The organism is Flavobacterium niveum, from assembly GCF_055231775.1.
In genome coordinates this window covers 461,371-519,041 of the sequence record NZ_JBUYSX010000004.1, presented here as the reverse complement: position 1 = coordinate 519,041, position 57,671 = coordinate 461,371, and the positions used below count along the sequence as shown (strand labels likewise).

General features: G+C 45.2%; 40 protein-coding genes and 1 tRNA gene (2 of these 41 only partly in view). 26 read left to right on the top strand and 15 right to left on the bottom strand.

Annotated features, from left to right (window positions below; all coding sequences use genetic code 11):
* The 4 genes from ACZIX4_RS13035 to ACZIX4_RS13020 form a co-directional block, all read right to left on the bottom strand.
* A protein-coding gene (locus ACZIX4_RS13035) for a GEVED domain-containing protein (RefSeq protein ID WP_463336077.1) crosses the window boundary here: on the bottom strand, window positions 1-2,739 show its start. It extends 3,438 nt beyond the left edge of the window; 2,739 of the gene's 6,177 nt are visible here — the first part of the coding sequence; its start codon is at window positions 2,737-2,739; its stop codon lies beyond the left edge, outside the window.
* A gap of 310 nt (window positions 2,740-3,049) precedes the next feature.
* Window positions 3,050-8,905 (bottom strand): T9SS sorting signal type C domain-containing protein, encoded by a 5,856-nt coding sequence (locus tag ACZIX4_RS13030; protein WP_463336076.1) that lies wholly within the window; start codon window positions 8,903-8,905, stop codon window positions 3,050-3,052.
* 654 nt (window positions 8,906-9,559) lie between these two features.
* Window positions 9,560-10,051, bottom strand: coding sequence for a 6,7-dimethyl-8-ribityllumazine synthase (gene ribH / locus ACZIX4_RS13025; RefSeq protein WP_463336075.1), 492 nt, complete (start codon window positions 10,049-10,051; stop codon window positions 9,560-9,562).
* A 2-nt stretch (window positions 10,052-10,053) separates the two neighbouring features.
* The gene (locus tag ACZIX4_RS13020) at window positions 10,054-10,854 is read right to left on the bottom strand and encodes a tetratricopeptide repeat protein (RefSeq protein WP_463336074.1); all 801 of its coding nucleotides are present in this window, start codon (window positions 10,852-10,854) and stop codon (window positions 10,054-10,056) included.
* Window positions 10,855-10,995: 141 nt separating this feature from the next.
* On the opposite strand from ACZIX4_RS13020, the gene recF reads away from it, so the two are divergent.
* From recF to ACZIX4_RS12965, 11 genes are all read left to right on the top strand, one after another.
* Window positions 10,996-12,078: a DNA replication/repair protein RecF gene (recF, locus tag ACZIX4_RS13015; RefSeq protein WP_463336073.1), complete on the top strand. Its 1,083-nt coding sequence runs from the start codon at window positions 10,996-10,998 to the stop codon at window positions 12,076-12,078.
* 57 nt (window positions 12,079-12,135) lie between these two features.
* Window positions 12,136-12,810: a DUF2461 domain-containing protein gene (locus ACZIX4_RS13010; protein WP_463336072.1), complete on the top strand. Its 675-nt coding sequence runs from the start codon at window positions 12,136-12,138 to the stop codon at window positions 12,808-12,810.
* A gap of 41 nt (window positions 12,811-12,851) precedes the next feature.
* A complete protein-coding gene (murB, locus tag ACZIX4_RS13005; RefSeq protein ID WP_463336071.1) occupies window positions 12,852-13,865 on the top strand; it encodes a UDP-N-acetylmuramate dehydrogenase in 1,014 nt (337 codons plus the stop codon).
* Between the two features lie 258 nt (window positions 13,866-14,123).
* A complete protein-coding gene (locus ACZIX4_RS13000; protein WP_463336070.1) occupies window positions 14,124-14,420 on the top strand; it encodes a hypothetical protein in 297 nt (98 codons plus the stop codon).
* Window positions 14,421-14,422: 2 nt separating this feature from the next.
* Window positions 14,423-15,568 (top strand): hypothetical protein, encoded by a 1,146-nt coding sequence (locus tag ACZIX4_RS12995; RefSeq protein ID WP_463336069.1) that lies wholly within the window; start codon window positions 14,423-14,425, stop codon window positions 15,566-15,568.
* A gap of 62 nt (window positions 15,569-15,630) precedes the next feature.
* Complete coding sequence (locus ACZIX4_RS12990; protein WP_463336068.1) at window positions 15,631-16,146, top strand: hypothetical protein; 516 nt, start codon at window positions 15,631-15,633, stop codon at window positions 16,144-16,146.
* A 338-nt stretch (window positions 16,147-16,484) separates the two neighbouring features.
* Window positions 16,485-17,051 carry a hypothetical protein gene (locus tag ACZIX4_RS12985; protein ID WP_463336067.1) on the top strand — a complete coding sequence of 189 codons (567 nt, stop codon included), beginning with the start codon at window positions 16,485-16,487 and terminating at the stop codon, window positions 17,049-17,051.
* Complete coding sequence (locus ACZIX4_RS12980) at window positions 17,048-18,529, top strand: LytTR family transcriptional regulator DNA-binding domain-containing protein (protein ID WP_463336066.1); 1,482 nt, start codon at window positions 17,048-17,050, stop codon at window positions 18,527-18,529. Before ACZIX4_RS12985 ends, ACZIX4_RS12980 begins: the two co-directional genes overlap by 4 nt.
* A gap of 58 nt (window positions 18,530-18,587) precedes the next feature.
* The gene (locus ACZIX4_RS12975) at window positions 18,588-19,694 is read left to right on the top strand and encodes a glycosyltransferase (RefSeq protein WP_463336065.1); all 1,107 of its coding nucleotides are present in this window, start codon (window positions 18,588-18,590) and stop codon (window positions 19,692-19,694) included.
* Window positions 19,685-20,248 carry an RNA polymerase sigma factor gene (locus tag ACZIX4_RS12970; RefSeq protein ID WP_463336064.1) on the top strand — a complete coding sequence of 188 codons (564 nt, stop codon included), beginning with the start codon at window positions 19,685-19,687 and terminating at the stop codon, window positions 20,246-20,248. Before ACZIX4_RS12975 ends, ACZIX4_RS12970 begins: the two co-directional genes overlap by 10 nt.
* 206 nt (window positions 20,249-20,454) lie before the next feature.
* Window positions 20,455-21,306 (top strand): energy transducer TonB, encoded by an 852-nt coding sequence (locus tag ACZIX4_RS12965; RefSeq protein ID WP_463336063.1) that lies wholly within the window; start codon window positions 20,455-20,457, stop codon window positions 21,304-21,306.
* A 198-nt stretch (window positions 21,307-21,504) separates the two neighbouring features.
* On the opposite strand, the gene ACZIX4_RS12960 is transcribed toward ACZIX4_RS12965, so the two are convergent.
* On the bottom strand, window positions 21,505-22,152 hold the full coding sequence (locus ACZIX4_RS12960; RefSeq protein ID WP_463336062.1) for a response regulator: 648 nt from the start codon (window positions 22,150-22,152) through the stop codon (window positions 21,505-21,507).
* Between the two features lie 258 nt (window positions 22,153-22,410).
* On the opposite strand from ACZIX4_RS12960, the gene ACZIX4_RS12955 reads away from it, so the two are divergent.
* Window positions 22,411-24,405 carry a tetratricopeptide repeat-containing sensor histidine kinase gene (locus tag ACZIX4_RS12955; RefSeq protein WP_463336061.1) on the top strand — a complete coding sequence of 665 codons (1,995 nt, stop codon included), beginning with the start codon at window positions 22,411-22,413 and terminating at the stop codon, window positions 24,403-24,405.
* Window positions 24,406-24,417: 12 nt separating this feature from the next.
* Window positions 24,418-26,025: a histidine kinase gene (locus ACZIX4_RS12950; protein WP_463336060.1), complete on the top strand. Its 1,608-nt coding sequence runs from the start codon at window positions 24,418-24,420 to the stop codon at window positions 26,023-26,025.
* A 355-nt stretch (window positions 26,026-26,380) separates the two neighbouring features.
* Here ACZIX4_RS12950 and ACZIX4_RS12945 read toward each other — a convergent pair whose 3' ends face one another.
* Window positions 26,381-28,198: a T9SS type A sorting domain-containing protein gene (locus ACZIX4_RS12945; protein ID WP_463336059.1), complete on the bottom strand. Its 1,818-nt coding sequence runs from the start codon at window positions 28,196-28,198 to the stop codon at window positions 26,381-26,383.
* Window positions 28,199-28,548: 350 nt separating this feature from the next.
* Between ACZIX4_RS12945 and ACZIX4_RS12940 the strand changes: the two genes are divergently transcribed.
* The 4 genes from ACZIX4_RS12940 to ACZIX4_RS12925 are packed head-to-tail and all read left to right on the top strand — an operon-like array spanning window position 28,549 to window position 38,654.
* On the top strand, window positions 28,549-36,723 hold the full coding sequence (locus tag ACZIX4_RS12940) for a PKD-like domain-containing protein (protein ID WP_463336058.1): 8,175 nt from the start codon (window positions 28,549-28,551) through the stop codon (window positions 36,721-36,723).
* Window positions 36,724-36,741: 18 nt separating this feature from the next.
* Window positions 36,742-37,728 carry a PorP/SprF family type IX secretion system membrane protein gene (locus ACZIX4_RS12935; protein ID WP_463336057.1) on the top strand — a complete coding sequence of 329 codons (987 nt, stop codon included), beginning with the start codon at window positions 36,742-36,744 and terminating at the stop codon, window positions 37,726-37,728.
* A gap of 21 nt (window positions 37,729-37,749) precedes the next feature.
* Entirely contained in the window at window positions 37,750-38,271 is a 522-nt protein-coding gene (locus tag ACZIX4_RS12930; RefSeq protein ID WP_463336056.1) for a hypothetical protein, read from the top strand.
* 14 nt (window positions 38,272-38,285) lie between these two features.
* Window positions 38,286-38,654, top strand: coding sequence for a heavy-metal-associated domain-containing protein (locus tag ACZIX4_RS12925; RefSeq protein ID WP_463336055.1), 369 nt, complete (start codon window positions 38,286-38,288; stop codon window positions 38,652-38,654).
* Between the two features lie 64 nt (window positions 38,655-38,718).
* Here ACZIX4_RS12925 and ACZIX4_RS12920 read toward each other — a convergent pair whose 3' ends face one another.
* From ACZIX4_RS12920 to ACZIX4_RS12905, 4 genes are all read right to left on the bottom strand, one after another.
* Window positions 38,719-39,585: a DUF808 family protein gene (locus tag ACZIX4_RS12920; RefSeq protein WP_463336054.1), complete on the bottom strand. Its 867-nt coding sequence runs from the start codon at window positions 39,583-39,585 to the stop codon at window positions 38,719-38,721.
* A gap of 83 nt (window positions 39,586-39,668) precedes the next feature.
* Window positions 39,669-40,283: a peptidylprolyl isomerase gene (locus ACZIX4_RS12915; RefSeq protein WP_463336053.1), complete on the bottom strand. Its 615-nt coding sequence runs from the start codon at window positions 40,281-40,283 to the stop codon at window positions 39,669-39,671.
* A gap of 97 nt (window positions 40,284-40,380) precedes the next feature.
* Window positions 40,381-41,670 carry a M43 family zinc metalloprotease gene (locus tag ACZIX4_RS12910; protein ID WP_463336052.1) on the bottom strand — a complete coding sequence of 430 codons (1,290 nt, stop codon included), beginning with the start codon at window positions 41,668-41,670 and terminating at the stop codon, window positions 40,381-40,383.
* Between the two features lie 50 nt (window positions 41,671-41,720).
* Complete coding sequence (locus ACZIX4_RS12905; RefSeq protein WP_463336051.1) at window positions 41,721-42,596, bottom strand: T9SS type A sorting domain-containing protein; 876 nt, start codon at window positions 42,594-42,596, stop codon at window positions 41,721-41,723.
* A gap of 186 nt (window positions 42,597-42,782) precedes the next feature.
* On the opposite strand from ACZIX4_RS12905, the gene ACZIX4_RS12900 reads away from it, so the two are divergent.
* Complete coding sequence (locus tag ACZIX4_RS12900) at window positions 42,783-45,947, top strand: DUF4450 domain-containing protein (RefSeq protein WP_463336050.1); 3,165 nt, start codon at window positions 42,783-42,785, stop codon at window positions 45,945-45,947.
* A 111-nt stretch (window positions 45,948-46,058) separates the two neighbouring features.
* Window positions 46,059-46,502, top strand: a complete 444-nt coding sequence (locus ACZIX4_RS12895; RefSeq protein ID WP_463336049.1) for a hypothetical protein — start codon at window positions 46,059-46,061, stop codon at window positions 46,500-46,502.
* A gap of 17 nt (window positions 46,503-46,519) precedes the next feature.
* Here ACZIX4_RS12895 and ACZIX4_RS12890 read toward each other — a convergent pair whose 3' ends face one another.
* The 5 genes from ACZIX4_RS12890 to ACZIX4_RS12870 all read right to left on the bottom strand — a co-directional run bounded on the left by ACZIX4_RS12890 (window position 46,520) and on the right by ACZIX4_RS12870 (window position 50,779).
* Window positions 46,520-47,605: an SGNH/GDSL hydrolase family protein gene (locus ACZIX4_RS12890; protein WP_463336048.1), complete on the bottom strand. Its 1,086-nt coding sequence runs from the start codon at window positions 47,603-47,605 to the stop codon at window positions 46,520-46,522.
* A gap of 46 nt (window positions 47,606-47,651) precedes the next feature.
* Window positions 47,652-47,739: transfer RNA gene (locus tag ACZIX4_RS12885), tRNA-Ser, on the bottom strand.
* A 40-nt stretch (window positions 47,740-47,779) separates the two neighbouring features.
* A complete protein-coding gene (locus ACZIX4_RS12880; RefSeq protein WP_463336047.1) occupies window positions 47,780-48,805 on the bottom strand; it encodes an asparaginase in 1,026 nt (341 codons plus the stop codon).
* The gene (locus tag ACZIX4_RS12875; RefSeq protein ID WP_463336046.1) at window positions 48,798-49,931 is read right to left on the bottom strand and encodes a 1-acyl-sn-glycerol-3-phosphate acyltransferase; all 1,134 of its coding nucleotides are present in this window, start codon (window positions 49,929-49,931) and stop codon (window positions 48,798-48,800) included. The genes ACZIX4_RS12880 and ACZIX4_RS12875 overlap by 8 nt, the downstream gene beginning before the upstream one ends.
* A gap of 74 nt (window positions 49,932-50,005) precedes the next feature.
* Entirely contained in the window at window positions 50,006-50,779 is a 774-nt protein-coding gene (locus ACZIX4_RS12870; RefSeq protein WP_463336084.1) for a TatD family hydrolase, read from the bottom strand.
* Window positions 50,780-50,892: 113 nt separating this feature from the next.
* On the opposite strand from ACZIX4_RS12870, the gene ACZIX4_RS12865 reads away from it, so the two are divergent.
* The 7 genes from ACZIX4_RS12865 to gap form a co-directional block, all read left to right on the top strand.
* Window positions 50,893-51,330: a retropepsin-like aspartic protease gene (locus ACZIX4_RS12865; protein ID WP_463336045.1), complete on the top strand. Its 438-nt coding sequence runs from the start codon at window positions 50,893-50,895 to the stop codon at window positions 51,328-51,330.
* A gap of 44 nt (window positions 51,331-51,374) precedes the next feature.
* A complete protein-coding gene (locus ACZIX4_RS12860) occupies window positions 51,375-54,236 on the top strand; it encodes a choice-of-anchor L domain-containing protein (RefSeq protein WP_463336044.1) in 2,862 nt (953 codons plus the stop codon).
* Between the two features lie 235 nt (window positions 54,237-54,471).
* Window positions 54,472-55,362, top strand: coding sequence for a lipoyl synthase (gene lipA / locus ACZIX4_RS12855; protein ID WP_463336043.1), 891 nt, complete (start codon window positions 54,472-54,474; stop codon window positions 55,360-55,362).
* Window positions 55,363-55,389: 27 nt separating this feature from the next.
* Window positions 55,390-55,842, top strand: coding sequence for a hypothetical protein (locus tag ACZIX4_RS12850; protein WP_463336042.1), 453 nt, complete (start codon window positions 55,390-55,392; stop codon window positions 55,840-55,842).
* An 11-nt stretch (window positions 55,843-55,853) separates the two neighbouring features.
* Window positions 55,854-56,396 (top strand): GNAT family N-acetyltransferase, encoded by a 543-nt coding sequence (locus ACZIX4_RS12845; protein ID WP_463336083.1) that lies wholly within the window; start codon window positions 55,854-55,856, stop codon window positions 56,394-56,396.
* The gene (locus ACZIX4_RS12840) at window positions 56,393-57,118 is read left to right on the top strand and encodes a DUF1796 family putative cysteine peptidase (protein ID WP_463336041.1); all 726 of its coding nucleotides are present in this window, start codon (window positions 56,393-56,395) and stop codon (window positions 57,116-57,118) included. The genes ACZIX4_RS12845 and ACZIX4_RS12840 overlap by 4 nt, the downstream gene beginning before the upstream one ends.
* Window positions 57,119-57,120: 2 nt before the next feature.
* Window positions 57,121-57,671: the 5' portion of a type I glyceraldehyde-3-phosphate dehydrogenase gene (gene gap, locus ACZIX4_RS12835; RefSeq protein ID WP_463336040.1), read on the top strand. 445 nt of this gene lie beyond the right edge of the window; 551 of the gene's 996 nt are visible here — the first part of the coding sequence; its start codon is at window positions 57,121-57,123; its stop codon lies off the right edge, out of view.

The window sequence follows — 57,671 nt, the reverse complement described above, 5'->3', positions numbered from 1 at the left end:
ATAACAGCTCAGGGTATAATCATGGGTTAACCCTGCTGTAGTAGACATTAATGGCGACGTTAACGCATCAAGCGATGTAGCGCCACTACATACATTATTCGCAGGCATAGCCTGGGTTGTAAACGACCATTCACTACAACCTGTAGCGGTACCACCTGTATTTACAGGAACTATACGCCAGTAGTATGTAGTACTGTATGCAAACCCCGTAAGCTGTATACTGTTTGTAGCTACGTTAGTAATATAGGTAAGCGCACCCGCTGTAGTACCTGCATACACATTATAAGATGTTACAGTGCCTGATGGTACCTGCCACTGTAAGTTAATAACACCATCTACAACCGGCACTGCAGTAGCAGCATCGGTAGGGTAAATTGGTGCCGGTGAGCAGCCTGGTGCCGGTGGCAGTGTGGTAAAGGCATAAGGCCCTGCCCATGTACTGTAAAGGCTGCCCGGTGTACATGCCGAACGCACATAATACTCATAAGCAGTGCCCGGTGTTAGCGATGAAGCCGCATAACTGTTAGCACTAACCAGTGTACCTGTTGATGGCGTACCTGTGCCCGCAGCCTGTATAGCTATTTCCCACTGGGTTTCGGCACAGCCGATATTCCAGGTAAGCGTTGCAGTTGACGATGTAACACCCGAAGCTGAAAGCGCCGTAGGTGCAGGACAAGGATCTGCAGCAGAAATTTTTATCTTGTAGTCTTCTACTTCACCATAAGTAACGTTACCACATGGAGTAATATTTACACCATCTGTAGCAAATACCGCCCTTACCCTTAGCCTGTGTTCTCCCACAGGTGGGTTACAGGCTAATACGATAGGGAATGAAGCCGAAGAACCCAAAACCCCTACGGAACCACTACCTGTTACCTGTCCATTTGAGTAGCCGATACGTTCGGTAGCATTATCAAAAATACCATCGTCATTATAATCTATCCAGGCGGCGTAGCCTTCAGTGTACTGGCCGGCATATACCGTACAGCTATAGGAAGCGCCTGCCTGTAGTATTGTACTTAAAGCTTCGTTTGTTGTATAATCAGAATATCCTGAAAGGCCACCGGGACAGCCCGTACCTGAGTTATTATCTAACGTATTAAGTATTACACGCGCTATTACGTCGCCGTCTGTACAACCTGAAGAGATAACAGGAACACAATACCCTAAGTATGTAGAATATGTAGCCCAGGTACTCTCTGACCCCGAACACATACTACGCACATGCAGGTAATACGTTTGCCCAAAAGTAATAGGTACACCGGTTACAGAAGTAGCTGTAGTACCTGTACCCGAAACCGGGTCTGCAGCCGTTGTGTTTAATACATACTGATACCCCACCGGCGAAGTTATTGCGGGCGCAGCCCACGATACCGTAGCGGTAGTTGTAGATGTTGCAGCTATACTTAAACTTACCGGAGGTGCACAACTTGGCGGTGCAACTACATTAAGTGTATAGTCTTCATACTCCCCATACACACCTGAGGTATTGCAGGGACCTGTAGTATAATAACTGTAAGCCACCCTAATACGGTGGTTACCTACCGCTAAGCCGGCAGGTATATTAATAGCCTGGGTGGTACTGTTACTGGCAACACTGGCTCCATTAACAAGTGTTTCGCCGGCATCACTAAAATCAAAGTCATCATTCAGGTCTATCCATACATAAAAAAAGTTATAACTGTTATAATATGCAGTTAATGTCATATTGAAAGAACCGCCCGCATAATGGCTTATCACCTGGCTGGCACTGTAATCGCTATACCCTGTACCATAGGTACTGGAGTTAGAGATATTAGTCATGGCATTACTGGTTGAAACATTGGTAAGGTAATAAAACCCGGATACCGAAGTAACCGGCGTACAATAACCTACATACAATGAGCCGGTATTCCATGCACTAAACGTAACCGAACAATCTGTACGTACGTGCAGGTAATTTGTAGCATATGGCGTAAGGCTGATACCTGTTACAGATGTAGCTGTGGTTGGCGTGCCGCTTGCAGGCGGTGTAGCCGAAGTACTTACAAAATATTCATACCCGGAAGGCGAACCTGAAGGCGCAGTCCAGCTTGCATTACCTACCGTAGGCGAAGTTAATGTAATGGTAGGCGAAGTAGGAGCCTGGCAGCTTGGCGCAGCACCCTGCGACAAAACAACATCATCAAAAATAAGGTAATAATCCCCGGCAGTCCATGCAGCAGCAAACCTTACAAACAGCGCACCTGTTGGTGGTGTAAATGTAACCGTTTTGGCAGCACATGAAGTAGACGGAACGTGGGCAACCCCACTGCCTCCTATGGTTTGCACAGTTGTCCACGGACCTGATGCCGAAGATGCATACTGCACATTAAATGTACCAAAGTTAGCAGGCGTAGCACCGCCACCCGACCAGTTAATTACTCTATAATTATAACTCATGGTAATAAGCCCCCCGTTAGAGGTACCTACCGAAGGTGAAGTGTACGTAGCACTTGGAACTGAACTATACAAGTTAACCCTTAAACCTCCACCGGTACATCCGGTAGGGGCGGCACTGGCCCCAGTCCATGAGGCAACACCACTCGTAAAAGCCTGGTTGTACGAAACCTGTGCATTAACTGCAAGGTTGCACAATAAAAATAAGGCTACCCAAAAGCCATACATATTCCCAAAACAGGGAATCTTTTTACTGAGCACATTGCCCGGTCGCGCCCGAAAACGCCCAAAACAATGTGTTTTTCTGTAGTTTTTTTCCATTAAGCTAAATTATTTTGATTATTTAACTTAAAAATAACAATAAAACACAGTAATTTAACTCAGTCGCTGATTTTTACTTTTTTTATAACTAAATCGTTTTCGGAAATTACTAATTTTAACATATCTCAAAAATGAATATGTTAAAATTAACATATAACCAATTTAAAGGATCTAAATTTTAACACTTACAACATACCCAAAACACATAAAACTCTATAAAACAGCTATTAAACTTAAATTTAACTTAAAAACAAAAAAAATACCGGCCTACGGGGAGCCGGTATTTAACAAAAACAGAACGGACGATTATTTAAAAAATTATTTTCCTCGTCGTCTTACCTTTATCGGTTACTACCTCTACAAGCAGCACCTCATGCTGTGCAGCAAGCCCCTGTAGCTGTGCACGTGTATTATTAATATTGTTGGCAGTATGTATTACCCTGCCGCGTATATCATAGACTTTTACATCCTGTATGGTTAGTGTACCGGCATTTATACTCACCACTCCATTATTATTGTATACAATAACTCCGTTTAGCTGTGGTGCGGTAACATCATCTACACTAAGCGCCGATGCCGAGTATACAATCTCAAACCTGTCGTTAAATGTTCCGGCCTCAGTAGTAAATGTATATTCGCCTGCACTTACTTCGTGTACATTGTTAAGCAGGTTGTCTTTCAGGTACACCGCCTGCCCCTGGGTAAATATACCCTCGGCATGGTCTACGCTTATTTTATACTGCCCTGCCGTGGCTGCTTTGTATCCCAGCGGCACTATATCAGAAACTTCAAACGAAGGCCTGCCCTGTATAACAAGGTTTTCGGCAGCTGCAATAGAATACAACTGTACGTTACCTTCGTTAAACGAACGTCCGTCATAGCCATAATCAATATCTGTGGTTAAACCATCCATGTATACAACGGCTGTTTGTGCTGCTGTTACTTCGTCTTCGGCAAAAATATTAAGCCATACTTTTGCAACTGTAGCATCCTGCTGTGCCGACTTAAGGAATGACTGTACGCTACCCGGCGTTTGGCGGCGCATGCTGTTGTTAAACCTAAGCACCGGCGTAGCAAGGCCTGATTTGGTTTTTACAATAAAGCCCTGCCCCTGCGAAAGCACCCAGGTATTAGTAGGCCCGGTGAAAAACTGTGCCTGGCCGGCACCACCACCTAATGCAGGGTTTGCCACATAGCCCGCAAGCGATAGCGTAGCATAGCTGGTAGCATTAGTATCATTCTTTTTCCTCCAGAAATAGATAGGCGAAGCCACATCAAGCACAGTGCTGTTTGCCGCAAAGAAATCGGCTACACTTATAGGAGATGGGTAAGGGTTACCTACAGCAGTATAACGCCCGGCCGATGTAGAAAGGTTAGCTGTTATATTACCATTGTTAGGCTTACCGTTAAATGTACCTGTAAACACCACCGAAGCAGTACCTTCTACATAACCCGGCGTAGATAAAACGTTTGGCATCCTTATAAGGTAACCTTTAGCTTTACTGAAGACAGTACCACCGGTTACCGGCCAGTAGGCCTCATTCCATTCGGTACCGTCAAAGTCATACTTATATTCGTAATACCTGTTTGGCGAAGTTAGCGGAGAGAACATGCTAAGGCTTTGCCCCTCTACCGGAGACGACCACATAGTATAATCAAGCCTGTATAGTGGTGTGGTATTTTTCACCAGGCTTATAGCGCCGGTGTTGTTTACGTTGTTTACCTGTACCAGTGCAGCGTTATTTTGTATGTTAAGTTGCGCACCTGTATTTACAATTACGGCGCCTTTTACTTTAAGGTTGTGGCCCGGCTGTATGTTTACAATACCGGTGTTCACGGTAACGCTACATGCTGTAAGGCTTTCGGTAGATGTAAAGTTGCCCTCAAATATGGCAGCATATGCTATAGAGTCAGGCTCGCCATTGCTCCATGAGGTACCATCCCAAACGGTTTCGTAAAGACATGGTGTTTCATCCTGCCACTCGTAGGCACCAAGGTCTATAAAACCATCGTATACCCTTTCGTTACCGGCATAGTCTGTAGTAATATCATACAGGTTTGGCACTATACCGCCTGCATAATACTCGGTAGTACCTGCGTTAACCGCAGGGCTGTCGGTATCAAGCTCATAAACTTCAAGCGATGCATTAGTAAAAAGCGGGTTAGACGATAACATATTGTTACCTGTATTATAGTTATGCCCTAATGAATCCTGGTCTGTTAGCACATCCCTGAATATGGTGGCATCTACACCGCTGCTGGCATTGGCATCTACAAAGCTGCCTGTACCGTTTATAATTATAGAGTTCCTGAAAACCGCCGGGGCTACAGCAGCACCCTGGTTATCGTAATAGTAGAAACCACCTGCCGCACCGGCAGTGTTAGCATCAAACGTACAGTTTGTAAACACAGGACCGGCAGTAATACCCGAAAACTGAGCATCGTTACCACTTACATAATACAGCGCACCACCTTTGTCTGTTGCGTTATTACCTGTAATAAGGCAGTTAACAAAAGCATCGGTACCGCTGGCCTGCAACTCGCCATCGCCTTCTACGTATAGTGCACCACCCTGCTGGCTGGCTGAGTTATTTTTAATCCTCACCCTGTTTAGTAGGGTATGGTTAGACACCGCGTTGTATACACCCGCGCCATAATCAGCTGTGTTTGTAGAAACAACTACATTAGTAAGTACAGCACCCGTATGGATGTTATACACACCACCACCCGAAATGGCTGTGTTTTGAGAAACCGAAGTATCTGTTATGTTTGCCGATGACGACTCATTATATATACCGCCACCCGAAGCCGAAGCTACGTTACCGGTTACCTCAGACGATTTTATTACCGGCGAACCGTTTACGTTTGCAATACCCGCACCCGATGTGGCCGTATTGGTTTTCACCCTTACGGTATTTATTACCATGCTGCTTCCGCAGTTTTCGTTGTAGATACCCGCTCCGTTTCCGGTAGCTATGTTGATTTCCACAATACTGTTTTTCAGTTCGTAGCCGCTGTTTATGTTATATACACCGCCACCGTTGTAGCGTTGCAGGTCGTATCCGTTACTGGTTATGTGGCCGGTACCGTTTGTCATGGCATCGCGTATTACAAAACCATCTACCACCACACCCGAATCGGCTCCAAGACCCGGTGCTACTATAATATGGTAAGCGTTGTCAAAATCACCCTCCTCGCCTATTTTACCGCTAAGTATGGCTTCGCCGCTTGTGCTGGTAAACGGCATGTGCTGCCTGTTGTTTATAGAGGTTTCATACCCTTCAAAACCACCGTAGATAGACACACCTTTTACAAGCGTAAAGGCATTGTCCCTGTCGGCAGGGTCGGCATTGCTAAAGTTATCCGGCCTGTACATAGGGTTGTACTTACCGGTAGCCACCCATATCTGCCTTACGGTATTTGGGGCAGCTTCGTTAAGTACTTTTGCAGTATACAGCGCATCGGCAAGTTCGCCCACGGCATTTGTCCAGCTTTCGCCTGTACCGGTTTCACCTTTCCTTACATAAAGGATTCCGTTTTGTATGTTGTATGCAAGTGTGTTTATGGTAATAACATCAGACGGTACCGAATATAATCCCTGCTTTTCGGCCCTTACCCTGTAGAAGAACGCCGTACCCGAAGGCAGCGAATTTACAGAACGGGTGAATATAAGCCCATCTGCACCGCCTACTACTGCACTCTGCGCAGTAGACACCAGGCTGGCATAGGTCATATTATACGTAGTACCTGTAAAATTAGTTACCACAACATTGTCCAGGTAAAACCTTTTACCCGGCGCAGAGCCTGCACTTTGTATCCTGATTTTAGAAACATTTGTACCGCCGGTTATTGGCAATACAAAACTTTGTGCTGCATCGGCCACAGAAAGATCCGGACCCAACTGCTGCCAGTTAGTACCGCCATCAATAGAATACAACACCTGTACTTTTGTAATTTCAGTTGCATAGCGCTGTATATCGAATGTAACAAACGTATCGCCACTTGCTGCCGAAAGGTCTAACAAAGGAGTAGTTACCGAACCTGTTTGGGTTTCACTACCCACTATAGCCTTATCCGGGCCGCTGAATACGTTTTCCACATTCCAGCCGTTTTGCTGGAAGTAGCCATCGGGTAGGTTTACCTGCACGGTACCGCTGCCGAAGAAGCCACTGAAGTTTTCTGAAAGTAATGTAGTATCAAATGTAGGCGAAGTGCTTACATCGAGCTTAAAGTTATAATCATTAGCATAGAACCAGCGCGACCTGAACGAACCTATGGTTACGTTTGTAGGCAGCTGCGCTATAGGTGCCGGGATTTCCAGCTGGCCCAGTGTGGTTTGTACCGTGGTGAAGCTTTGCAGCGGGCCGTAGCCTATACCGTACTGGCCGGTTTCCCACACACGGAAATAATATGTTGTACCTGCCGTAAGGCCGGTAAGCGACAGTGCATAACTACCACCGGTAAGGCCGGTAGCGGTAACTATTGCACCTGTACCTTCGGCAAAGTTGTTTACAAGGCTGTATTCTACACCGTAGCCAAATGTACCGCAGCTTACTTGTGGGGCCGCGTGTATAGTAGCCGATGATGTAGTAATATCGCTTAGTGTACCGCCCACGCTAACAAGGGGCGCTTCCATAAACTTATGGAAATCTAAAAGGAAGTCTTCTTCTGCCTGCGAGTCCATTGCAGCTACCCTTATAAAGTAGTTGCCTGATTGTGGCACAAAATATTCTATGGTTTCGGTCTGCGCCGTGGTTTGTGCCGAAGCTACCGCACTTAGCAGCGATGAAGGACAAGCCGTATTGAAAAGGAATAAATCAGCATTACCGTTAGAGCCGGTAAGCGTTATGCTGTAGTTACCCGGGCATGAGGCATAAAATTTATACCAAACATCCTTGGCACCATCTCCGGCAGTAAGCGAAGTGTACGTACTGCCTGCAAGTGTGCCGGTTATATTACCGTTAAAAGATTCCAGTGTTTCTGCCGAAGCACAGGTATCGTTAGTAATACTGCTGCCTATTACCTTACCGTTTACCGCCATTTGCACGTTAGTTTTTCCACCTACCACGGCTATAGACTGGGCGTTGTAGGCACCGGCAGCAAGGCCGGCCTTCAGGCGCACATAAAACACATTGGTAGAAAACGTATTGCTGCTGTCGTAAGTTAATGTGGCTGTACTGCCAAAGCCCGTAGTAGGCCCGGCTGTAGAAACCTCATAATAGGTATTACCGTAAATGGTAAGTGTACCCGGCCCCGGTGTTACATCGGCACTGGCTATAGAAAACGTTTTGGCTACAGAAGGCCCGTCACCTTCTATATAGTTTAGCGCATTACGTACTATAGGGGTAAATGATATACTTTCCTGGTGTGCCAGTAGTGGTATTGTGTTATACGATGTAGTAGCAAATCCCTGTACTGTCTGGTTTGCAGCAATACTAAGGCCTACGTTTTGGTTAATATCAAAATCGGCATTGTTAGTAGCCAGTGTTACTATGGCCTGCACATCTGAAACCCTGTTAACACTTGCTATGCTCACACCCGAAGGGGCACCTACAAGTGAAAAGTAGTTTTTATTAAGTGTGGGTGCGTAGTTGCCTACCGTAAGCTCTGCCACAAACGTAGCACCAGCCACAGTGTCTTCGGCAAGGCTGCCACTAAGCAACATTTGTGGCTGGTATACACCCTGAACTTTAAATGTTCGGAATTTCAGCGGGCCCGTACCTCCCTGTTTGCTGAAGTTTATCTTCACATCATTACTGTATACGTTAACAGGGCTTGAATAATTTACAAAGAACACCCCTGTTGCAGATGGCGTTACCATAGTCTGGGCATTCCAGCTGGCACCACCGTCGGCAGATACGTTTATACTGATAGGGCCACCATCGGTAGCGGTTTCATTGGCAAATTCAAAGGAAAGCGTAACACTGCCGTACACAGACAGGTTATAAGAGGGCGTTGTAAGCGATGAGCCTACTGTGGCAAACTTAGCGTAGCCGCCCGAAACAATAATATTGTTACCGGTCCACCCAGATGGGATGGTGCTTCCGCTAAAAGATTGTTGGTCTACAATTACCTGCGCGCAGGAAGGCCATGCAATGGCCAGCATAAATAGCAGCACTACGTGCCTGCCAAATGCATTTGACGTTTTAAAGTTTCTAAATATCATGGTTTCTGTTTTTGTAAAAACTAATAATTCCCACCCCGCGCAGTGTAATGCTATTACACCGGCGGTTTATCCGTTTAGTTTATTACAAGCTGTTGCAAAAAAGCAGACCATTCCCCCGGCACAAACAGGACGTAATTATCCCATGCCAAAAATGGTTTTGTTTAAAAAGATGGGTACAGTTTCACCGTTCAGGTAAGCGCGTACTTTTCCCCTGTAAGGAACTCAAGCCTGTAAAAGACCTGTCCCTAAAGAGCTACTCTTTCAGAACAACGTGTAACAATAAATTGAATATGGTCATTGTATAAATCACACCCCCATGTGAAGACATCGATCCGCCCATTTAAATTTGTGGTTTTTTGACGTCATTTTATACAGGATAAACTTATTAAAAGAATGGCTAAAAAAAAATACCCTCAGAGGGGTATTTTTACGTTTCTTATTAACATGTAAGATTTTTATGCAAAATCCTACTATTCAGGGATATTAGTATGTACTTTTCAAAAAATAAATCAATTAAATACTATTTTCTGACAAAATTCCAAAAGTTTCTAACTCAAGCAATAGAGCGTTTATCTATATTTTAGATAAATATTAATATAACAATTTGGTTAAAATTCTTACGGCAGCGTAAACCGTAATTTTTCTTGCCAAAAATTACAACACCGAGTTACGCAGGTGTGCCATGCGTATAGCCACAATAGCAGCCTCAGTACCTTTATTACCATGCTTACCCCCACTGCGGTCTATAGCCTGCTGCATAGTATTGTCTGTAAGCACGCAAAATATCACCGGCACATCGGTAAGTACATTAAGGTCTTTTATGCCCTGGGATACCGCCTCACACACAAAATCGAAGTGTTTGGTTTCGCCCTGTATAACGCTGCCTATAGCTATTACAGCATCTACATTCTGGGTTTCTATCATTTTCTTAGCGCCGTACACCAGCTCAAAGCTGCCCGGCACGTTCCAGGTTACAATAGCATCCTGCGGCACGCCATTGTCCAGCAGGGCCGCTACAGCGCCTTTATACATGCCACCTGTAACGTTCTCATTCCACTCTGAAACAACAATCCCAAACCGAAGTCCGTTCGTGTTTGGGATTGTGTTTTTATCGTAATTAGATAAATTCTTATTTTCTGTAGCCATGCTTATTCTGCTTTCGCTATGTAGGCATCTATCAGCATACCTTCTTGTGAGTTGCTGTATTTGTCTTTAATTTCAGTGTAATATTTAAGCGCATCGGCTTTCTTGTTAAGTGCTTCAGCAACCTGCGCAGCTTTAAAAAGGAAACGTGGTGTAAACAAATCGTTATCACTTACATGAGCAGCATCAAGGTAAAACTTAAGGCCCTGCTCCAGGTTAGCGTTACCACCAAGCTGTACGTAAGCATCGCCTTTAGCACCTATAGCCGAAGCTTTAAGGCCGTCGTCTTTAGCATCAAATTTCTCAAGTTGCTCTACAGCCTCTTTGTATTTACCTGTATTAAGGTAGGCTGTACCTGCAAAGTAATGTGCAAGGTTAGCCGCATCGGTACCATCGTATTCTTCAATAATTTTAAGGAATCCAAATTTACCCTCACCACCGTTTAGCGCAAGGTTAAATAATGAATCCTTAGACTTTTCTGCTACAAGCGCCTGGTTAAGGTATTGCTCTGACTGGAACATTTCGTTAGCAGCATCTTCCTCTTTAGGGGTTATAACAATTTTGTCTATGGCAAGGTAGCCCACTACAACAACTATAAGGGCGGCAAGCACTACATAGATAGTCTTCTGGTTCTTTTCCACCCATTCTTCTGTTTTAGAAGCGCCCGCATCAAGTGAGTTAAATACGTTAGCCGTAGTACTGTTACCGTCAAATGTTTCTTCAACCGGCTGTTGTTCTACTTCTACTGCCTCTTTTTCCTCTTCGGGTTTCGGCGCCTTGTATCCTCTTTTGTTGTATGTAGCCATTTATTTTATTTTAGTGAGCGCAAAAATAAAATTTTTATTGAAAATTAAAATACCTTTTTATGGATATTTTTCAATAATTTGCAGCATGTGAAAAAAACCGCGCCTTTTGGCAGAAAGTTTTCATATTCAGCACCGTTTATAATGCACCTACAAAGCTTATCACTCCTTAATTATAAGAATATTGCCGAGGCGGCTTATGAGTTTGACCCAAAGATAAACTGTTTTACCGGCCGCAACGGCGTGGGTAAAACCAATGTGCTCGATGCCATATACCACCTTGCATACGGAAAAAGCTACTTTAACCCACTGGCAGTACAGAATATACGCCATGGCGAAGAGTTTTTTGTAATAGACGGCACCTTTGAAAAAGACAGCCGCCGCGAACAGGTAGTGTGCAGCCTGAAAAAGGGCGCTAAAAAAGTACTGAAACGCAACGGCAAAATTTACGACCGCTTTAGCGAACACGTGGGCCTTATACCACTGGTAATGATTTCGCCATACGACAGCGACCTTATTATAGAAGGCAGTGAAACGCGCCGTAAATTCCTTGACAGTGTTATCTCCCAGCTTGATGCCGCTTACCTTCAGGAACTTATCAATTACCAGAAAGTACTGTCGCAGCGCAATGCCCTGCTGAAGTACTTTGCCCTGAACCACACGTTCGACCGCGACACCTTATATATATACAACGAACAGCTGAGCGGCATGGCACAGCACATCTATGAAAAGCGTAAAGTGTTCATAGACGGGTTTGTGCCGATATTCAACAAGCACCACCGGGCCATTACTGATGCCGCCGAAGATGTGGCGCTGGTATACGACAGCCACCTGCACAACAGCAACTTACTTACCCTGCTCGACGAAAACCTGCAGCGCGACCGCGTACTGCAATACACCAGTGTAGGTATACACAAAGACGACCTGCTGTTTGAAATTGGCGGCCACCCGATAAAGAAATTTGGGTCGCAGGGGCAGCAAAAAAGCTTCCTCATTGCCCTGAAACTGGCGCAGTTCGAGTTCATGAAAAAGCAAAGCGGCGTACTGCCCATACTGCTGTTTGATGATATTTTTGACAAGCTCGACGAAACCCGTGTTGCCCGCATCGTACAGATGATAGACGATAAGGTGTTCGGGCAGATTTTTATAAGCGACACCCATAGCGACCGTACCGAAACCATAGTAAAGGACACCCACCAGAGCTATAAGATTTTTTCTATTGGGTAATGCGGTGATGTGGTTATTTGGTTATTCGTATCTTTAAATTTGAAATTCATATTATCTATGATAACAGAAAAAACACTCCAATTCCTGGCCGACCTTAAGGAAAACAATACACGCGAGTGGTTCCAGGCGAACCAGGACCGCTACGAACTTTATAAAGACGAATACCGTGAAACCATAGAGGCTTTCCTGGATGAAATGAAGCCGCTGGACGATACACTGGAACAGCTTGAATTTAAAGACTGTTCGTATCGCATACACCGCGATGTGCGTTTCAGCAAAGACAAAACACCGTATAAAACCCATGCCGGTATTTGGATGTGCGAGGGCAAAAAGAACACCAACCTTGCAGGTTACTACGTTCATATAGAACCGGGTGCAGCCTTTGCAGGTGGCGGGTTGTACTGGCCTGAAGCAGCCGACCTTAAAAAGGTACGCCGTGAGATAGACGGTTTCTACGAGGAACTGGACGCCATACTCGCAGAGTCTGAGTTCAAGAAAATATACGGTGACTTAGAGCGCGGCGCAGATGTGGCGCTTAAATCGGCTCCGAAGGATTTTGACAAAACCCACCCGGCCATAGAGCTGCTGAAGCTGAAGAGCTACCTGGCTACCACAAAAATCCCGCAAAAGGAGCTTACAAGCAAAAACTTTGTAAAAGACACTGCCCAAAAGCTGATAGTACTAAAGCCGCTGATAGAATTTTTAAACCGTGCGCTTACTACCGAAGGTTAAAACCCTACATTTGCAGCACCAATTAATATGTTTTCCCCGAAATGGAGATTGTAAAAGACTATCCGCTTAAAACCCTGAATACCTTTGGCATAGCCGCCAATGCAAAAGAATTTGTATCGGTAACCACCGTTGAGGAACTGGCTGCCGTGCTGAAAGAAAACCAGGGCAAAAAGCTGTTTATACTGGGCGGCGGCAGTAATATGCTGCTTACGCAGGATGTAGATGCACTGGTTATCCATGTAAACCTTAAGGGTATAACTGTAGTAAGCGAAGACGAAAACACCGTAAATATAAAAGCCATGGCCGGTGAAAACTGGCACAGCTTTGTACAGTACTGCATTGCCCAAAACTACGGCGGCATAGAAAACCTGTCGCTTATACCCGGCAATGTGGGTACTACACCTATACAAAACATTGGCGCGTATGGCGTAGAAATAAAAGACACCATGGTAAGCTGCGAAGCCCTGGAAATAAGCACGCAAACGCTACGCACCTTTACCACTGCCGAATGCCACTTCGGGTATAGGGAAAGTATTTTTAAGGGCGCGCTGAAAGGGCAGTATATTATAGTATCGGTTACGTTTGGGCTTACTAAGGCAAACCATAAAATACATACAGCCTACGGCGATATTGTAGCCGAGCTTACGCAGAAAAACATCACCTCCCCTACCATTAAAGATGTAAGCAATGCCATAATTGCAATACGCAGCAGCAAGCTGCCCGACCCGAAAGAACTGGGCAACAGTGGCAGCTTCTTTAAAAACCCGGTAATAAGCAAGGCACAGTTTGACACGCTGTACGTAAAGCACCCTGCCATGCCGCATTATGTAGTGAGTGATACCGAAGTAAAAGTACCTGCCGGTTGGCTTATAGAGCAGAGCGGTTTTAAAGGCAGCCGTTTTGGCGATGCCGGTGTACATGCCCGCCAGGCATTGGTATTGGTTAACTACGGCAACGCTACCGGCCAGGACCTGCTGAACCTTTCTGAAAAAATACAGCACACCGTAAAAGAGAATTTCGGGATAGAGATAGAAGCCGAAGTGAATGTAGTTTAAAACTTACACTTGCAGCCGTTATACAAGCCACCTTAGGGTGGCTTTTTTTATTCCCGAAATTAAAAAACTGAAGTTATGACAGTTAGCTATTATTCTTACTAAAACGTTTTTAACATTTGGCGCTGCATTTCGCGCATTTCACGACATTATTTTTTGTAACCCATTGATTTATTGTTGCTTTGATATAACAAATCGCGATTGCCGGGAAGCCGAAAACGGAATGTAAGAGTAGGCGTAAAAGTTTAAATGTTTGTAGTTATGATAACAATCGAAGTAAAGGTATCCGGCGGTGTTGCCCCCGTACCTATTGAAGTTTTTATTGACCGGGATTCAAACTCGCATGATGATGACATTATTATAAGAAGCCCATTGTCTTTTAAGCAAATTGTACCCCTTGGCCCCGGGACTTACGCAATTGTTATATCCGGAAAAAACCCATTAAACGGTAAAACAGAAATGACAATTACCGGCACTGACTCAAATGGCGCCCCTATTAACCTTCGTAAGGTAAAAACTGTTTCAAACTATTCAGCAGTATTTATAGTAAATCTTTAGCCATGAAAAAGTTAGTAACATGCTTATCAATTTTCATGACTGTTGTCACTTTTGCACAGAACAAACAGTTAATGGAGCAGTCGGAAAACAACAAATCCGGCAATTACAAAGATGCCTTTGCTAAGTTTATACAATTTGCATTGAAAAACTCTGAACTTGAAGGCAACAGTGTAGAGTTTAACAGCACAATTTTCGGTATTAAATCAGCATTTAATGACAGCCTTAATCTTGACCGTAATTTTATTAAACAAGGGGGATGGAGAGACTTCCAGTTGAATTTAAAATTGAATTTTGATGATTCTTACAATTATAACGGTGCCTCTGTGGGAGTAACCTATGCTATTGTAAATAAAAGGGACAAGCAGGTTGTTGATTTGGCAAATACTGTATATGGCGAAAATTATGACACAATGCGCCATATAATGTCTGAAGTTCAAGCTGAATTAGCCTTGGAAAACAAAGAAGAGGCCTTTATAATTAATCAGATTAATCAGGCCACCGAGGATCTGATTAATAACAGTACAACGTATGACAGGGAATCTAACCCGTATTATGATAAGATAATAATGCTTTTTAAAGAAAAAGCACAACAAAAAGGATTGAAAGAAACTAATATCACTGCTTACATAGCCCTTCTTGAAGAGAGAGAAAAAGAAATTTTTAAAACCATAGAAAGTAAACCTCTCTGGACCATTTCTGCAGTTGGCACAGCACTAAAAGACAGTAAACACAAGGCCGAAATAGAATCGATTTTTCTTAAAGGCAACAAAGAGGCATGGAACGAGATTGATTTAAGGGCAAAACTGGTAATAGCCGATACAATTTCACCATCGGCTCCCCCTATTGACGGTAGGTTATTAGAAACAAATACCACTGCAACAAGATCTTCTTTTAATTTTAAAGCCGGGATTAACTTCAAAGCCTGGAAAGACAGTAACGACAGAAGCCGCTTAGAAATTAAAGGGTACGGAGAATACAACAGGATATTAACCGATGTAGCGCCAGATGAGGACAAAACTAATTTCCTTGCTAATGCAGATATCAGGATAAGGCTTGCAGAAGACCTGTGGTTACCATTTACAATAAAGTACGACCCGGATAACGCTAACCTGTTTGGTTTTTTAAATATTACATATAACTTTGAATAACAAACACCAGTTAATCAAATAATTACCAATACTTTTTTTATTAACCAAAACACCTTACAATTATGCCAACACCTATTTGTTTCCTTGAAGGAAGCGCCAAAATTAACGCAAACAATTCCCTTACAATTGAACTTAAACTTAATACTAAAACCACAAGTTATCGCTTAGAAGAGTTCTATGTGTTTAAAGTATTAGATTATATCGGTATAGCCGTACAGTATAAAAATAATACAGGTGTCATTGACGACGCGAACAATGTTGTAACTGAATTAACGCTCAATATTCCTGCGGCAGTATTAGAAACAGATTGGCTACCGGGTATGGTTATCCGCATCATGACAATGAATGAGAATGACCCTCTTGTGTTTCGTTCTTTAAAACCTTACTTCCACGAACGTTTAGCTTATTTCAAAGATGGTGCAACTATAACCTCGGAAATGCTGGAATCATATAATAATGATTGGAATACCAGAAACGGAAATTTAGAGGTTGATACTTATATTCTAACAAATGTGGAAAAACCTTTTAAACCAAAACTCACTAAAGGCGATGTAATTTTATCCATCACCTCTCTTTAATAAACTATACACGCCACCTCCGGGTGGCGTGTAATTACAATTTAAATTTACCCGGCTCACCTATTTAGTTTGCCATTGGCCGTAAACAGGCACATTTCGCGTTGCATTTCGCGCCATTCACGACATTTATTTTTATATGCTACTGGTTTGTTGTTGTTTTGGCCCTACAAATCGCGATGATGACCCGGCCATTACCGGCACCCCCCGGCGCAAGCCGCTGGATAGTTACCGGGTAATTTTTTAAATAATTTTTAACAAACCAAACATTATGATGCTTCAAACATCCATTCTTACTATTTTTAGGCCCTGAACTAAATTCTTTAAACCACCTTACAATTATGGACACAATCAGATTAAATCCTGCCACCGGGAAGCTTATTATTTCGGTGACGCTAAATGTAGCCTCTGACAAATTCAGGGCTATAACCCCGGGCAAACTTTACAAAAGTGCTTCGGGTTTTAAAGGCATAGCATACCGTTATTATGATGCTACAAACGGCACTAACGATACCGGGACAAGTTACCCAATGACGGTATATTTTGAACTGGACAATATATATAAATGGAAAGTAGGCGATGCCGTAAGGGTGATGAGCCTTAACGAAGACACGCAGGCCAGTTTTGACGGGCTTACCGATTATTTTAACCAAAGGCTGGAATATTTACAAGACCGTACCTGCACCCAGGAAGACCTGGAGGACATTAACTACCGTTGGAACGGCTTACCGGCTAATGCAGGTGCACCACCGGTAATAAACTTCCCGGAAGTGTATCCCGGTACTCCTAAAAATAACGCGTACAAGATTGAAGAGACTTTAAAAACAGTTTCTGAACCTTCAGCTTTAATGCCACCTCCACGCCTTACTAAAAAAGACATACTGGTATCCATCTCAGCTTTTCGATGAAAAAAATAATACTCCCGGCTATACTTGCCTTATGCAGCTTTTGTACCCCTTTACGCGGACAGGGGCTAAAACAGTTTGCAGACCCCCGGGTAGAGAAGAGCCCTGAGGAGTATTTGGCCGATGCATCACAAAATTTTCCGGCGACCACTGCAGAGGCCGCCGGAATACTATATAACATAGGCCGCTGCTGCCTTCACCTTAACCGTGAAGACAAGGCTGCCACATTGTTTATTAATGCAAAAAAACTATTTGAATATAGCGGGCTTACCACTGCCTCTAAAGATATTTCGCTGGAAATACATAACGTTATATCGTCTCAGGAACATTATAAATCGTATGATGATAACTTTATAACCGAGTATTTCAGCTTTGCCAAAAAAACCGGTTCAAACGAACGTCTGGCACTTGCCTATAATGAATTCGGAAAAAATGCGTATGATGTTTATGAAAGTGACAGTATACCCAGCCAACACCGGCTTGATTCTACAAAAACCATATTTGAAACCGGGCTGCGCTTTGCCCTGAAAAGTCAAAATCCTGTAGCACTTTGCAGGATTTACAATAGCCTTTTTGCCGTAGCATTGTATAATGAAGATTATACCGTTGCACGTAATTATCTTGGCCTGTCGTTAGTGTATGCCAAACGAAGCGGTGATGCTTACGACATATATACCCATCATTATAACATGGGAATGAGCTATTTTTTTGAAGAAAATTATACAAATGCCATCAATTGGTTTAAGCAGGCAGAGTCCATTTCTATTCCCCGCTACCGCGATAAAACGAAACGGGTATTGTACAAAAAGCTTATGGAAAGCTACGATGCCGTAAACGACCAGCAAAACCGACGCAAGTACCAAAAGCTGTTTATGGAGCTGGAAGCCCGTATAAACGACGAACAACAAAACATAGCCATACACGAAACCGAGCAAAAATACAATGCCGATGAAAAAGATAAACAGATAAGCGCATTACAAAACTTTAAAGAGAAGTTTTACAAAAACCGCCTTGTTTTCGGGATATTGCTGTTCCTTGTGTTCCTGCTGGCGCTTTATTCATTTGTGCGCTGGAAAAAACTGGACCGCCACAAGCGTACCCTCGAACAGGAAAAACTACAGGTACAGGAAGAAAAACAGGTTATAGAACAAATACACCACAAAACCGTGGTGGAACTGGAAAAGGTAAAAAACATTGTTACTGAAGAATCTATAATACTGAAGGACAACACCAAAGTATACCTTAACGACCTGATGTACATAAAGGCCGAAGACCACTACCTGCACCTGTTTAACGCCGATGCCAAGAAACACCTTGTACGCGGCAAAATATCGCAGATTATAGAGGAGCTTCCGCCGAATTTTGTAAAATGCCACCGCTCGTACATTGTAAACACAAATTTTATAGCCACTTATGGCCGTGGCTTTGTGGTGCTGAAAAATAAAGAAGAAGTACCTACCTCCCGGAATTTTAAATTCTGATTTTTTTATGATAAAATAATCTTAAAAGCAGTAATTTTGCCGCAAAATTGAGACCCTGATGCCCGAAATTATTTTCTACGCTTTTGTTGGTATAATTGTTTTACAGCTTGCTTATTACCTTGGCGTGTTCGGCAGGTTTATTTTTGCGGCACCACAACAGGTTACCCAGAAAAAACTGCCCGTATCGGTAATTATACTTGCCAAGAACAATGCCGAACAGCTGAAAACACTGGTACCGAAACTGGCTGTGCAAAACTACCCCGACTTTGAGCTCGTGGTTATAGACAATGCCTCAAGCGACGAAAGTATAGACCTGCTGGAAGATTTTGAAAAGCAATACCACAACATAAGGCTGGTAAAAGTAGAGAACAACGAAGCTTTTTGGGGCAATAAAAAATACGCACTTACCCTGGGTATTAAGGCCGCACGAAAAGAATACCTGCTGTTTATAGATGCCGACTGCCAACCCGCCGGGCCTGACTGGGTAATGCACATGGCATCGCAATTTACCATGAGCAAAACCATAGTACTGGGCTTTAGTGCTTACAGGCTGGTAAAAAACTCATTAGTAAATAAACTTATACGTTTTGATGCACTGGTGAATACCACACAGCGTTTTGCATGGGCAAAGAATGGCCTGCCTTTTAGTGGAGACGGACGTAACCTGGCTTATAAAAAGGAAGAATTTTTTAAGCGAAACGGCTACATCAACCACATGAACATACGCACCGGTGAAGATTCGTTGTTTGTAAACGAGGCCGCCACCGGAAAAAATACTGCCGTATGCTACACTCCTGAAAGCTTTACTTTTAGCGATGCCCCTGCCGCCTACAAAACATGGATTATGGACAAGCGTAAGGCCGCCTATACCACATCGTTCTTTAAAACAGGCGACCAGGTAAGGCTAAAGATATTTGTATGGCTTCAGGCATTGTTCTTCGTTTTTATGATAGCGCTTATAGCCATGCAGTTTAACTGGATGTTCCTTGTGCCGGTTATTGTATTCCGCTACCTTATCTGCTGGATAGTAATGGCACAAAGCGCCGCCAAGCTAAACGAAAAAGATACGGTATACTGGTTCCCTTTTATGGAAATAATGCTTATCTTCACACAACTGCAGGTGTTTGCAGCTAACCTGTTTTCAAAAAAGGTACATTGGCAATAAATTCCCAGCGCATACAGCAAAATATAGAAAAAGCAAAAACAGGCGACCAGGTAGCCTTTACTACCCTGCTTGATTTTTACTGGAACGAGGTGTATGCCTTTATGCTGAAACGTACCCAGAACGAAACGGACACCGAGGACATTGTTATAGAAACCTTTGCCAAGGCTTTTGACCGCATAAGCACCTACAATCCCGAATATGCCTTTAATACCTGGCTGATAAGCATTGCCAAAAACGTGCACATAGACATGCTGCGCAAAAAGAAATCGGCCATATTTGTGGAAATTACCGATGATGAAGACAGCCGTGCCCAAAACGTGGCCGACAGCTCCCCTACTGCCGAAGACCTTCTTATTCGCGAACAAAACCTGTCGAGCCTGTTGCAATGCATCCGCCAGCTGAAACCGCAATACCAGGAGGTAATCCAACTGCGCTTTTTCCAGGAGCTTAGTTACCAGGAAATTGCCACCCAACTCCATGAACCCCTGAATAACGTAAAGGTAAAAATACTACGTGCCAAAAAGCTTTTGCTGGAAATCCTGAAAAAAAAATAGGTGCGTTTTTCATAAAAATTTTCCCCTCCCAAACCAAAACGGTGTGCTTTATGGTGCACTTATTTAATTTTGCATACCTTTTTGCAATAAAACCCTGATTTTAAGTATTTATAAACAACTACACAATAAAGTGGCATATAATATGCACACCTACTATATCGTTGTAGTAGTATAAATAATTTACAAACCTAAAATCACCATTTGTTATGTCTAAAGTAGATGTATTTGGAAATGCCTGGATCGACCTTGTGTTTGAAGGCCGCAACCAGCAATATGGCGCCTACCAGCTCCGTAAACAGGAATCACGCAACACCATGATTGCCCTTTTTGGCGGTATAGCCCTGCTGGCCACAGCAGCGTGTATACCGGCAGCGGTAAACTATTTTTCTAACGGGGAAAAAGCCGAAGTGGTAAACAAAGGAGGAGGAGTAATTGTGGTTACCGAAATTAAAGAAGACCCCATCTTTAAGGCAGAACCTCCAAAACCCGAACCGGTACAAAAACAACAACCCGCCGCTGCTGCACCACCGGCACAAGATGTAAAACGCCTTACTCCTATTGTAGCAACATCTGATCCGGTGATTGACACTCCTAACACAGATGACTTTAAAGACAAAAACCCCGGCCAGGTAGATACTAAAGGCGCAGGCGGTGCAGGCGACCCGATAAACACCACCGGCCCCGGCGAAATAGGCGGCACAGGCACATCACCAGTTGTAAATACCGGTGAGGAAGGTCCATTGTCTATAGGTGCATTAGATGTAATGCCGGAATATCCCGGTGGGCTTAAAAGCTTTTATAACGATGTGGCCCGCAGCTACCGCGTACCGGAGAGCAATGAAGCACAAAGCCTGAAAGTATTCGTGTCATTTGTAGTGGAAAAAGACGGCACCATAACCGATGTTAAGGTAACCCGTGATGCCAAACCCGAACTTGGCCTGGGTAAAGAAGCCGTTAGGGTACTGCAAAAAATGAAAACCAAATGGAAACCGGGCATTAAAAACGGTAAGCCTGTACGTACCGCTTACAGCCTGCCTATCACCATAAATATCCATTAATCAGTCCATATTTTAAAACACGGAAACCCTGCCAATAGGCAGGGTTTTGTTGTTAGATTATCTTGTTAAACCGATAACTAAAATGCTTTTAAATACCTACAAGGTCTCAAAGACCTTGTAGGAACGAATAACCTGTAGTACGCCAACCTGCAAGGTTTGAAAACCTTGTAGGTTTAAATATAATCGTGATATATTATGCTACAAAAATCCCTGGTGTATGGCTTCTTTAACCAGCGAGTTGTTATCGGTAACGTTAAATGCCTTTTTCATGCTGGCTATGCGTTTCTGCACACTGCTGTCTGACAGGAACACCAGGTCGGCCAGCTCTATAGCCTTATACCCTTTCGCCATAAAAAACAGGATTTGCCTGTTGGTATCGTCTACCATCAGTTCCTTCATCCACACCTGGTTGATGCTTTTGTTTATAGCAGGGCTTTTATAGGTATCACCTGCGGTTATGCGGGTAGCTACTTCGCTAAGTTTTTGTGGTGTAAGTTCGGTTTTGGTAATAAAGCCTTCGGGTTCGGCTTTTTTAAAAATATCGTACAATACCAGTATCTCATTATGCGCCGTAACCATAATAATACGGCAGCCGGGCATGGTTTTGCGCAGCAGCAGCGCTATATCGGTACCGTTATGCAGTTTGTGTTGCGGGCTTGGCGGCAGGCTTTGGTCTATAACCGCCAGGCTAAAGCTTTTTGCTGGCAATGCCTTTTGTATGGCTTCCCATGCATCTTCGCAACTTCCTGCCACGGTAATAACCGGTTGTGGCACAAAGGTATTATTCATTACGGTATTATACCCTTCTATAGTAAAAGGGTGGTCGTCTACAAGCAATATTTCCATCTTCGCCTCCTTAAGTGAAAAGGGCTTACCCCTAAAAATTTTTCCCCAGCACCAAATTAGTATTTTTTTCCCGTAAATCCTAAGGTTTTCACCTAATGCCACAATTTGAAACAATATATTGCTTAAAAGTGAAAAAATACATTCGGCATTTAACAGATTATACTTTAGGTATAAATTAGAACCTTTAATTATCTTTGGCTCAAATTATTTGGCTGTAGTGCAGGCAGGTACCTGTGCAGCCCCTATTTTTAGATGCGTATGAGGAAAACCTTTACCCTATTTATACTTATACTTCTGGTACTTGCTTCGGCCTGTACCCGCAGGAAAAACGGCAAAGCCACACTGGGTGACCTGGAATACCTGGAAAGGACCGAAAAAATGAGCGTGGAAGACCGTACCCGCGTGCTGGACAGCATGTATGCTGTAACCAAAACCCGCCCCGAAGACAGCCTGAACCAGGAAATTATGAAGGTAATAGCCTATCGTTATTATTATGACGACGAGCTGGATAAGCACCTGGGCATTATGCGTTTCCTGCACCAATCGGCAGAGAAAAGGGAAGACTCGGCTACCATGGCATTCTCGCTATATAACATAGCATCTAACATGGAAGCCAAAAACGTACTGGACAGTGCCTACCACTACAGGCTGCGTGCACAGAACATTTATGACAAACTACACGATACCCTAAACTACGGGTTGTCGCTGCATGGCAATGCCCGGGTACTGTACCTGCACGGCAACTTTTCTGAAGCTGAAGCCGAAGAAATAAAAGCCATACGCGTGCTGCGTAAAGCAAATGACAAGGAAGCGCTTAATGACGCCTACGTGGCCCTGGCAAACGACCTTTCTAACATGCAGCATTATGACAAGGCACTCAGTTACCTGGAAAAGGCACTGCAGCAAACCAGGGAAATGGCCAAGACAAATGTACCTGAAGAAAGCGTTTTGGCCGACAGGCAAAACATTTACAATAACATGGGTGTTATGTACGATAAAAAGGGTGACTATGCTACCGCAATTAAGTTTTACACCATGGCCATGGAACTTAATACTGACGACGATAAGATAAACAAAGCGCTTTTTTTAGGCAATATAGGCTATGCCAAAATGATGAACGGGTACAAGGAAAAGGAATACACAAAAGACCTGTTTGAATCGCTGCGAATACTGGACAGTATGGAGGAACCTTACTTTAAGCTGGAAACCGAGAAAAGCATTGCCAAGCATTACCTCCGCAAAAAAGATACCCTGCGTGCTGTAACCCTGCTGCGCAAAACCTATATCGAAGCAGTACAGGAACAAAGTAATGATGATAAGCTGGAAGTATTGTCGTTACTGGCAATAAACGACCACCATAAAGGGCCGCACTATTCGCAATTGTATTTTAAGCTGAACGACAGCCTGCAACGGGCCGAACGTACCATGCGCGACAAATTTGCCCGTATAGCTTACGAAACAGAAAATATAGAAAACCAAAACAAATCACTGCACCGCCGCGTAAACTATACACTGTGGGCAGCTGTGGCGTTGCTGCTTTTTGCTGTAGGTACTGTAGCAATCATAAGGCTGAGGGCACGCAACAAGGAACTCCTTTACATACAGGAGCAGCAGGAAGCCAACGAAAAAATATACAGCCTGCTAATGCAGCAGGAAAGCCGTGCCGAAAACGCCAAAATGGAGGAACGAAACCGCATAGCCATGGAACTGCATGACGGGGTTATAAACCGCATTTTCACCACGCGTTTTAACCTGATGCAACTGGAGACCGATGAGGGCCAGAAAAAGGAACTGTTGGTTAATGAGCTTCAGGAAACACAGGATGAAATACGCAAACTGTCTCACGACCTGAAGGAAAGCTTTACGGGCGATGAAAGCTATGTCGAAGCGCTGAAACAGCTGGTAAGCAGGCAGCAGGAAACCACAGGGCCGGTTTTTGACGTATATGTGGATAAATTTATCAACTGGGCCAATGTATCGCCGGAAACCCGTGTGGCATTGTTCCGTATAGTACAGGAAGCCTGTACCAATGCCCGAAAATATAGTAGTGCCGATAATTGTAACATAGCACTTATGGCGCAAGGTCCCGCCGTAAAATTACGCATATGGGACGACGGCAAGGGCTTCGATATTAAAAAGACCCGTACAGGCATAGGCCTGCGCAATATAGACGAACGCGTTAAAGCCCTGGGCGGAACGTTAAATATCAATTCAGGCGAAGGCAAAGGCACCGTTATTGAGGTGATTGTGTAAAAGGTTCTTTCTATGCCAAAACGGCTTTTATATTACATTTCGGCCTTATTGCTCATCTGCCTGTTTGCAACGGGTAGCCGTTTCTGCACGGTAAAGCCTACACACGGCATTATGTACTATACCGACAGTATCGGTATGGCATTGCCGCCGCAGGCGGCAGAAAAAGCCTTTGACAGCATTTATAAGTCCATACAGCACTACCCTAACAACAACCTGAAGCGTAGTACAGTAGCACACCTTGCCATAAGCTACGGAAAAATAGGTGCATTGCCCAAATACGAGGAGTTTGCCACAAAATATTACCGGTTAGCCTCTGCTGCCAAAGACACTACAGCCATGGCTATGGCACGCTATAAAATGGGCCATGCCGCCTTTATGCAATGTGCACAGGAACGCGGCTACCGCTACATGATAGAAGCCAAGAACCTCTTTGCCCTGAAAAATGATTCGCTTGCCATGGCCATGTGCCAGCATTATGCCAACTATACCGCGGGCAATGCCATAGCTATGGATATAGGCAGCACGGAAACCCTACGTATTTTTGAAAAATATGATTCACAACGGCTGGCTATAGAAGCGTCTACACTGCTGGCAGATAATTACAGCACCACTGATAAGGAGCTTTGTGCCTATTACTATAACCGTGTACTGGAAAAGCTGGACAATGCCGACCCCAACCAGGTAGACGAAAGCTGGAAAACCGACCTCTACTCCACCACGTATAATAATATTGGTTCGCTGTATTTCGACAGGAAGGATTATAAAAAAGCGAACTATTACTTCAACAAATGCCTTACCGTACCCGGTGTACACCCGTATATAAAAGCTGCTGCTTTGGCCAACCGTGCCGAAACGCGGCTGAACATAAACAAAGCGGATAAGCTTGCTTTGGCAGATATCACAAAAGCATTGCACATTACTGACAGCGGAGGTTTTGCCACCATCCTTCCCCTGGTAAAATATAGTGAAGCACAATACCACCTAATGCACGATGCCGATACCGTGAAGGCTTTGGAATGTTTTAAAACGGCTTACGACACCGCACACGTGTATGGTGTTACCAACGAGGCACTGAAAAACCTGAAAGCGCTTACAAAGTATGACACACGAAACAACCATCGTTACTTTGGCATGTATAAACAATATAATGACAGCATACTGCAGGCCGAACGTACCATGCACGATAAATTTGCCCGTATAGCCTATGAAACCGAAACCATACAAAAGCAAAACCGTAAACTGGGCCGCAGTATAAATTATACTATAACCATAACTGTACTACTTGTTCTGCTGGCAGGTGTAATAACGCTGCTAATACTATTAAGGGCAAAAAACCGCAAGCTGGAACACCTGAAACAACTGCAACTGGCCGATGCCGAAATGTACCGCCTGCTGCGCGAAACGGAGTTCAGTACCGAAAAGGCAAAGGCTGAAGAACGTAACCGCGTAGCCATGGAACTGCACGATAGTGTAATAAACCACCTGTTTGGCATTAAGTTTAACCTGATGCAGCTTCATACGTTGCAGGAAGATAAAAAACAGCAACTATCGGGTGAGCTGGTACAAACGATGAAGGACATAAGAAAGGTATCGCACGAGCTGAAAAACACTGCCAACTAAAACCCAATACCTGAATTTTTCGTATAAAAAAAGTGTGCCCGGTTGAGAGGCACACTTTAAACTTTTCTGGTTGGCGCATGTTACATGCAAGGAATTGGTAAAAGTTTTTTCTTTTAGGCTGGAAATGTTAAGTACGATGCTGCAAACGTAAGTATTTAACATTTTTTTACAAAGTGTTACACTTATTTCTAAATGTTAATTGAGGAAAAACAGTAACATGATTGTAAGTTAATTCTTATTTTAATGACGGATTCAGGAATTTACGCAATCGTTTTACAACAAAACACCCCGGCGAAATGCCGGGGTGCTGTCCGTTTATAGGAAATTTAACCTCTAAAACTATCTTAAAACACTATTACTCTTTTACCAGCTTTATGTATTGTACAGTATTTCCTGAAGCTACTTTTGCAAAGTAAACACCGGAAGCAAACCCTGAAGCATTAACCGTAGCAGTAGCGCTACCTGCACTTTGGCGCAGTACCACATGGCCCGTAACATCAGCAATTTCAATAGCCGAAAGGTTGCCGTTTTTAGTACTGAAATTCCATACACCGGAAGCGGGGTTAGGATATACTATCACGTTGTTTTTTGAGAAGCCTTCAGTTGCAGCAGTAAGGTCTTCCGGAGTTTCGTTATCGTTCAGGATAAAATCGTCTACATAAGCAAACGAATCGGTATTGTTAAGCGCACTTACGCCTGCATCGGCAAAAAACAGCAATTGGGTAACGGTAATACCTGCATCGCCTCCTTCTATGGTAAACACCATATCCTGCCACTGGTTTGTACTTGTATACTCTAATGTAGGGTGTATATCTACACTACCATCGTTGCCTGCATTCGCATCAACCCTTACCGACATGTTTGGTACCGAAGCAGAGGTATATTTCACCTTCGCATGTATGTAGCGTGTGGTATTGGCCGGGATAACAAAGAAAGTCCCAAAGCGGATAAGCTCGTACCAGTTGCCCGTAGTGCGTTTAATTTCACCCACCTTGGCAGAAAGGTTGGCAGCATTTTGCAGTGGGTTGTCTACAGTGGCATATTCGGCGCCGTAGCTGGCGGTAACGGTAGGAGCACCTTCTTCAAAATCGTTCAGCACCATGTCTTCGGCTTCATAGCCTATCGGGGTATCGCTGTCGTTTAGCAATATCTGGTCGATGTAAGCAAACGAATCGGTATTGTTAAGCACGTTTACCGAAGGGTCGGCAAAGAACAGGAACTGCGTGGCATTGATGCCAAACTCGCCGCCTTCTACAGCAAACACCATATCCTGCCATTCGCCCGGCGTGGTATAGCTGTTTATCGGGTGGATATCGGTACTGCCGTCATCGGCTGCCGTAGCATCAACACGTACCGACATGTTCGGCACCACATCTGAACTGTATTTTACCAGCATGTGGATGTACTTGGTATCGTTAGCCGCCACACTGAATGAAGTAGTAAAACGTACCAGCTCGTACCAGTTGCCCGACGTGCGTTTTATCTGGCCGGTATTGGCAGTTGGGTTGCCCGTAGCAAGCGGGTTTGGTACGTTAGTATATTCAGCACCGTAGTATCCGGTAACTTCAGGTGAACCGGCTTCAAAATCGTTCAGCAGCAAATCACCGGTTTCACTGCCTATCGGTGTGTTGCTGGCATTAAGCAATATCTGGTCAATATGCGCAAACGAATCGGTTTCATTCAAAACGTTTACAGATAAGTCGGCAAAAAACAATATCTGTGTAGCGTTAACGCCAAACTCGCCGCCTTCAACCTTAAACACCATATCTTGCCAGGTGCCGGGTGTAGTGTAGCTGTTAAGTGGGTAAATATCGGTAGTCCCGTCGTTTCCGCCCACTGCATCTACACGGATAGACATGTTTGGCACTGTAGCCGCACTGTACATAACCAGCATGTGGATGTATTTGGTTTCGTTAGCCGCCACGGTAAAAGGACTGTCTATACGTACCAGTTCGTACCAGTTGCCCGATGTGCGTTTTATCTGGCCGCAGTTGGCCGTAGCATTCCCTGTGCTTAGCGGGTTAGGTACATTAGTATACACTGCGCCATAGCTGGCGGTAACGTTTGCCGAGCCGCTTTCAAAATCGTTCAGCATGGTGTCCTGGGCGTGCAGGGCAGCAGGCATGCAGGCCATGGAAAAGGCAGCGAATAGCGTAAGTAATTTTGTTTTCATTTGCATTTACTGTTTGAATTAATGAGGTTATGGTTATAGCGACCGGCACTGGGCACGGGCTTGCTAAATCAAATTTAGGCGCATGCATCCTCAATAAAATGGACGTTAATTTTATAAATATGGAATATATTATGCTTATAATTTCCATATTCACAATATAACAATCCCAGCAAGCCAATAGCGTAATCGTATCCTTACAAACCACCTATACAAGCTAACCGTAATTAAAAAATACCTATTGTTGGGTATTGTGGGTAAAATTTTGGCTGCTTAATTTCACGCGCTCTAACAAAATTTTAACATTTTTTGTTTTTAATGCTATCTTTGCGAAAACCAACACCTTATAGCGTATGAAACACCACTACAAGCTTGTAGTACTTTTTGTACTTTTTATAAACCTTGCCTCAGCCGCAGGAACTTTGAAGGATTTTATAAATCCGCCTACCGTTACCGTTAATGATAATTCAGTATGTTCGGGTACTCCCGTAATTCTTACAGCTACGGGCGGCACGGGTACAATAACTTGGCATACAACTGCTAATGGTTCTGACCCAGAAATTGGGACAGGCAATACTTTGTCCATAATTCCAACTATCACTACGACCTATTACGCAAAAGCTAATAATGAAGTTAGCGAAGGTGTTGTAGTGACCGTGTATGAAAGACCTACGGTTTCAATTGCAGAACCAGCACAAAACGTATGCTCAGGCACTTCAATCACATTTGATTCCACTGTTACAGGAGGAACTGCACCCTACCAATATGACTGGACATTTAGTGATGGAGGTGTTTCCACTGCTGCCGACCCTTCCCACTCGTTTGTTTCGATAGGGTGTGGCACCGAAGACTTCACCGCTACAGTTATAGTTACCGATTCTCATGGATGCACAAGGACCGTCACGAAAACTGTTACTGTTAAAAGAAAACCACATATAGAACTTCAAGACACCAACATTTTCTCTCCATTTAGTAATTGCGAAAATAATCCTACAGTAAATAATCCTAATTTTACTATTACTGTCAACAACACCTCACCAAGTAACTCTTGTATAGATAGTTACACTCTCAACTGGGGAGATGGGCCTCCAATTACTAATTTGCATTTAAGTGATTTTCCACTCACGCATACTTATACTCAATTAGGCGCATTTTCACTCACATTAACTGCTTATGGGGAAAATGATTGTAACAATACTATAACATATATCGTAGCTAACCAAAGTAATCCTGCCGGAAGTTTAGGAACACTTGGATCTACAACTGGGTTGTGTGCTCCAGCGGTAGTACCATTTACAATAGGGAACTGGGAACTGAATTCACCCGGAACACAGTATATTTTAAATTATGGAGATGGGACATCAGAAACTTTCGACCATCCTCTAACATCAAGCACAATAAATCATACATATAATATCAGTTCATGTCCCCAATCAAGTTTTACTGCTATACTTACTGTAGTTAATTCATGTGACAGTACTCCTTATACTGCAGGAAATATTCAAGTACGCATAAAACCTGAGGCAGAATTCACTTCACCAACTTCAGGATGTGTTGGACAAAATATCTGTTTTACTAATAATACAACTGTAGGTTCTAGCGGTTCTAATTGCTCAGCATTAACCGTTTACCAATGGAATTTTGGTGACCCAACTTCATCAACAAACATAGTAAATGCTAATGGTACTAATACACCTGATGCATGTCATATATTTAACTCTCCAGGAATATATACAGTAACCTTAACAACTACGAATCCATGTGGAACTACCACATCTTCACATAACATTTGTATTGAAAATCCTCTTACATCAGCCTCCTTTACATTAAACAACACCGTAGGTTGCGGCTCACTTACTGCACAGGCAGCCAATACTACGCCTGCCCCTGTAGGAAACTCATGTAATATTACTTACAACTGGAGTGTCGGTTATTCAACATCAAACTGTGGCACACCACCAGCAAGCAGTTATAACTATTTTACTAACGGTACTACGGCGACATCAGCCAACCCATCATTCAGTTTCCCAAATCCGGGTACTTATACTGTAACGCTTGTGGCCAGCAATTCTTGCGGTAGCAAAACTACCTCTCAAACCGTTACCGTAAAAGCGCCGCCAACGGTAAATATCAGCAGTATAGCAAGCGTATGTGGAGGCACATCGGCTACCATAACACCTACGGCAACGGTTACAAACTGTGGTACTAACACACCTACCTACCAATGGACTTTTACAGGAGGTACGCCTTCAAGCTATACCGGGCAAACACCGCCTGGGATTTCTTATACTGCTGCGGGCAACTATACTGTAACACTTGATGTTACTAACGAATGCGGCACTACCACCGATACCGAAACCTTTACCGTAACACCGGCCGTTGTAGCCAATGCCGGTGCAGACCAAACCGTATGCAGCACGCTGGGGGTTACGCTTTCGGGCAGCGGTACAGGCGGTACGGGCAGTACGTACCAATACAGCTGGTCGCCCGCCACAGGGATTTCTAACTCGAATATTGCAAACCCTACGGCAAACCCGTCGGTTACTACCACTTATACCCTTACCGTAACTAACGGCGGATGCAGCGGCACCGACCAGGTTACAGTATACAAAAACGCCATTACACCGGGAAGCATCGGCGCTAACCAAACCATATGTCCCGGCGGCGACCCTGTTGCCTTTACAGAAACCACCGCTGCAACAGGTACCGGCACCCTTACCTACCAGTGGGAAAGCAGTACTACAGGATCAACAGGGCCTTTCATAGATATAGCGGGAGCCACAAGCAGCACATACGACCCGGCTGCGCTTACGCAAGATACCTGGTACCGCAGGAAGGTTACCGGAACCCTTAACAGCGTAGCCTGTACCGAAACCGGTAACACGGTTTCAGTCAGCATAAACACGGTTAGCCCCGGTAGTGTAATCGGTTCGCAAACCATTTGCGGGGGCGGTAACCCGTCGGCTTTCACAATAAATGCAGCTGCTACCGGCACGGGTACTGTAAGCTATCAATGGCAAAGCAGTACCACGGCTATCACCGGGCCGTTTACCGATATTTCAGGGGCAACAGCCGCTACGTATGACCCGCCTGTAGTTACCCAAAACACCTGGTACAGGCGTATTACTATAAGCACACTAAACGGCGTGCAGTGCAGCGAATACACTAATGTACTCGACATAACTCTAACCACACCGCCTACCATAACCCAGGAACCTATCGCCACACAAACACTGTGTGAAGGTTCTACAGCGCAAACCATCTCGGTTACCGCTACGCCTGTAGGTGGTAACTTTACCTACCAGTGGTACAGCAATACCGCAAACAATACTACAAGCGGTACGGCTGTGGCCAATAGTACCTCGTCAAGCTATACACCACTTACGTCAACAGTAGGTACGTTATACTATTACTGCATTGTTTCGGGAACAGAAGCCGGGTGTAATGATACAAGTACAACATCTCAGGTGGTAGTGATTGCCGCGCCGGTATTCAGCACACAGCCACAGCCACAAACCCTTTGCGACGGGCAAACCCCTGCTCAATTCAGCGTTAGCTACCAAAACGGCACAGGCACGCCTACCTACCAATGGTACAGCAATACCACTAACAGCAACACAGGTGGCACTGCAATAGCCAATGCCACAACCAACACCTACCAGCCCGCAGCTACCGTAGGCACTGCCTATTACTATGTCGTGATAACGTTTCCTTCGGGTGGGTGTAGTGTGCTGACTTCTAATGTTGTGGCTGTAGCCGTAAACACTTTACCTAACATTGCCACAGCCCAGACAGCGACGATATGCAGTGGCGGTACGTTTAACATTGCACCGACAACTGCCGGAGGAAACAGCATCCCTACAGGTACGCAATACACATGGACGGTAACCACAAGCGCCGACATTACTGGCGAAGCAAACCAAAACACACCACAAAACAGCATCAGCCAAACGCTTACCAATATTACCAATGCACCGGTTACGGTTACGTATTCGGTAACACCTGTGGCAAACAATTGCCCCGGCACACCGTTTACCGCTACGGTTACGGTTAACCCGAAACCTTTTGTAACGGCGCAAACGGTTACCGTTTGTAGTGGGGAGGCGTTCAGTATAACACCGGCTAACGGCAGCGGGAACATTGTTCCGGCAAGTACTACCTATTCCTGGAGCGCCCCAATACTGAGCGGCAGCATTACAGGTGAACAATCAGGCACCAATGCCACAATGATAGGCGGCACATTGGCCAATACATCTAACACCGTGCAAACGGCTACGTATACGGTAACACCGGTATGGACATCGGGTAGCGAAACCTGTACGGGCGATGCTTTTACAGTGACCGTTACCGTTAACCCGAAACCGGATATTACAGACATTGCCCAAAACAGTTGCAGCGGTACGGCCTTTAGCATAACACCTACAAACGGTATAGTCCCTACAGGTACAGTATACACCTGGGCTGCCCCTGCGGCACAGGGGGGCATTACCGGCCTTGCAGCAGGAACGAATAGCACCAATATTTCGGGGAACCTTACCAATACAAACAATGCTGCCGTAACCGTTACGTATGTGGTTACCCCGGTAGCTAACGGTTGTACCGGCGATACATTTGAAGTGGATGTTACCATAGCCCCTACCCCTACTGTAGCAGATGTAGCCGACCAAACGGTTTGTAACGGCGACACTCTCCCAATTACCATTTTTACAGGCGATGTAGCCAATACCGTTTTTAACTGGTCAAGCAGCACTACCGACATTGGCATTGGTGCAAGCGGTACAGGGAATATCCCTTCATTCGAGGCGGTTAACAGCACCAATGCGCCTATAACGGCCACGATAACTGTTACGCCCGAGGTAAACGGCTGTTTCGGTACAGCGCAAACCTTTACCATTACGGTAAACCCTGCGCCGGTTGCAGCATTCTCCATCAGTCCGCAAACACTCTGTTCTAACACTACCAGTACAGCAGTAACGTTAACCAGCCTTACACCAAATACTACCATAACCTGGACGGCAAATGTACCTGCAGGCATAGACGGTGCGGCAACAAGCGGCACTACTACCATACCGGCACAAACCCTTATAAACACCACAAGCGCACCACTTACGGTAACCTATACTGCAACAGCCACTACTTCGGGTACGGCTACCTGTCCGGGGGCAACTTCAACGTATACGATTACCGTAACACCGGTTCCGTACGTAAATGGCGACCTGCAAACAAGTACATGTAGCGGCACGGCACTAAATTATATCCCTGCCAATAGCAGCGGAAACAACATGCCTGCGGGCGTTACTTTTACCTGGGATGCCCCTGCCGGAAACGGCTTTACAGGAGGTTCAGCGCAAAGTACTCCGCAAACAAGCCTTAACCAAACGTTGGTAAATACTACCAATGCACCGGTAACAGCTACCTACTCAGTAACCCCACACTTCAACGGCTGCGACGGCGTGCCGTTCACCGTTGAAGTCACCATAAACCCCGTGGCTATTGTACCAAATGCCTCGCTTACCCTGTGCAGCGGCACGGCATTTAACTTTGACCCGGCTACCGTGGCTACGCTTTTCCCGGCAGGTACGGTATTCAACTGGAGTGCGCCTTCGGGCAATGTAACCGGAGGAGCATCAGGCACTGCGCAAACCACCGTTTCGGGCACGCTTGCCAATGCGACAGCAACCGTTCAGGCAGTGGTGTATACAGTAACACCTGTTTCGCCGCAAGGCAACTGTAACGGCGCAGCCTTTACCCTTACGGTGAATGTAAACCCCGAATTTGATGTTACGTCGGTTGTATCAGATTACAATGGTTTCCAGATCAGCTCGGCAGGTGCAGGCGATGGCTTCATCAACCTTACACCTACAGGAGGCACAGGCACATACACCTACAGCTGGACAGGCCCGAACGGTTTTACGGCTTCGACACAAAACATTACCAATATAGGCCCGGGCAACTATACCGTAACCATAAGCGACGGGCTTTGCCAGGACATCACGATTCCATTTACCATTGTAGAACCGCTTCCGCTGGTGATAGCGGAAGTAATAGCCAGCCATGTAAATGTGGATTGCTTCGGGCAATCAACCGGTGTTATAGAAGTTGAAATAACACAGGAATCCATCGCACCGTATGACTATGCAATACTGCTACCTGATAGTACTATAGTAGAAAACGTGGACAACCTTACCGCTACAAGCTATGTATTCGACAACCTTTTTGCAGGCACGTACAATATCCGTGTTACCGATGCTAACGGCACCGTAAAATACCTTAACGGCATAGTGATAACCCAGCCTGCTACCGGCCTTGCCATAACAGGCAGTACAGTATCTGATTTCAACGGGTTTAGCATCAGTTGCTTCGGCGCGCAAAACGGTGCCATAGACCTTACTGTGGGTGGTGGCTATCCGGGCTACACCTTTAGTTGGACAGGGCCAAACGGCTTTACTGCCACCAGCGAAGACATTGCCAACCTTGCCCCGGGTGTGTATACTGTAACCATACTCGACACTACAAATGCCTGCCCTGTAACGCAGAGCTTTACCATAACCGAACCGCAGCCCGTAACCTTTACGGGTACAGTACCGACATTTAACGGTTATCAAGTAAGTTGCTTTGGCGGAAACAACGGCAGCATAAACATTACACCTACCGGCGGTACAGGCGTATATACCTATGCATGGACAGGCCCGAACGGTTTTACGGCTTCGACCCAAAACCTTGGCAACCTTGTTATAGGTACATACGAACTTACCATTACCGACAATAACGGCTGTACAGCACCGGCACAGAGCTTTACCCTCACCCAGCCCACAGCACTGGCCATTACCGAAACCCATGTAAACGTGCTGTGCTTTGGCGCAGCTACAGGCGCTATAGATGTTACCGTAACGGGTGGTGTGCCAAACGCATCGGGTGTGTATACCTATGCATGGAGCGGTCCTAACGGTTTTACAGCTACTACCGAAGACTTGGTAAACATCACCGCAGGTATATACAACCTTATTGCCACAGACGATAACGGCTGTACCATACCGCTGAGCGTAACCCTAACCCAGCAGCCCGAAATCATCATCACCGCTGCCACCACGCCTATAACGTGTTATGGTGCCAATAATGCCAGCATATCGCTTACCATAACCGGTGGCGATGCACCTTACGACACCCAGTGGAGCAACCTTGCCACAGGCATTTATCAGGATAACCTTTCGGCGGGCACATATATAATTACGGTGACCGATGAAAGCAACTGTGTGAAACAAATCACCGTAGTAATTCCGGAAGCACCGATATTTACCGTAACACCTGTTTATAACAACATCAGTTGCCACGGCGCACAAGACGGCAGCATAGCCCTGAACCTTGTAGGCGGTATAGCCCCGGTAACACTGGTATGGAGCGACGGTTCTACCCAGGGTACCACAAGGAACAACCTTGGCCCAGGCACCTACACCGCCACAATTACCGACGGTACGCCCTGCCAAATCATCCGCACGTTTACCATTATAGAACCGGCAGCACTTACTATAGGGGCAAACCTTACCCATGCGCTGGACTGTGCCAACGCACAGAGTGGTGCCATAAACCTTGTGGTAGCGGGCGGTACACCACCGTACACCTACAACTGGACAAACGGGCAAACAGTAGAGGACCTAACCGCTATAACTTCGGGTACGTATGCTGTAACGGTTACCGATGCATCGGGCTGTACGGCATCGGGTACGTATACCATAACCCGCCCTGCCCCGCTTACGCTTAATGTAAGCAGCAACGTAGTACACAACTGCGACACCCATTATGTAAGCCAGACCAATGTGGCACAGGCTTCGGGCGGGGTACCGCCATTCCAGTACACATGGAGCAGCGGCACCGCTTCTGGGCCTTTCGGGCAGTACATGAATACCGACCAGAACGGTACTGTAATCGTTACGGCTACAGATGCTTCGGGCTGTACCGCTACCACCACTTTTGAAGTCGATACCCAGCAGCTGGGCGAGGCCAACTTTACCGCAGGTTCGTTTGCCTTTACCACCTACCAGCAGTATTCTATTATGGATCCGGTGTTATTTGACAACCTTTCTACTGGCGATTATACCGAGGTGGGTTGGGATTTTGGCGACGGCGGAAGTTCTAACGAGCTGAACCCGGAACACACCTACGTACGCGAGGGCAACTATGTTGTAACCCTGCACGTAGTATACCCATACGGCTGTAGCGACACCTACACCATGCTTCTGGTGGTTACCAAAGGCTATGAAGTAATGGTGCCGAATGCCTTTACACCAAACGCCGATGGCCATAACGATACCTTTAACGCAGTACACCGTGGGCTGAAGTCGATAGAGCTGAACGTATTTGACACCTGGGGTGCGGTAATTTATTCTGAAAAAGGCGATGTAATAACCGGCTGGAACGGCGATGTAAACGGCAACCCGTCTGAAAACGGAAACTTCTACTTCCGCATTAAGGCAGAAACGTTTTACGGGCAAATTGTGGAATACGAAGGGCCGTTTGTACTGATACGATAACCAACCAAGACAACAACAATGAAAAAATACATCACCGCTATATTTACGTTACTTACCGCACTTGCTGCCCATGCGCAAGACCCGGTTTTTACGCAGTACTTTATGGTACCGCAAACCATGAACCCTGCCTTTACTGCCTTTATGGAAACCACCAGCGCCGGGGTAATACACCGCAGCCAGTGGCCCGATGCCAAGCTGAAGATTAATAGCGACTATGCTTTCCTGAATACGTGGTCTGAAGATATGAACAGCGGTTTTGGCGGAAGCCTGCTGAGCCAGCGCGAATCATTCACCGGGTATGAGTTATTCCAGTTTAATTTGAGTTACACCTATCGCGTAGAAGTATCAGACGACTGGTATTTCCACCCGGCACTTGAAGCGGGCTACGGCAGGAAATCGTACGGTTTCCAGAACCTGGTGCTTGAAGACCAGCTGAACATAGGCAACGGTACCGTAGACCCTGTGAGTGGCGACCCTACTATAGGCGGCCTGAACAACAAAGCAGGGTATTTTGATATTGGTGCGGGTTTCCTTTTTAACAACAGGAATGCTTGGGCAGGGGCTTCGCTACGCCACCTGAACAAGCCGAATATTTCCTTTACACAGGCAGGCGATATACCGCTGGACATGTTCTTTTCGGTAAATGCCGGTTATGAGTTTTTGTTTTCCAATGTGTTTTTCACGTCAGATGCCAAATTACTTATTACGGCAAACTACATGCAACAGTCGAAGTTTAACCGTTTCGACTTGGGTGCCGGTTTTGTATTCCAACGCATTTTCTTTGGTGCCAATGCCGCTACCAACCCGGCACGAAACAGCCCGAATGCGCCGTTTATTACTTCGGTTAACCCATACCTTGGCATACAGTACGAGCATTTTAAATTCGGGTATTCGTATGATGTAATAAGCAACGGCATGGGTAGAAACGGCGGTGTGCACGAGTTCTCTATACTATACCAGTTTGACTGGGAGAAGAAATGCCAGGGTTGCCCGGAGTATTTTTAATAACCTGTATTTTAAAAAATAATGGCAGATACACCAGTGAACTATGATTTTGAGGAATATACTTTACAGATTACAGACCGACCTGACAATACCTGCTCGGTAAAACTTTTATCAGATGAAAATCAAAACAATGAAAAATTGTCGGCTAAGCGAAGAAAAGTTTATATCATATATTCAAATAAGATTTTATATGTAGGTGAAGCAGCTACATCCTTAAAGACAAGGTTTCAGAGAGGATGTATATTGTATAACTATTACACTAAAAATAATGTTGGCCGCAAAGGATACAAAGGCTATAAATGGTTAGGTAAAGAAAATGAAGTAAGACAGCTTAAAGTATATGCTGCTATTTTTAATGAAACCTATGATCCTAAGCATAAACGTGATTTTATTCAGGCAGTAGAAGGCGAATTGGTTTTCCTGATACGACAAAAAACAGGCAGTTGGCCTAAATTCCAAAATGAGATACATTTTAGGAATGAGACAGGTGCGCGCGAAACAGCCGAAAGCATTTATAAAAAAATTACCTATGTTTGCCCATAACAATTAACAACATTATGAAAGCAATACTAAAAACATTATTCATTGCCTGTACGCTGCTGCTTATTACCACAACAGCACAGGCACAGGAGCAGAAACAGAAAACGGTGCAGACCGCAGTAATCAAAACAAAAATTTATTGTGACCATTGCAAGGCCTGCGAAACCTGCGGCCAACGGTTTAACCAAACCCTGCTAAAGGAAAAGGGTGTGCAGATGGTGGCAATCGATGAAAAAGCCATGACCATTAAGGTAACGTACAACAGCAAGAAAACAGACCTGACCAAAATAAAGCAGGCCATTACAAAATTGGGGTACGACGCCGATGAACTAAAAGCCGACCCAACTGCCTACGAAGGCCTGGACGGTTGCTGCAAAAAGGCGTAAACATATTTACATAAAACAACAAAAGCCCGTAAACGGGCTTTTGTTGTTTTATGCAGTATTGGTTTTATTTCTTTACAAGGGCTACTACTTTTTTACCGGCAGTAATAACAAGCAGGGCAGCGATACCGCCTACAAGCCCTACAATTACTTCTTTAATTATTGGTGGCCACGTAGGCACCAGATGGTGCAAATAATCGATGCTGTGTACAAATATACCGCCCGACACCATAATAAGCGCCACAGTACCTATAACACCCAGTGCTTTTATAACCCATGGCAGCGCCTTTACCAGCAGGTTGCCCAGCTTAGAAAAGAAGCCTTTATTTTTTGAAACCCTGATTAGCCTTAAACCGGCATCGTCCATGCGTACTATAAGTGCTACTATGCCGTACACGCCTATGGTAGCCAGTAGCGCTGTAACACAAACGGTTAGTATCTGTATATTAAGCGGCTTGTCTAAAACAGTGCTAAGCGCTATGATTACTATTTCAAGCGAAAGAATGAAATCGGTAGTAATGGCCGACTTTATTTTAGATTTTTCTGCCTCTGCTTCGGTCTGGGTTTCCTCACCGGCTTCTTCATGTGCATCATGGCCGTGGTGGAACAAATATTCCACAATCTTCTCTACACCTTCATATGCCAGGTAAAAACCGCCTATAACCAGTACCGCTTTTATAGCAACCGGAAAGAACGCATTAAGTAACAATATTATCGGAATGATGATAACCTTGTTCAGCAGCGAACCCTTTGTAATCGCCCACAGTACAGGCAGTTCTCGTGAGGAAACAAAGCCGGTAGCTTTTTCAGCGTTTACGGCAAGGTCGTCGCCCAGTATGCCAGCGGTTTTCCCGGTGGCCAGTTTACTGGTTGCAGCCACATCGTCCATTAATGAAGCTATGTCGTCTAAAATTGCAAAAAAGCCTGATGCCATAAGGAGTTTTAGGTGTTTTGATTTGTCAGGGCGTAAAATTAGAAATTAAATGTGGAAATACCCTTAAGATATTTCTAAAGTAATTACTCGCCCGAACTAATGTACGCCTTCTCTATATAATCAAGGCTTGGGAATGCTTTTTTAAATTTGGCTTCTGCGCCAAACATCTCCGGGTGCTGCATTACCAACTCGCCATAACCCGAGTACAATCCCTCTACAATCTCCATACCCTCCGTCACCCTGCCGAAAGGCGTGTAACCACGCAGGCCGTCTACCATAAGGGTATCAAGCGACCCGTTATCCTTCAGGTTGATGAACACATCGGTACTGCGGGATTCCTTACCCTGACGGGCAAAGCTCACAAAACCCTTTTTGTTCTTTTGCAGCAACGGTTCGTCGGGCATTATCTTCTGTTTCCACGGCTTCATCTTAGCCCCGCTTATACTGCCAAACTGCGCCACAAAACCCTCTACCACCCTATAGGCCGGTTCACCGTCGTAAAAGCCGCTGTTTACCAGTTGGTAAAACCTGTCAGCCGCCACAGGAGCCCATGCACGGGTTACCTCTATTTCAAAATCGCCCCTCAGGGTTTCAAAGGTTGCGGTGTATACTTCGGGTGTTTTACCGGATTTAGGTTTTTCGGGTTTGCAGCCCGAAAACAGAATAATTATAGCAAGTAAGGGTAACAGTTTTTGCATGTACATCGTAAAAGGTTTTAGGGCGAAGGTACAGAAATAATACAAAAAAAGCGGCTGATTTTGCGCAATCAGCCGCTTAAAAAACTCCATCGAAAAACTACTGTTTTATAAAACGTAGTGAAGCCGTTTTGTTGCCATCCTCCAGTTTTACTATGTACACACCGGCGGTAAGCATTTGTATATCAATTTGTGTTTGTGTTGTATATGCACCTTCAGCCACGCGCACTCCCTGTACCGTATAAATCTGGTAACGGGCATTATCCAGGCCTTCACCGCTTATGGCAATGCTGTTTTGTGCGGGGTTAGGATATAGTTTCAGTTGTTTTTGCCAATGTTCCCCTACTCCCACCGTTGGTGCCTGGCACGCATCAGATTCCAAAAGCGAAGCCCTTCGCGGTGCATTTTGCAGTACTACCCACATACGGTCGTTTTGCCCGGCAGTAAACACGCTTTTACAAACATCTGGCGTGTAATCCATGTGGTTTTCTATCTGGTCCCATACCTCATCTTCAGGGCAGGTATCTACAGCAGTACAGTCAAAATGCAGTCCCACACATGCCGGGGTGTCTTCGCAATAGTCGGTAGCGGTGCATGAATTTTCATCGCCCCAAATGTGCCTCAGGCCAAGGAAGTGTCCCATTTCGTGGGTAAGCGAACGCCCTTTGTCATTCTCAGGGAAATACGTCGTAGCCGGGAAAAGATCGGAACTGCCAAACGCCTTAAAGGACATTACCACACCATCTATTTCGGCAGTAGCCTCAGCGCCTTCCAGCCCATCCAGCCCCGATGCTTCCGGGAAGTAGGCATATCCGCCCACCTGCGCCATAGATCCGCCAAAACGGCATACCCATATATTTATGTATCGCTCCGGGTCCCACTGGGTAGCGCCTTTCATATTGGTATCTACACCTTCCATAGTATTCCATGTAGCCAGGCCAAGGTTTTGGCGGTCAATGCCCGTGGTGGGGTTACCGTCAGGATCCTGCTGCGCAAGGCAAAACTGTATGTGGGTATCTACACCCGCAGTGTTTTCGGCATAACCGGGCGTACCCTGCATGCGCCTGAAATCCTGGTTAAGCACCTGCAACTGCGCAAAGATGCGTTCGTCCGGTATGTTTTCGCTTACGCCTACCTCGTCGCCATCGTGTATAACGTGTACTACTACCGGCAGGGTAACCACATTCTCTTCGTTAACCGAAAAGGCTTTGCGCGATGACCGCAGTTTTGAAGCCATCCAGCCTTCAAAAGCAGGAGTGTTGTTGTGTTGTTTATGCAGCCTGCTGTACTCTTCTGAAAAGCAGGGAACCAAAGCGCTCTTTTGCTGTGCAGACAGTGATGCCGTAATCAAAACCACTGCCGTAATATACAGGTATACAATATTTTTCATGGCCTGGGTGTTTTTGGGATTGTGATATTGGGTTTTGCTAATTCCTGTGCTTATTGTTTTATTACCTGTTTCACCACGCGGCCTTTATCGGTTTCTGCGGCAACAAGGTAGGTACCCGACTGTAAGCCTGTAAGGTCGATGTTAACTTCGGTACCGTTTTGCGGGATAAGTGTTTTTACGGTACGTCCGTTAATGTCGGTTACGGTAACTTTATTTACCGGTGTGCCTGCGGTGTTAAGGTGCAACACATCTGTCACCGGATTAGGATAGGCCGTGAAAGCAGGTAGCTGGTTGTTATCGGTACCGGCAAGTTCGCCCGAAGCAATGGTAAAATCATCCACAAATAGGTAGGTAACCCCGGTAGAGCCGCTGTGCCTTACAAGGAGGTAAACAGCCTGCCCCTGGTAGTCCGATATATCTATAGTGATTACAGACGACAGTCCGTTTACGCCATCCTGCGCCAGCGGGGTAGTTTCGTCTACAATATCAATAAGGTCCTGTATGGTACCTACAGCACTAAAAGCATCGGCTACAATGGCATATATCTGGTACGATGATACTGCGGCAGGTTCGGTACCAATACCGCATATCCTCAATGAAAAACTGATGTTTTCTTCTTCAGGAAGCTCTACGTAAGGCGATAAAAGGATGTTGTCTGACCCTTCTACAACCACAGGGTTGTTTTCATCGTCAATGTAAAAGTTGCTGCTCAGCATCACATTACCCGTAAAACCAAGTTGCACCAATACGGGTTGGGATTGCGCTATGGTAAACGTTACATCGTCCTGCCCATCTGCATCTACTCCGCCCCACTCCTCATCCTGGAGCTGTTGAAGGTCTTCAAAATCCTGCGAATAAATTACTGTTTGCTGTGCCAGCGAAATGCTGCCTGTAAGCAATAAACCTATGAGTACTACTGTTTTCATTATAATTGTTTTTAAGATTATGTTGCAAATGTATCTTGCAGGTTTTGTAAAGACTGTTAAGTTGTGTTAACGAGGGTTAAAGTTGGTTAAACCACTATAAAACAACGGGATAACACCTACACAAACCCATCACACAGGATAGTACAGGACAAAACATTTACACCCAAAACCTACATTTACAATTACATGCACACCCATACACCATACAAAACCGCCGTGAAACTGCACCTGCGCAGGCTTCTGTTACTATCGTTATTCATAACCGCTAATCTGGCATCGGCACAAACCAAAACCGGGGCAGGCGATTTCATAGAAAATACTTCGTATAGCAAAAACGACCGCAGTGCCAAACGTGTACTGCAATACACTCCCGAGGGGGAAGACTTTGTATGCGTTAACGGCACCAACCGTTTTACCCGTGCGCTCTACGGCAGCCACACCGAGTTCCGGATAGAAACAAGCGACAGGCCTGTGTTTGCCATTTATTCAAAAAAAAACAAAAAGCATATTGCGTTTAAAATAAAATTGGGCAACGATACCCTAGCGCTTGATTCGGTGTATTGCAAATCGGTATACAAACCCGGCAGGCGCGATTATGAGTTGAACGACACCCGGCTGGGGAAGGATGTATTTTCCGTTTCGGCACAGGCATTTTATGATAAAGAGGGCGGTATCTGGAAGTTCACATTCCCGAAAAGCATGGTAGGTAAAAACATAAAGCTGCTGTGCCTTACCTCGGAAATTAAGTCGGCCAAGCTGAACCGCAACGGCGACATGGGTGCCGACCCGCCCGATGCTTTTGAAATGCCGGAACACCCGCAACAGTTGAAGACTTTGGAGGCAGGAATACAACCCACGATATATGTGGTATACGAAAACGGGGAGCTTAAGCAAGTTGACAATACCCTTGGAGAAAAGCTGTACAACACTGCCGAATCTGCACGTAAAAAACTATCGCAAACCCTGAAAATAACCACACCCGACCCATACCTGAACCCACTGGGCGCTACCATTTCTATGGCTGCCGATGGCATTTGGGATGAACAGGTGTGGCTGCACGGTGCCATAGGCTGGCGCATGCAGCTTAACGGTTGGCGGGCTGCCTATACAGGCGATGCCCTGGGCTGGCACGACCGCGCACGTACGCATTTTGACAATTATGCGGCATCTCAGGTTACTGATGTGGAACCGGTATATCCGCACCCGCAGCAGGACTCGGTACTAAACCTCACCCGCGCACTGAAAAAATGGGGCACACCCATGTACAGCAACGGCTATATATGCCGCAACCCGAACAACAATACCCAGATGCACCACTACGACATGAACCTAGTGTACATAGACGAACTGTTGTGGCACCTGAAATGGACGGGTGATTTGGCTTACGCCAAAAAGATATTCCCTGTAATACAGCGTAGCCTGGCGTGGGAAAAGCGCAACTTCGACCCGGACGGTGACGGCCTGTATGAAGCCTATGCTGCCACTTGGGCCAGCGACGGTGTTATGTACAACAGCGGCGGCACTACGGTGGGTTCGGCATATAATTACCGCGCCAATGCTATGGCTGCTGAAATTGCGGCACTCATTGGCGAAGACCCCACCCCATACCGCGATGAAGCAGAGAAAATACTCTCGGCTATAAACGAAAAACTATGGCTGGAAAATGGTGGCTGGTGGGCAGAGTATGTAGATTTTATGGGTAATAAAATGGTGCACCCTTACGCCGGTGTGTGGTCCATCTACACCGCTATAGATTCCGGTATACACAATCCTTTTAAGGCTTACAACGCTACAAACTATGTAGACCGATACATTCCGCACATCCCTATAAAGGCTGATAATTTAGACGGAGAGTACAGTGCCATTGCCACCTCATCATGGATGCCTTATTGCTGGAGTACCAATAATGTAGCTTTCGCCGAAACAGGTCACACAGCGCTTGCCTACTGGCAGGCAGGCCGTGCCGATGAAGCCTACAAACTATTTAAAGGTGCCGTTTTAGACGGCATGTACCTGGGTAATTCGCCGGGGAATATAGGACAAATCAGCTACTACGATGCTGCCCGTGGTGAGTGCTACCGCGATTTTGGCGACCCTATAGGCGTATACTCACGTGCCGTGGTACAGGGGCTTTTTGGCATAGCGCCCGACTTGCTCCACGGGGAAGTAACGGTACGCCCCGGTTTCCCTGCGGGCTGGGAATTTGCCGAAATACAGCACCCGGATATGGGGTATTCCTTTAAGCGGAAAGGCAGTAAAGATGTGTATGTATTTACCAATACATTTGGCAAAACACTTAAACTGCATGTACAGGTTAAGGCCCCGAAAGACAGCATTGAATGGATAAAAGTCAACGGTAAAAAAACAAGCTGGGTTTTAAAAGAGGGAATTGAAGCCCCATTAATTGAAATCACCTGTGATTTCACTAAAAAGTGCACAATAGAAATCGCATGGAGCGGCAACGAAATAAAACCCGAAATCCTGAGGCCAAAACGCGATTTCAACCAGTTTGAAAAACGTGAACAGGGGCAAATGAGCTGGTGGGTACCGCAGGAATCTCACGAGAAAAAAGAACCTGACCCTATCCCTTCCAAAAATGCTTCTATCAACCTCAGCAATGCAGTGAAGCAGCAATATGCCACCGTAAACATGGACGCCGCACTCAATGCCTCAGTAACCGATATTTTTAAGAACCGCTACCTTACGCCGCGTTCTCCATACACCACCATGCAAACCCCGGTGCAGGGCGTAGGCGAATGGTGCCACCCAAAACTTACGTATGAGATTGACGACACCGGGCTTCGGAACGCCATAAAAAATGAAGTGCTGGAAACCCCGTTTGGCGTACCGTTTCGTATGCCGAAGGGTAAGCATAACATAGCCTTTACCACACTGTGGGACAACTACCCCGATTCGCTTTCTGTACCACTTAGCGGCAGGGCACAGCATGCTTACCTGCTTATGGCGGGTACTACGAACCCGATGCAATACGGGGTAACCAATGGGCTTATTACCATAACTTATACTGACGGTACAAAGACTATACTTGAGTTGACAAATCCCGATACCTGGTGCCCTATAGAGCAGGATTTTTATACGGACGGATTTGCCTTTAAACTGAATGCCCCTCGTCCTTACCGTGTGGCGTTTAAAACGGGGATCATAAGCCGTGATATGGAGACTGCCGCAGGTATAAAACCCACCGATGTATACGGGCGTACCATAGACGGTGGCGCAGGTGTTATCCTTGACATACCTCTTGATAAACACAGAGAACTAAAATCTATACAGTGGAAAGCCGTAGCCAATGAGGTTATTATCGGGCTGATGGCTGTTACGTTATTGAGGTAAAAGATAATTTTACTTAACTCTATAGCAAAAAATTCGGTTAAAATTTTAACTTTATCGCGCGTAATCAGCAAATATTGAATTCCTTTTTATCTCAAATTTTAATCATTACAAATGAAACTCTTTTTACACTTATTCATAACGCTTATATGCTTTTCGACTTACTCACAAGGCTTAAAATACTCCCCAACCAAGTCTTACCTTGTAAATAGGGCTAAATCAAACGGAGAAGAAAATAGTGAAAAGATGGATAAATCTTTTGAAGTAATTGTCGAAACGAATAAAGTTAATATTGGTGATAAGTTCTCCTTAACTATTACGAAAAGGGAATACCGTAAAAGTGACGAATGGACTATTGAAGAATTGAGTGTAGATGATCCTTCTACTAAATACAAGATTTGTAAAGTATACATAGCAACCAATCAAAATGATTACACGATATATGTTTCTTCATGTGAATTAGATGAAAAAAATGAACCATCCATGACCATACAATTCACGAACTCTAATTATACTGGATGGTACGAAATGTGGCGACGATATAGAAATGGTTTTTAAGAGTTTATAAGAAAATCTTACCACTGTATATGCCCCTCAATAAACTCAATCAGCTGGTCGGCCATGGCTTGTTGCTCTTTCCTTACCGGGTGAGAACCAGTGTTTTTGTAGGGGAATATGGTAATGTAAATATTGTCGTCTTCCAGCTGGCCTACCGCTTTCCTGATATAATCTGGCCACGCAGAGCCTTCCCTCGTGGCATCCATATTGCCTAAGGCGCAGATAATACTTGCCTTCGGGTGTTTCTGCCTGATAGAAGCGATAAAGTTTTTGTATGAGGTAATGATAAACTCTTCCGTTGGTTTAGTGGTACCAAACCTGTTTTTAAACTGTTCGTGTTCCGGCAGGTTTACCAGCCATGAATCGTTCTGGAACAGGTTAACCACCACTACATCGGGCTTGAATGCATTAAAATCCCATTTGCTTTTTGGGTCGAGCGGGTCAGTGCGGTCGTAGGTTTCCGGCATGATTTCAGGGAACCAGCTCACCATGATGCCTATACCGCTACGGGCTACTATTGATGCATTGGCATTAAAATGGCGTGCGGTAAGGGCTGCGTACGTATAGTAATTATTGAATTGCTCAGGCGTACCGGCATCCACACCGCCTTCAGGTACGTCTACGCCATGCCCGGCAGTTATGGAATTGCCGTAAAATTCTATTTTCCTTGTACGGGTATCTTTATATTTTAAAAGTGATGCCTTGCCTTCCAGCTCAAAGCCGTAAAAGATATTTTTAGAGGTACTGTTCGTCAGCTTATAAATTTCCAGAGTATGCTTACCGGGTTTAAGTCCTTTGGCTACAGTAAAAGTCCTTACTTCGCTATCCGATTGGAACCTGAACGCATTGGCAGCATCATTGTCTACAATGGCATAGAAATCGGCTTTTTCTTTCAGTGATTTCATTTTTACCGAAGCACCCGTACCCTTAAAAGCTATTTTTATGGAAGTCCCCGGCCAGTAAAACTGCGTTGAGTCAGCCTTAACCTCTACCCTGCCGGTGTAGCAGATTTTCTTGTTACCCGGCTTTACAACAACCTGCGCGTAACTATTAGAAATTATAAAACATACAATCAGCGTACACAGCACTTTTACTTTTGTCATAATAATTACAGGCTTTAGTTTGGAAGATTTGGGATAATAAAATTTGCAGAAGGGAAGGGATTCGAACCCTCGATACCCTTTTGAGGTATACACACTTTCCAGGCGTGCGCCTTCGACCACTCGGCCACCCTTCTGTATATTGGCAAAAATACTCTAAAAAACCAAACGGCAAAATTATTGGGTAAGCTCCCCGCACACAGGCGCTTCAAACAGCAGCTTAAAACGGTGTGCAGGCACCTGCATACCCAGCAGGTACATCATTTTGGTAATGGCGGCTTCGGTGGTAATATCAGCGCCGCTTATTACACCAATTTCTTTAAGCAGGGTACTGGTTTCATACTGGCCCATATTTACACGGCCGCCGCTGCACTGGGTTACGTTTACCACATGCACGCCGCTTTCTATAGCCTTTTGCAATATACCAATAAACCACTCTGCCGACGGTGCATTGCCACTGCCATACGTTTCCAGCACTATACCTCTGAGGCCGTCTATGGCAGTTATGGCGCGTAGTACCTGTGCTGTAATACCCGGAAACATTTTTACAATAGCCACATTACCGTCAAACCCCGAACGCAGCTCAAACTCCTCGCCGTTTTGCGGCAAAAGTTGTTCCCTGTGTACACGCAGGTGTACGCCACTTTCGGCAAGCGCAGGGTAATTGGGCGACGTAAATGCGTTAAAATGCTCAGCGCTTATCTTAGTGGTACGGTTGCCACGGTACAGTTTGTATTCAAAATAAAGGGAAACCTCACGCACTATGGGCAGTCCGTTATCGTGCAGCGAGGCTATCTGTATCGCGGTAATAAGGTTTTCCTTGGCATCGGTACGCAGGTCGCCTATGGGCAATTGCGAACCCGTAAATACCACCGGCTTTTTCAGGCCGTGCAGCATAAAACTCAGCGCCGATGCCGAATAGCTCATGGTATCGCTGCCGTGCAGGATTACAAAACCGTCAAAATCATTGTAGTTGTCTGAAACGATACGCGCCATCTTCTCCCATTTCGCCGGGTCCATATCACTGGAATCGATGGGTTTTTCAAACGACATAGTTTCTATATCGCAGTCCAGTTGCCTTAGCTCCGGGATGCGTTGCAGTAGTTTACTAAAGTTGAATACCTTAAGGGCGCCGGTGTCAAAGTTCTTCACCATGCCTATGGTACCCCCGGTATATATGAGCAGTATACGGGGCCTATGCATCCTGGTATTTCATTTTATTTACCACCGGGTTAGCATACATGGCCAGGAAACCTTCGCGCAGTATAGGGTTTTCTATATCAATACGCATTTCCAGCCTGCGCTCAAAAACCTGTTTTTCTTTTTCGGTATACCTGTCGGCAAACTGCGTAGTACCGTGCAGCAGGTCATACGCTATATAGTTTGTAGGCCATAATTTATAGCCGGTAATAATCGCCTGGTCTATCACCTGTGCCAATGATTGCAACTGCTTGTTAGCGCTGTCGCTCTCGGTGGCTATGATGTCCAGCTCAGCATCAAGCGGGGTGCCTACATGCAGGTGGATGTGTTTCTTTTGGCCTATGATTCCGCTAAGCAGCGTAGTAAAATCTTCGTTTTTCTCCTTTACATACACCTCATCGTTAGCCTTAGCCAAAAGCTGCGGCATTTTCAGTGCATCGGTAGGGTCATATTCATACGAAATGGAAACCGGTACTATCTTCAGCTTACGGAAAAACTCGGTAAGCGACTGGCCTTCATTGGCCATAGCCAGCATTTTCAGCACACCCTGCTGGGTAGCATCTTTGCCGTCTTTAGTACGGCCTTCGCGCTGGGCTATCCATACACTACGGTTTTCGCGGCGTATAAGGTGGTATATGTATTCGCTCATCAGCTTGCTGCTTTGCAGCATTTCACGCGGCGAAAGGCTGCGCTGTACCAAAAAGTTCCTGTTAAGGCGCGACAGTATGTGCAAAAAAGGCTTCTGCACCAGGTTGTCGCCTATGGCGCTGGCGGTCATGGTAAGCCCTTTTTCAAGCAGGGTAACATTCAGCAACGACGTATCAAGTATAATATCGCGGTGGTTGCTTATGTACAGGTACGAAGTATGCGTCTCAAGGTTTTCAAAACCCGAAGTGGTAAGCCCTTCCGAACTCTTTTTAAGTACTTCCTGAATGGCGTTATAAATGAAATTCGCCTGGAAATCGCGCTTGGAATGGGTACGCAGTAGTTGCGCCTTCCATTCTTCCTCGGGCATTTCCGGGAACGTGAAACTCATCAGGGCTTTCATCATCGGGTGGTGTACCACACTGCCCAGGGCCTCATTTACTTCGCTGTCATAAAAAGGCCGGATCTGATCAAACTTCTGCATGTGTCTCTTTTCAGGGTTTTAAGGTGAATTTACAAATGAACGAAAATTTATTGGATTTAAACCGTAAATACGCGTTAAATACCATACACATCTGCCGAATTTTGTGTGGTAATGCGTGCTACTTCGGCTACGGTAAGGCCGTAAATTGCAGCCAGTTTTTCGGCTACTAGCGCCACGTAAGCGCTTTCATTACGCTTGCCGCGGTGCGGCGCCGGTGCCAGATACGGCGCATCGGTTTCCAGCACTATATTTTTTATATCTATTTCATTCAGGAATTGGTCTATTTTACCGTTTTTAAAGGTAGCCACGCCGCCTATACCCAGCTTCATGCCATAGCCTATGGCCTTTTCGGCATGCTCCTGAGTCCCGGTAAAACAATGGAAAATACCGTACAGCCCCTCCCCTTTTTCACTTTCCAGCACTTCAAAAGTTTCGTCAAAAGCATCGCGGCAGTGTATGTTTATAGGCAGGCCATATTGTTTGGCAAGGCGTATCTGGCGGGCAAAGGCATCCTGCTGTTGCGGCAGGAAGGTTTTATCCCAAAACAGGTCTACCCCTATTTCGCCCACAGCATAGAATTTTTTATCAGCCCGGGCCAGCTCCTGCTGCACAAAAGCGAGTTCGTCTTCGTAGTTTTCCTTTACATGCGTAGGGTGCAGCCCCATCATCAGGAACACATTATCAGGGTACTGCTGCTGCACGGCATACATACCGTTAGCATACGTGCTGTCTATGGCCGGTACGAAAAGGCGGGTAACCCCTGCATTAAATGCGCGCTGCACCATGGCATCGCGGTCTTGCGAAAATTCTTCTGAGTATAAATGGGTATGCGTATCGGTAAGTATCATTATCTGCAATAAATCGGCAGCAAAAATACAAAGTTGATGCAAAATTTAGCTTTGTAGTACCGATTTTTAATCTAATTTTACCATAACCATCAATAAAGCTATAACACACCTACATGAAAGACCTGCACGCAATCCTGAGGAAGGATGGCTATAAACGTATTAAGTTTAAGCTGAGCAATACCCAGCACCTGCTTATTAAGGGCAAGATAAACGGCATAGCCGGTAATTTTATACTGGACACCGGTGCCAGCAACAGCTGCGTAGATTTTGAGGGGATTGAGTATTTTGCGCTGCACGCAACAGACTCAGACACACGAGCAGCCGGGGCGGGTGGCACCGGTATGCTTACACAGACTTCACTGCAAAATTCACTAAAACTGGGGCGTTGGGCTACTAACAACCTGGGACTGGTAATCTTTGACATGAGCCATGTAAACGAAGCCCTGCGCCAGTATAAAGCCAAACCCGTACACGGCATTATAGGTGCCGACATATTGCTTAAAGGAAAAGCCATAGTAGATTATAACGATTTTTGCCTGTACCTTAAATAGTTACGATTTAATTTATTACATTTAGAACCAAATCACCAATTATTATGAAACAACTCTTCCTTTTTATGGGAGCGCTGTGGTTTTGCAATGTAATAGCCCAGCCTGCCAACGACGATTGTGCCAATGCCATACCCCTAACACCAAGCCCTGCAGCTACCTGCACCAACAGCTATACCGGTACTTTGGCCGATGCTACGCCTTCGGGCATTACAAACACATGCAGTACCGATAACACAGGTGGCGATGTATGGTTTTCGTTTGTTGCCAGCAGCTCATCGTATAAAATAACCACATCATCTAACGTGGCTTATACAGTATACAGCGGCACCTGCGACAACCTTACGCTAAAACTGTGCAGTACCGCTACTGCCCCGGTAGTAAAAAACATAATACCCGGGCAAACCTATTATATAGAAGTATACACGCTTACCGAAGCAGCAGAATTTGACATCTGTATACTTACACTGCCTTCCATAACAATAGATGCCACAAGCTACACCGCCGAAGCGTTGGTTACCCAGGTATTGGGCGGCAGCACCTGTACCCCGGTTACCAATATTACGGCATCGCCTATGGAAAGCATCGGTTATTTTGAAAAAGGCCCTTCAGATTTTGCATTTGAAAACGGTATTATACTTTCTACGGGCTTACTAACCAATGCGCCCGGCCCCAATACTACTGCCGGAACCAGCAGTGACAATGGTACAGGTAACGACGCCGACCTGGCACAGTATATCCCATTGACCAATGCAAACTGGACGTACCATAACACTACAAAACTGGAGTTTGACTTTACGGCCGTATCTGAAATATTTACACTCGATTTTATATTTGCTTCAGAAGAATATCCGATGTTTCAATGTAATTTCCAGGATGCTTTTGCCTTTTTAATTACCGACCTCACTTATGATTACACATTCAATATCGCCTTAGTACCCGATACTATTATACCCATAACTACCGGCACGGTACGAGACTACATATACAATACCGCTTGCGGGGGTGCAAATTCAGCGTATTTTGACACCTTGTACCAACCAAGCAATGACGACCTTACAGCACCGTCAATTTACAACGGATATACTGTACCGATTACCGCAACCGGATACCTTGAACCCGGACACAACTACCACATAAAGCTTGTTATTGCGGACGGCATTGACCCGGTAATGGACTCCGCAGTGTTTATAGACGGCAACAGCCTTAACTTTGGGCAGTTTAACCCCGCTGCAGTATCACTGCAATCTACCGCAGGCGATGTACTGTGCGGCAATGATGGCACTGCACTGACCCTGGGCAATAACCTGCCATCGTCATTAACCTACACCTGGGAATATAATGGCGAACCCATGCCGGAAACAGGTAGCTTCGCGTACATCTACGAACCCGGAGACTATAGCGTAACCGTATCATGGGGCGAAGGCTGCACATCTACATACAGCACTACCTTAGGCAGTGGGCAGATTGCCGATTTCAACAATATGGAAATCCCTCCTTACATACTATATGAGCCTGCCGGCACCACTACTGCACAATTTGACATGGAGGCCTTTGCACAACAGTTTTTGCAGATGCCGGGACTGGAAGGGTATAGTGTAACTTTTCACCAGTACTACTATTATGCAGAAAACAACATAGAGCCTATTGTAGGCAACTATACCAATACAGCCGGTACGCAAACCCTGTATGCCTTAGTAACCAGCCCCACAGGGTGTACTGCAATAGTACCGGTAACCATAAGCGTAGAAAACTATACCCCTATAAATTTAGAATCGGTTTACAACGAATTTGCCTGCGAAGAAAACACTGACGGCCATTTAGAATTTAACTTAGCCGGATTAGGATACTTTTATTTTACCCAGGCAGGATATAGCGGGGAACAGTACAGCCATGCTTTCTACCTTGATGCCGCTGCCCTTGCAGCGAATACTCCATTACCCGGATTGTATACAAATACCACAGCAGGCTATCAGCAAATTTTGTTTAAAGTATGGGAAACGGCAATACCCGAAAATACCATGGTAAGCCCGTTTAACCTGTATGTGGAAAATGCCGCCATAGCAAACCCTGTAACGTCTTTAACCGTTTGCGACAACGATGGCACAGACGATGGCAGCACGGTGATAGACCTTACTGTTATTCAACCGGAGCTACTGGGTTCGCAGCTACCCGGCGTATACAGTGTAGGCTACTTTACCAGCACAGATGCCGCCAATGTAGGCGATGTTACCGCACCCGGGTACATAGCCAGCCCACAGGCGTATATTACCACAGGAGAAACCGAAGTTGTATGGCTGCGCGTTACAAACACAGGCGCTGTGGGAGGCTGCTATGCAGTAACCGGCGTGGAAATTACAACGCTACAGCTGCCACCTGCTAACACACCTGACACATATACCATAACCGAAACAAATTATGACGGTGTAGCAACCTTCGACCTTACTACTACCATAAGCGAAGTATTAGGTGAGGGAACAAACCCGGACGACTACCAGGTATATTTTTCAGACACTACAGACACTTTAGGGTCGCCAATACAAAACCCTGAAGCTTATACCAACATCATAAACCCGCAAACCCTTATGGTTACAGTTTTTGATAATGAAACGGGTTGTAGCAACAGTACCCTGCTTACCCTTTCGGTAGAAACGGCGGCAGGTATAGAAAATAATGCTTTCGGTTCACTTAAGGTATACCCTAACCCTGCCGAGAGCCAGCTGAACATAAGCAACACGGCTGCCCTTACCCGTGCCGAGCTGTACACCATATTAGGCCAGCAGGTAATAAGCAAAGACCTTAACAGCACCGGGACAACGCTGGATATACAAAACCTGCAGGCAGGCGTGTACCTGCTGAAGGTATACAGCGGCAACAGCAGTACAACATTAAGGGTGATAAAAAAATAAATTTCTACTATTTTAAACATTCGCAGGTAGGGTATTTGGGGCTTAAACTGTATATACAGCTACAAAACCATTTAAGCGATAAAAAAGTTTTTAGTAGTTAGTTAAGCTATGCATGGCCTGCCGAAACGCAGGCCATTTTTTTATGGTATTTACAGCATCTTATTTGCAAAAACCATGGGGTGTGCGTATATATAAATACCGTATCTTTGTATCCTGATTTCGAGAGTTTGATTACATGGAAACAGTTTTAGACACTACCAGGCCTGTTGCACAAAACGGGCTCCTTACACAAAAACCAAAATGGCTGAGGGTAAAACTACCTACAGGCGAAAAATATACCGAACTGCGTGGTCTTGTAGACAAGTACAAGCTGCATACCATATGCACATCGGGCAGTTGCCCTAACATGGGCGAATGCTGGGGCGAAGGCACCGCTACGTTTATGATACTGGGCAACATCTGTACACGATCGTGCGGGTTTTGCGGTGTAAAAACCGGAAGGCCTGAAACGGTGGAATGGGACGAACCCGAAAAAGTGGCGCGTTCTATAAAGCTGATGAACATAAAGCACGCAGTTATTACCAGCGTAGACCGAGACGACCTTAAGGACGGCGGCTCTATCATTTGGGCTGAAACCGTGAAAGCAGTACGCCGCATGAGTCCGGGTACGACCATGGAAACCCTTATACCGGACTTCCAGGGCATAACCCGCAACATAGACCGTATTGTGGAAGTAGCACCCGAAGTGGTATCGCACAACATGGAAACCGTAAAGCGCCTTACCCGCGAAGTGCGTATACAGGCAAAATACGAGCGTAGCCTTGAAGTACTGCGCTACCTGAAAGATACCGGCATTAACCGTACTAAATCAGGTATTATGCTGGGGCTGGGTGAAACCGAAGCCGAAGTACTGCAAACCATGGAAGACCTTCGCAGCGTAAACCTTGACGTAATCACTATAGGCCAGTACCTGCAACCGAGTAAGAAACACCTTCCGGTTAAGGAGTTCATTACCCCGGACCAGTTTAAGAAATATGAAGAAATAGGCCTTGAAATGGGCTTCCGCCATGTAGAAAGCGGTGCACTGGTACGTTCGTCATACAAAGCACAGAAGCATATTTTATAATTTGTTTCAGGTTTAAAGTTTCAGGTTATGGAAAAGCAGGATTTAGTTGTTAGTTTTTCTACATTACGTGAGGCGTACTGTGACGTAAAAAGTTTTTTGGAACAAGAAACCGGAGATGCTGTTACCTCTTTGTCTACAACTATTGAAGGCGATTTGAGCTTATATGGTGATGATAACTATTATATGCTAATAAAGTTCCTGGACAAATATAACCTGAACGATAGCGGTTTCAAATATGACGAACATTTTCGTTCTGAAAGTGAAATCTTTGGCATGGGCAGTATGTTTCTGTACCTCCTTTTGTCTCCTCTTTATATCATAAAGGCCGTTTCATTTGGCAGGATTAACCTATTGCCTCCGGCAGGTTATTGGGACAGAAAAATTAAAGACCTTACTTTTGGCGATATGCTGGCATGGTACCTGACCAAAGAATTTAAACACCGTTCTGACCTGAATATTAAGTTGCCCGTTAACACCTAAAAAAGTACGAGCTGGATTTCCCCGAACTACATACCGAAAGGCTTATCCTCCGGGAAATAAATCCGGAGGTGCATAATTATATCTACACCAATTTTACCGATGCCCAACTCATGTTCTTCCTGGGGCTTGATGCTGAGGCTTTGGCAAAGGAAAAAGCAAAGTACAATGGAGGGTTGGTTACGTTCAACAAATCATATCTGTACCATACCATTACCGAAAAGAAATCGGGTACTGTAATTGGCCGTTGTGGTTTTCATACCTGGTACATCCAGCACAACAGGGCTGAAATTTTTTATGACCTGTACAGCGACGACTATAAACGCCTAGGCATAATGACTGAAGCACTCAATGCGATATTAGCTTTTGGATTTAGCGATATGAACCTGCACCGCATAGAAGCCATGACCGCTACTTACAATACTGCAAGTATTAAAACGCTTTTAAAATTCGGTTTTGTACAGGAGGGCGTCCTGCGCGAGCATTACCTTGTAGGCGACAAAATGGAAGATTCGCTTATGTTTTCGTTATTAAAACACGAATTTTCAGGCCGATGAGAATCCCATTAATTTACATCCCGAAAACGCGGTTTAAACATTTCCTGCACATCGAAAAAAATTACAGGTCCTCAAGGCCGGTTATATCTGTTGGCTGTGACTGCCACCCTGCATACTGCCTGCAAAAGCTGCACATAAGGCAACAAAGCTACCCGTTTGACTGGCTGAATACCCAGCCGGAAAATGCTATAGAATATGTGTTGGACAATATAGAAACCGGTTTTACGCATTTTATACAAGGCCTTGGTAAAAACAGGGCAGGCGATGTAGTAGCGTCTCGCTATCCTTATGCCGAATTTATCCACGAGCCTGAACTTGCGGGTAATAAAGAAGCACAGGAGAAAATGACACGCAGGTACAAAAGGTTTATGGATATATTCCAGCGTGAAGCGGTAGATTTACTTTACAACATCCCTGCCGAAAGCATAAAAGATGCGGCAACAATACAGCATATAGTTGAAACTGTACGTGCATTAAGCAGTAAAATAAAAGACGGGCGCATTTGCATCTACATACGCTACGATGAACATACCGAAGAAAATGCCCAGTTGTCAAACCAATTGATCACGCTTCTTAGCGAAATACCGCATGTAGTCGTGGTTAAATATTGCCGGGAATTCAGCAAATACGGGTTATGGGGTAATGCTTCAGGATATCCGGCATTGCTTGCGTCGTTGGGCATCGAACTATCTTTACAATTTCCTAAAATTTACATCAGGTAACCATGAAAACAAAAATAGCCATTAACGGTTTCGGACGCATAGGCCGTAACCTTTTCAGGCTGCTGCTAAACCACCCTGCCATAGAGGTGGTAGCTATAAACGACATAGCCGATGCCCGTACCATGGCGCATCTTGTTAAATACGACAGCATACACGGCACCCTGCCTTATGAGGTTTCGCATACCGAATATTCTATTATCATCAACGGTGTTTCCTATCCTTTTACACGCCATAAAGATGCAGTTGATATTAACTGGGCTTCGTTTGACGTGGATATTGTGGTAGAGGCTACCGGTAAGTTCAAGACCCTGGAAGATGCCGAAAAACACCTGGCTTCGGGCGCTAAAAAGGTTATCCTGTCTGCACCACCTGAAGACGACCGCATAAAAACGGTAGTACTGGGCGTAAACCACGATATACTGGACGGTACCGAAAAAGTACTATCTAACGCCAGCTGTACCACAAACAATGCCGCCCCAATGATGATGGTGATTAACGAGCTGTGCGGTATAGAACAGGCGTACATTACCACCGTACACTCGTATACTACAGA

Excerpts from the sequence above, each read along its gene's own strand:
- ACZIX4_RS12905 (WP_463336051.1), bottom strand. The coding sequence starts at position 42,596 with ATGAAAACAGTAGTACTCATAGGTTTATTGCTTACAGGCAGCATTTCG.
- recF (WP_463336073.1), top strand. The coding sequence starts at position 10,996 with ATGCACCTACAAAGCTTATCACTCCTTAATTATAAGAATATTGCCGAG.
- ACZIX4_RS12860 (WP_463336044.1), top strand. The coding sequence starts at position 51,375 with ATGAAACAACTCTTCCTTTTTATGGGAGCGCTGTGGTTTTGCAATGTA.
- ACZIX4_RS12990 (WP_463336068.1), top strand. The coding sequence starts at position 15,631 with ATGCCAACACCTATTTGTTTCCTTGAAGGAAGCGCCAAAATTAACGCA.
- ACZIX4_RS12995 (WP_463336069.1), top strand. The coding sequence starts at position 14,423 with ATGAAAAAGTTAGTAACATGCTTATCAATTTTCATGACTGTTGTCACT.
- ACZIX4_RS12890 (WP_463336048.1), bottom strand. The coding sequence starts at position 47,605 with ATGACAAAAGTAAAAGTGCTGTGTACGCTGATTGTATGTTTTATAATT.
- ACZIX4_RS12930 (WP_463336056.1), top strand. The coding sequence starts at position 37,750 with ATGGCAGATACACCAGTGAACTATGATTTTGAGGAATATACTTTACAG.
- ACZIX4_RS13030 (WP_463336076.1), bottom strand. The coding sequence starts at position 8,905 with ATGATATTTAGAAACTTTAAAACGTCAAATGCATTTGGCAGGCACGTA.
- lipA (WP_463336043.1), top strand. The coding sequence starts at position 54,472 with ATGGAAACAGTTTTAGACACTACCAGGCCTGTTGCACAAAACGGGCTC.
- ACZIX4_RS13020 (WP_463336074.1), bottom strand. The coding sequence starts at position 10,854 with ATGGCTACATACAACAAAAGAGGATACAAGGCGCCGAAACCCGAAGAG.
- ACZIX4_RS12925 (WP_463336055.1), top strand. The coding sequence starts at position 38,286 with ATGAAAGCAATACTAAAAACATTATTCATTGCCTGTACGCTGCTGCTT.
- ACZIX4_RS12920 (WP_463336054.1), bottom strand. The coding sequence starts at position 39,585 with ATGGCATCAGGCTTTTTTGCAATTTTAGACGACATAGCTTCATTAATG.
- ACZIX4_RS12985 (WP_463336067.1), top strand. The coding sequence starts at position 16,485 with ATGGACACAATCAGATTAAATCCTGCCACCGGGAAGCTTATTATTTCG.
- ACZIX4_RS12910 (WP_463336052.1), bottom strand. The coding sequence starts at position 41,670 with ATGAAAAATATTGTATACCTGTATATTACGGCAGTGGTTTTGATTACG.
- ACZIX4_RS12875 (WP_463336046.1), bottom strand. The coding sequence starts at position 49,931 with ATGCAGAAGTTTGATCAGATCCGGCCTTTTTATGACAGCGAAGTAAAT.
- ACZIX4_RS12955 (WP_463336061.1), top strand. The coding sequence starts at position 22,411 with ATGAGGAAAACCTTTACCCTATTTATACTTATACTTCTGGTACTTGCT.
- murB (WP_463336071.1), top strand. The coding sequence starts at position 12,852 with ATGGAGATTGTAAAAGACTATCCGCTTAAAACCCTGAATACCTTTGGC.
- ACZIX4_RS12980 (WP_463336066.1), top strand. The coding sequence starts at position 17,048 with ATGAAAAAAATAATACTCCCGGCTATACTTGCCTTATGCAGCTTTTGT.
- ACZIX4_RS12950 (WP_463336060.1), top strand. The coding sequence starts at position 24,418 with ATGCCAAAACGGCTTTTATATTACATTTCGGCCTTATTGCTCATCTGC.
- ACZIX4_RS12880 (WP_463336047.1), bottom strand. The coding sequence starts at position 48,805 with ATGCATAGGCCCCGTATACTGCTCATATATACCGGGGGTACCATAGGC.
- ACZIX4_RS12965 (WP_463336063.1), top strand. The coding sequence starts at position 20,455 with ATGTCTAAAGTAGATGTATTTGGAAATGCCTGGATCGACCTTGTGTTT.
- ACZIX4_RS12945 (WP_463336059.1), bottom strand. The coding sequence starts at position 28,198 with ATGAAAACAAAATTACTTACGCTATTCGCTGCCTTTTCCATGGCCTGC.
- ACZIX4_RS12840 (WP_463336041.1), top strand. The coding sequence starts at position 56,393 with ATGAGAATCCCATTAATTTACATCCCGAAAACGCGGTTTAAACATTTC.
- ribH (WP_463336075.1), bottom strand. The coding sequence starts at position 10,051 with ATGGCTACAGAAAATAAGAATTTATCTAATTACGATAAAAACACAATC.
- ACZIX4_RS12960 (WP_463336062.1), bottom strand. The coding sequence starts at position 22,152 with ATGGAAATATTGCTTGTAGACGACCACCCTTTTACTATAGAAGGGTAT.
- ACZIX4_RS12870 (WP_463336084.1), bottom strand. The coding sequence starts at position 50,779 with ATGATACTTACCGATACGCATACCCATTTATACTCAGAAGAATTTTCG.
- ACZIX4_RS12935 (WP_463336057.1), top strand. The coding sequence starts at position 36,742 with ATGAAAAAATACATCACCGCTATATTTACGTTACTTACCGCACTTGCT.
- ACZIX4_RS12940 (WP_463336058.1), top strand. The coding sequence starts at position 28,549 with ATGAAACACCACTACAAGCTTGTAGTACTTTTTGTACTTTTTATAAAC.
- ACZIX4_RS12900 (WP_463336050.1), top strand. The coding sequence starts at position 42,783 with ATGCACACCCATACACCATACAAAACCGCCGTGAAACTGCACCTGCGC.
- ACZIX4_RS13010 (WP_463336072.1), top strand. The coding sequence starts at position 12,136 with ATGATAACAGAAAAAACACTCCAATTCCTGGCCGACCTTAAGGAAAAC.
- ACZIX4_RS12895 (WP_463336049.1), top strand. The coding sequence starts at position 46,059 with ATGAAACTCTTTTTACACTTATTCATAACGCTTATATGCTTTTCGACT.
- ACZIX4_RS13000 (WP_463336070.1), top strand. The coding sequence starts at position 14,124 with ATGATAACAATCGAAGTAAAGGTATCCGGCGGTGTTGCCCCCGTACCT.
- ACZIX4_RS12975 (WP_463336065.1), top strand. The coding sequence starts at position 18,588 with ATGCCCGAAATTATTTTCTACGCTTTTGTTGGTATAATTGTTTTACAG.
- ACZIX4_RS12850 (WP_463336042.1), top strand. The coding sequence starts at position 55,390 with ATGGAAAAGCAGGATTTAGTTGTTAGTTTTTCTACATTACGTGAGGCG.
- ACZIX4_RS12915 (WP_463336053.1), bottom strand. The coding sequence starts at position 40,283 with ATGCAAAAACTGTTACCCTTACTTGCTATAATTATTCTGTTTTCGGGC.
- ACZIX4_RS12865 (WP_463336045.1), top strand. The coding sequence starts at position 50,893 with ATGAAAGACCTGCACGCAATCCTGAGGAAGGATGGCTATAAACGTATT.